This is a genomic window from Frondihabitans cladoniiphilus, assembly GCF_039544345.1.
GTDB classification, from domain to species: Bacteria; Actinomycetota; Actinomycetes; order Actinomycetales; family Microbacteriaceae; genus Frondihabitans; species Frondihabitans cladoniiphilus.
Genome location: NZ_BAABLM010000001.1, coordinates 738414 through 794860, shown reverse-complemented (window position 1 = coordinate 794860; position 56447 = coordinate 738414). Strand labels below are relative to the sequence as shown.

The 56447-nt window shown below is 69.2% G+C and carries 50 protein-coding genes and 4 tRNA genes (2 of these 54 cut by a window edge); 26 read left to right on the top strand and 28 right to left on the bottom strand.

Annotation, left to right across the window (positions count from 1 at the left end; translation table 11 throughout):
* Together prpB and ABEA39_RS03670 are read right to left on the bottom strand one after the other, a co-directional pair.
* Positions 1-847, bottom strand: partial view of a methylisocitrate lyase gene (gene prpB / locus ABEA39_RS03675; protein WP_345373322.1) — the 5' portion only. It extends 47 nt beyond the left edge of the window; 847 of the gene's 894 nt are visible here — the first part of the coding sequence; the start codon lies at positions 845-847; the stop codon falls past the left edge of the window.
* On the bottom strand, positions 847-2400 hold the full coding sequence (locus ABEA39_RS03670; RefSeq protein ID WP_345373319.1) for an MmgE/PrpD family protein: 1554 nt from the start codon (positions 2398-2400) through the stop codon (positions 847-849). The genes prpB and ABEA39_RS03670 overlap by 1 nt, the downstream gene beginning before the upstream one ends.
* Before the next feature lie 107 nt (positions 2401-2507).
* Here ABEA39_RS03670 and ABEA39_RS03665 point away from each other — a divergent pair, with 107 nt between their 5' ends.
* Positions 2508-3572, top strand: coding sequence for a proline-rich domain-containing protein (locus ABEA39_RS03665; protein WP_345373317.1), 1065 nt, complete (start codon positions 2508-2510; stop codon positions 3570-3572).
* A 43-nt stretch (positions 3573-3615) separates the two neighbouring features.
* Here ABEA39_RS03665 and ABEA39_RS03660 read toward each other — a convergent pair.
* A tRNA-Val gene (locus tag ABEA39_RS03660) sits at positions 3616-3688 on the bottom strand.
* Between the two features lie 95 nt (positions 3689-3783).
* On the opposite strand from ABEA39_RS03660, the gene ABEA39_RS03655 reads away from it, so the two are divergent.
* The 6 genes from ABEA39_RS03655 to ABEA39_RS03630 all read left to right on the top strand — a co-directional run bounded on the left by ABEA39_RS03655 (position 3784) and on the right by ABEA39_RS03630 (position 6961).
* Positions 3784-4578, top strand: coding sequence for an SDR family NAD(P)-dependent oxidoreductase (locus tag ABEA39_RS03655; protein ID WP_345373315.1), 795 nt, complete (start codon positions 3784-3786; stop codon positions 4576-4578).
* 143 nt (positions 4579-4721) lie between these two features.
* Positions 4722-4793 (top strand) — tRNA-Gly (locus tag ABEA39_RS03650).
* Positions 4794-4860: 67 nt separating this feature from the next.
* Positions 4861-4931 (top strand) — tRNA-Cys (locus tag ABEA39_RS03645).
* A gap of 31 nt (positions 4932-4962) precedes the next feature.
* Positions 4963-5034 (top strand) — tRNA-Val (locus tag ABEA39_RS03640).
* A 146-nt stretch (positions 5035-5180) separates the two neighbouring features.
* A complete protein-coding gene (locus ABEA39_RS03635; protein WP_345373312.1) occupies positions 5181-6209 on the top strand; it encodes a hypothetical protein in 1029 nt (342 codons plus the stop codon).
* On the top strand, positions 6206-6961 hold the full coding sequence (locus ABEA39_RS03630) for a hypothetical protein (protein WP_345373309.1): 756 nt from the start codon (positions 6206-6208) through the stop codon (positions 6959-6961). Before ABEA39_RS03635 ends, ABEA39_RS03630 begins: the two co-directional genes overlap by 4 nt.
* A gap of 94 nt (positions 6962-7055) precedes the next feature.
* On the opposite strand, the gene ABEA39_RS03625 is transcribed toward ABEA39_RS03630, so the two are convergent.
* The gene (locus ABEA39_RS03625) at positions 7056-7448 is read right to left on the bottom strand and encodes a DUF4193 family protein (protein ID WP_345373306.1); all 393 of its coding nucleotides are present in this window, start codon (positions 7446-7448) and stop codon (positions 7056-7058) included.
* Between the two features lie 105 nt (positions 7449-7553).
* On the opposite strand from ABEA39_RS03625, the gene ABEA39_RS03620 reads away from it, so the two are divergent.
* The gene (locus ABEA39_RS03620) at positions 7554-8567 is read left to right on the top strand and encodes an NAD-dependent epimerase/dehydratase family protein (RefSeq protein WP_345373302.1); all 1014 of its coding nucleotides are present in this window, start codon (positions 7554-7556) and stop codon (positions 8565-8567) included.
* On the opposite strand, the gene ABEA39_RS03615 is transcribed toward ABEA39_RS03620, so the two are convergent.
* From ABEA39_RS03615 to ABEA39_RS03585, 7 genes are read right to left on the bottom strand one after another with little or no spacing between them, the layout of a single operon-like run.
* Positions 8564-9514, bottom strand: a complete 951-nt coding sequence (locus ABEA39_RS03615) for a hypothetical protein (RefSeq protein WP_345373300.1) — start codon at positions 9512-9514, stop codon at positions 8564-8566. The two genes, ABEA39_RS03620 and ABEA39_RS03615, sit on opposite strands and share 4 nt — an antisense overlap.
* A 10-nt stretch (positions 9515-9524) precedes the next feature.
* Positions 9525-11012 carry an AMP-binding protein gene (locus tag ABEA39_RS03610; RefSeq protein ID WP_345373298.1) on the bottom strand — a complete coding sequence of 496 codons (1488 nt, stop codon included), beginning with the start codon at positions 11010-11012 and terminating at the stop codon, positions 9525-9527.
* The gene (locus ABEA39_RS03605; protein ID WP_345373296.1) at positions 10969-12117 is read right to left on the bottom strand and encodes an MSMEG_0565 family glycosyltransferase; all 1149 of its coding nucleotides are present in this window, start codon (positions 12115-12117) and stop codon (positions 10969-10971) included. Before ABEA39_RS03605 ends, ABEA39_RS03610 begins: the two co-directional genes overlap by 44 nt.
* 13 nt (positions 12118-12130) lie before the next feature.
* Positions 12131-12991, bottom strand: coding sequence for a carbon-nitrogen hydrolase family protein (locus tag ABEA39_RS03600; RefSeq protein ID WP_345373294.1), 861 nt, complete (start codon positions 12989-12991; stop codon positions 12131-12133).
* Positions 12992-13000: 9 nt separating this feature from the next.
* Complete coding sequence (locus ABEA39_RS03595) at positions 13001-14290, bottom strand: MSMEG_0569 family flavin-dependent oxidoreductase (RefSeq protein WP_345373292.1); 1290 nt, start codon at positions 14288-14290, stop codon at positions 13001-13003.
* Positions 14287-14589 (bottom strand): MSMEG_0570 family nitrogen starvation response protein, encoded by a 303-nt coding sequence (locus ABEA39_RS03590; protein ID WP_345373290.1) that lies wholly within the window; start codon positions 14587-14589, stop codon positions 14287-14289. Before ABEA39_RS03590 ends, ABEA39_RS03595 begins: the two co-directional genes overlap by 4 nt.
* Entirely contained in the window at positions 14582-15454 is an 873-nt protein-coding gene (locus tag ABEA39_RS03585; RefSeq protein ID WP_345373288.1) for a carbon-nitrogen hydrolase family protein, read from the bottom strand. Before ABEA39_RS03585 ends, ABEA39_RS03590 begins: the two co-directional genes overlap by 8 nt.
* Positions 15455-15628: 174 nt before the next feature.
* Between ABEA39_RS03585 and ABEA39_RS03580 the strand changes: the two genes are divergently transcribed.
* The 5 genes from ABEA39_RS03580 (at position 15629) to ABEA39_RS03560 (ending at position 20983) form a co-directional block, all read left to right on the top strand.
* Entirely contained in the window at positions 15629-16159 is a 531-nt protein-coding gene (locus tag ABEA39_RS03580) for an MSMEG_0572/Sll0783 family nitrogen starvation response protein (protein ID WP_345373287.1), read from the top strand.
* 12 nt (positions 16160-16171) lie between these two features.
* Entirely contained in the window at positions 16172-17257 is a 1086-nt protein-coding gene (locus ABEA39_RS03575; RefSeq protein WP_345373285.1) for an MSMEG_0568 family radical SAM protein, read from the top strand.
* Positions 17258-17298: 41 nt separating this feature from the next.
* Entirely contained in the window at positions 17299-18696 is a 1398-nt protein-coding gene (locus tag ABEA39_RS03570; RefSeq protein WP_345373283.1) for an MSMEG_0567/sll0787 family protein, read from the top strand.
* A 285-nt stretch (positions 18697-18981) separates the two neighbouring features.
* On the top strand, positions 18982-20274 hold the full coding sequence (locus ABEA39_RS03565) for a sensor histidine kinase (RefSeq protein WP_345373281.1): 1293 nt from the start codon (positions 18982-18984) through the stop codon (positions 20272-20274).
* Positions 20267-20983, top strand: coding sequence for a response regulator transcription factor (locus ABEA39_RS03560; RefSeq protein WP_345373279.1), 717 nt, complete (start codon positions 20267-20269; stop codon positions 20981-20983). The genes ABEA39_RS03565 and ABEA39_RS03560 overlap by 8 nt, the downstream gene beginning before the upstream one ends.
* 246 nt (positions 20984-21229) lie before the next feature.
* Here the strand turns inward: ABEA39_RS03560 and ABEA39_RS03555 are convergent, their stop codons facing one another.
* The gene (locus tag ABEA39_RS03555) at positions 21230-22594 is read right to left on the bottom strand and encodes a carboxylesterase family protein (protein ID WP_345373277.1); all 1365 of its coding nucleotides are present in this window, start codon (positions 22592-22594) and stop codon (positions 21230-21232) included.
* A gap of 55 nt (positions 22595-22649) precedes the next feature.
* Between ABEA39_RS03555 and ABEA39_RS03550 the strand changes: the two genes are divergently transcribed.
* Entirely contained in the window at positions 22650-23372 is a 723-nt protein-coding gene (locus tag ABEA39_RS03550; RefSeq protein WP_345373275.1) for an MgtC/SapB family protein, read from the top strand.
* Between the two features lie 12 nt (positions 23373-23384).
* Here ABEA39_RS03550 and ABEA39_RS03545 read toward each other — a convergent pair whose 3' ends face one another.
* The 3 genes from ABEA39_RS03545 to zapE form a co-directional block, all read right to left on the bottom strand.
* On the bottom strand, positions 23385-25070 hold the full coding sequence (locus ABEA39_RS03545) for a hypothetical protein (RefSeq protein WP_345373273.1): 1686 nt from the start codon (positions 25068-25070) through the stop codon (positions 23385-23387).
* A gap of 441 nt (positions 25071-25511) precedes the next feature.
* Entirely contained in the window at positions 25512-26780 is a 1269-nt protein-coding gene (locus tag ABEA39_RS03540) for an ammonium transporter (protein ID WP_345373270.1), read from the bottom strand.
* Positions 26781-27049: 269 nt separating this feature from the next.
* Positions 27050-28063 carry a cell division protein ZapE gene (gene zapE, locus ABEA39_RS03535; RefSeq protein ID WP_345373267.1) on the bottom strand — a complete coding sequence of 338 codons (1014 nt, stop codon included), beginning with the start codon at positions 28061-28063 and terminating at the stop codon, positions 27050-27052.
* A 106-nt stretch (positions 28064-28169) separates the two neighbouring features.
* Between zapE and ABEA39_RS03530 the strand changes: the two genes are divergently transcribed.
* From ABEA39_RS03530 to ABEA39_RS03520, 3 genes are read left to right on the top strand one after another with little or no spacing between them, the layout of a single operon-like run.
* Positions 28170-29087, top strand: coding sequence for a sulfurtransferase (locus tag ABEA39_RS03530; RefSeq protein ID WP_345373265.1), 918 nt, complete (start codon positions 28170-28172; stop codon positions 29085-29087).
* On the top strand, positions 29084-29557 hold the full coding sequence (locus ABEA39_RS03525) for a SufE family protein (protein ID WP_345373263.1): 474 nt from the start codon (positions 29084-29086) through the stop codon (positions 29555-29557). Before ABEA39_RS03530 ends, ABEA39_RS03525 begins: the two co-directional genes overlap by 4 nt.
* Before the next feature lie 4 nt (positions 29558-29561).
* Complete coding sequence (locus ABEA39_RS03520; RefSeq protein WP_345373261.1) at positions 29562-30305, top strand: dihydrofolate reductase family protein; 744 nt, start codon at positions 29562-29564, stop codon at positions 30303-30305.
* A gap of 30 nt (positions 30306-30335) precedes the next feature.
* Here the strand turns inward: ABEA39_RS03520 and ABEA39_RS03515 are convergent, their stop codons facing one another.
* Positions 30336-30791, bottom strand: coding sequence for a MarR family winged helix-turn-helix transcriptional regulator (locus tag ABEA39_RS03515; RefSeq protein WP_345373259.1), 456 nt, complete (start codon positions 30789-30791; stop codon positions 30336-30338).
* Positions 30792-30888: 97 nt separating this feature from the next.
* On the opposite strand from ABEA39_RS03515, the gene ABEA39_RS03510 reads away from it, so the two are divergent.
* From ABEA39_RS03510 to ABEA39_RS03490, 5 genes are all read left to right on the top strand, one after another.
* Complete coding sequence (locus ABEA39_RS03510; protein WP_345373257.1) at positions 30889-31227, top strand: putative quinol monooxygenase; 339 nt, start codon at positions 30889-30891, stop codon at positions 31225-31227.
* A gap of 235 nt (positions 31228-31462) precedes the next feature.
* A complete protein-coding gene (locus ABEA39_RS03505; protein WP_345373255.1) occupies positions 31463-32059 on the top strand; it encodes a DUF3000 domain-containing protein in 597 nt (198 codons plus the stop codon).
* Positions 32060-32117: 58 nt separating this feature from the next.
* Positions 32118-33344 (top strand): HRDC domain-containing protein, encoded by a 1227-nt coding sequence (locus ABEA39_RS03500; protein WP_425556918.1) that lies wholly within the window; start codon positions 32118-32120, stop codon positions 33342-33344.
* Between the two features lie 122 nt (positions 33345-33466).
* On the top strand, positions 33467-34690 hold the full coding sequence (locus tag ABEA39_RS03495) for a thiolase family protein (RefSeq protein WP_345373253.1): 1224 nt from the start codon (positions 33467-33469) through the stop codon (positions 34688-34690).
* Positions 34687-36831: a 3-hydroxyacyl-CoA dehydrogenase NAD-binding domain-containing protein gene (locus ABEA39_RS03490; RefSeq protein ID WP_345373251.1), complete on the top strand. Its 2145-nt coding sequence runs from the start codon at positions 34687-34689 to the stop codon at positions 36829-36831. Before ABEA39_RS03495 ends, ABEA39_RS03490 begins: the two co-directional genes overlap by 4 nt.
* Positions 36832-37044: 213 nt before the next feature.
* On the opposite strand, the gene dxs is transcribed toward ABEA39_RS03490, so the two are convergent.
* The 6 genes from dxs to dut form a co-directional block, all read right to left on the bottom strand.
* Complete coding sequence (gene dxs / locus ABEA39_RS03485; protein WP_345373249.1) at positions 37045-38976, bottom strand: 1-deoxy-D-xylulose-5-phosphate synthase; 1932 nt, start codon at positions 38974-38976, stop codon at positions 37045-37047.
* Positions 38977-39092: 116 nt separating this feature from the next.
* A complete protein-coding gene (gene acnA / locus ABEA39_RS03480) occupies positions 39093-41909 on the bottom strand; it encodes an aconitate hydratase AcnA (RefSeq protein WP_345373247.1) in 2817 nt (938 codons plus the stop codon).
* 200 nt (positions 41910-42109) lie between these two features.
* Positions 42110-43051, bottom strand: coding sequence for a glycoside hydrolase family 16 protein (locus ABEA39_RS03475; protein ID WP_345373245.1), 942 nt, complete (start codon positions 43049-43051; stop codon positions 42110-42112).
* 54 nt (positions 43052-43105) lie between these two features.
* The gene (locus tag ABEA39_RS03470; RefSeq protein ID WP_345373243.1) at positions 43106-43858 is read right to left on the bottom strand and encodes a DUF3159 domain-containing protein; all 753 of its coding nucleotides are present in this window, start codon (positions 43856-43858) and stop codon (positions 43106-43108) included.
* 5 nt (positions 43859-43863) lie between these two features.
* On the bottom strand, positions 43864-44478 hold the full coding sequence (locus ABEA39_RS03465; protein ID WP_345373935.1) for a DUF3710 domain-containing protein: 615 nt from the start codon (positions 44476-44478) through the stop codon (positions 43864-43866).
* Positions 44479-44609: 131 nt separating this feature from the next.
* Positions 44610-45089: a dUTP diphosphatase gene (gene dut / locus ABEA39_RS03460; RefSeq protein WP_345373241.1), complete on the bottom strand. Its 480-nt coding sequence runs from the start codon at positions 45087-45089 to the stop codon at positions 44610-44612.
* A gap of 38 nt (positions 45090-45127) precedes the next feature.
* Between dut and ABEA39_RS03455 the strand changes: the two genes are divergently transcribed.
* Complete coding sequence (locus ABEA39_RS03455; protein WP_345373239.1) at positions 45128-45583, top strand: DUF3093 domain-containing protein; 456 nt, start codon at positions 45128-45130, stop codon at positions 45581-45583.
* Here the strand turns inward: ABEA39_RS03455 and ABEA39_RS03450 are convergent.
* Positions 45558-45851, bottom strand: a complete 294-nt coding sequence (locus ABEA39_RS03450; protein ID WP_345373237.1) for a DUF4193 domain-containing protein — start codon at positions 45849-45851, stop codon at positions 45558-45560. The genes ABEA39_RS03455 and ABEA39_RS03450 overlap by 26 nt on opposite strands.
* A 227-nt stretch (positions 45852-46078) precedes the next feature.
* Between ABEA39_RS03450 and sepH the strand changes: the two genes are divergently transcribed.
* Positions 46079-47266, top strand: coding sequence for a septation protein SepH (gene sepH / locus ABEA39_RS03445; RefSeq protein ID WP_345373235.1), 1188 nt, complete (start codon positions 46079-46081; stop codon positions 47264-47266).
* Between the two features lie 25 nt (positions 47267-47291).
* Here sepH and ABEA39_RS03440 read toward each other — a convergent pair whose 3' ends face one another.
* Positions 47292-48422, bottom strand: a complete 1131-nt coding sequence (locus tag ABEA39_RS03440; protein WP_345373232.1) for an alkaline phosphatase family protein — start codon at positions 48420-48422, stop codon at positions 47292-47294.
* Positions 48423-48503: 81 nt separating this feature from the next.
* Here ABEA39_RS03440 and ABEA39_RS03435 point away from each other — a divergent pair, with 81 nt between their 5' ends.
* Entirely contained in the window at positions 48504-51005 is a 2502-nt protein-coding gene (locus ABEA39_RS03435; protein ID WP_345373230.1) for a DNA gyrase/topoisomerase IV subunit A, read from the top strand.
* A gap of 36 nt (positions 51006-51041) precedes the next feature.
* Here ABEA39_RS03435 and ABEA39_RS03430 read toward each other — a convergent pair whose 3' ends face one another.
* Complete coding sequence (locus tag ABEA39_RS03430) at positions 51042-53162, bottom strand: DNA gyrase/topoisomerase IV subunit B (RefSeq protein WP_345373227.1); 2121 nt, start codon at positions 53160-53162, stop codon at positions 51042-51044.
* Between the two features lie 189 nt (positions 53163-53351).
* Here ABEA39_RS03430 and ABEA39_RS03425 point away from each other — a divergent pair, with 189 nt between their 5' ends.
* Positions 53352-53579, top strand: a complete 228-nt coding sequence (locus ABEA39_RS03425; protein WP_345373225.1) for a DUF7455 domain-containing protein — start codon at positions 53352-53354, stop codon at positions 53577-53579.
* A gap of 120 nt (positions 53580-53699) precedes the next feature.
* On the opposite strand, the gene ABEA39_RS03420 is transcribed toward ABEA39_RS03425, so the two are convergent.
* The 3 genes in view from ABEA39_RS03420 to ABEA39_RS03410 are tightly spaced (at most 4 nt apart) and all read right to left on the bottom strand, a layout consistent with a single transcriptional unit that may run on beyond the window.
* A complete protein-coding gene (locus ABEA39_RS03420) occupies positions 53700-54458 on the bottom strand; it encodes a type 1 glutamine amidotransferase (RefSeq protein ID WP_345373222.1) in 759 nt (252 codons plus the stop codon).
* Positions 54455-55717, bottom strand: a complete 1263-nt coding sequence (locus ABEA39_RS03415; protein ID WP_345373219.1) for a MurT ligase domain-containing protein — start codon at positions 55715-55717, stop codon at positions 54455-54457. The genes ABEA39_RS03420 and ABEA39_RS03415 overlap by 4 nt, the downstream gene beginning before the upstream one ends.
* Positions 55718-55721: 4 nt before the next feature.
* Positions 55722-56447, bottom strand: partial view of an RNA polymerase sigma factor gene (locus ABEA39_RS03410; RefSeq protein WP_345373217.1) — the 3' portion only. 582 nt of this gene lie beyond the right edge of the window; the window shows 726 of its 1308 coding nt (coding positions 583-1308); its start codon lies beyond the right edge, outside the window — the gene reads right to left on this strand; the stop codon is at positions 55722-55724.

Here is a 56447-nt window from a genome sequence, read left to right as displayed (position 1 = left end):
CGTAGTCGAGCAGCTCATACAGCCGGGCTCGCGTCTGCATCCCCGCGACCTCCGACTGCAACGAGCCCTCGGCGCGCAGCGTGTCGAGCCCGCGCTCGGCGGCTCCCATCGCGATGCGCAGCAGGCTGACCGGGTGGATGACGATGTCGATCCCGACGCTCTCCAATTGGGTCGCCGTGAACAGCTCGCTCTTGCCGAACTCGGTCATGTTCGCGAGCACCGGCACGTCGACGGCTTCGCGGACCGCGGCGAACTCCGAGAGCGTCGCCATGGCCTCCGGGAAGATCGCGTCCGCGCCGGCGTCGACCAGCGCCTTCGCCCGGTCGACCGCCGCGGCGAGGCCGTCGAGGGCGCGCACGTCGGTCCTGGCCATGACGAGCAGGTTCGGGTCGCGCCGGGCATCCACCGCTGCTCGGATCCTCTTGACCGCGGTGTCGACGTCGACCACCGCCTTGCCGTCGAGGTGGCCGCAGCGCTTGGGGTTGACCTGGTCCTCGATGTGGAGGCCCGCGACCCCGGCGTCCTCGAGGGTCTGCACGGTGCGCGCCACGTTCATCGGCTCGCCGAACCCCGTGTCGGCGTCGACCAGCGTCGGCAGGTCGGTCATGCGGCTGATCTGCTGCGCGCGAGTGGCCACTTCGGTGAGCGTCGTGAGCCCGATGTCCGGCAGCCCGAGGTCGGCGGCGATCACGGCGCCCGAGATGTAGACGCCGTCGAAGCCCTTGTCCTGGATCAGCTTCGCCGAGAGGGGGTTGAACGCCCCGGGCAGGTGATGGAGGCGACCCGAGGCGAGGGATGCACGGAACCGGGCCCGCTTCTCGGCGGGCGTCGTCGTCGAGTACAGCATCAGAACAGCCCCTCGGGTGCGGTCGGAAGGACCCCGGGTCGCGCCGTGATCGTGAGTCCGCCGAGTTCGTCGGCGGTCAGGGACGGCAGCCGCGAGGCCAGAGAAAGGAAGCGCTCGATCTCGTCGTCGTCGAGCACGGGGGCGGCGAGCATCCGGAACTTGCCCTCGTAGTCGGCGCGGGCGAACGGACGCGCTCCGAGCGGGTGCGCGTCGGCCACCGCGATCTCGTCGACGAGCGTCGTGCCGTCGGCCAGTTCGAACTCGACCCGGCCCCCGAACGCCTTCTCGGCGGGATCGAGCGAGTGGTAGCGCCGGGTCCACTCCGGGTCTTCCGTCGTCGTCGTCTTCCGCCACAGCTCGACCGTGTCGGGTCGCGCCGCGCGCGAGGGCGCGTACGAGCCCTCGTGATCCCATGCCCCGTCCTGCAGCGCCACCGTGAAGATGTACGGGATCGAGTGGTCGAGCGTCTCCCGCGACGCGGTGGGGTCGTACTTCTGCGGATCGTTGGCGCCCGACCCGATCACCACGTGGGTGTGATGCGAGGTGTGGATCACGACGCGCGTCACGTTCGCCGGGTCGCGGAGCGTGGGATGCGCGCTCCCCAGCCTCCGCGCCAGGTCGATCCACGCCTGCGCCTGGTACTCGGCGGAGTGCTCCTTGGTGTAGCTGTCGAGAATCGCCCGCTTCGCCTCGCTGGGCGCGGGAAGAGGTACCTCGTACGCGCCTTCGGGCCCGTCCAGAAGCCACGCGATCACTCCGTCCTCGCCCTCGTAGATCGGCGTCGGGCTGGTCTGGCCGCGCATCGCCCGGTCGACCGCCTCGACAGCCACCTTGCCTGCGAGGGCCGGCGCGTAGGCCTTCCAGCTCGAGATCTGGCCCTTGCGCGACTGCCGGGTGGCCGTCGTGGTGTGGAGGGCCTGCCCGATCGCCTGGAAGATCGTCTCCGTGTCGAGGCCGAGCAGGGTGCCGATGCCGGCCGCCGCACTGGGGCCGAGGTGGGCGACGTGGTCGATCTTGTGCGCGTGCAGGCTGATCGCCTTCGCCAGGTCGATCTGGATCTCGTACCCGGTGGCGATCCCCCGCACCAGGTCGGCGCCCGTCCGCCCCGCGTGCTGGGCGACGGCGAGGATCGGCGGGATGTTGTCGCCCGGGTGCGAGTACTCGGCGGCGAGGAAGGTGTCGTGGTAGTCGAGCTCGCGGACGGCGACCCCGTTGGCCCAGGCGGCCCACTCGGGGCTGAAGCGTCCGTCGATGCCGAAGACCGTGGATCCCCCGTGTCGGTTCTCGGCAGTCGGCGACTGAGCCTGGCTCTGAGGGTGCGTCACGGTCTGCAGGTGAGCCTGCGCCTGCCCCCGCGCTGCCGTCGCACTCGCCCGGGTCAGCGATGCGGCCGCGACGGCGGCGTTGTCGATCACCCGGTTGATCACCATCTCGGTCACTTCGTCGTCGACGGCCACCGGATCGGCGGCGATCCGGGCGAGGCTCCAGGCGAGTTGCTCGTCGCGGGGCAGCTCGTCACCGCTCGGGTGGACGCGAACGTGGTGCAGTTCCATTGATCAGCCGTTCTTCGTCGAAGGGATGCTCGGGGTTCGGTGCAGGGGTGTGATTCCCCCTTTTGGGCGATTGTAGGCGCGGGATCCTCGACACTAGGTTCGAGCGCATGACGACGACCGGCCGCCTCACCCCTTTCAGCTCCGAGTGGATCCGCCGCGGGGTCCGGCACAGCGTGATCTGGTCGCTCGTGGCGGCGGCGCTGGTCGCCGTGGTGTGCGTCATCACCGGTAGCTTCGGGGCCGTCGGCGCGAAGGCCCTCACGACCATCGCTCTCCTCCTCGGCTTCGCCCTCATCTCCTGGTACGACGCGGAGGTCTCGGCCAAGCGCTCGACCTGGTTCGCGATCGCATCGGCCGGCACCTCCGTGTTCCTGCTCCTCGTCGGACTCGTGAAGCTCTGGCTGCCGTCGTTCGACGGGTCGTCGTTCGGAGCCTGGCTGTCGCTCGTCGCGATCATCCGGGTGGGGCTGTTGCACGTGCATCTGTTGCTCGGCATCTACGGGCGTTTCGCCACCCGGCTGATGTCCCAGCTCTCGCACGTGACGGTCGCGCTCGTCGCCGTGCTGATGGTGCTGCTCGCGTTGCCGCCGCTGGCGAACTGGGCGCCGTTCAGCGAGGGGTACTGGCGATTCGTGGCGGCCGTCGGCATCCTCGACGCGCTCGGCACCATCCTCGTGCCCCTGATCCACGTGCTGCTGTACCGGGACGAGAGCGCGCCGTTCGGAGGCCATGGGGCGTTCGGGGAGCCCGAAGCGTTCGACGAAGCGAGCGCCTACGGCGAGCCGGGGGCGTTCGGTGAGCCGCTGGCGTTCTCGGATCCCACCATCTCGGATCCCACCTTCTCGAGCCCGACGGGCGCCCCGCAGCCGTTCTCTCCGCCGACGTCCGGGTACGAACCGATCCCGGCGTGGGGTTCGCGGCCCGTGCCGCGGCCCCAGGTGAATGACGGTGGGATGCACGGCGCGCCCGTCTCGGAGCAGCCCCGGCCCGCCGCCCCAGCTCTCGCGGGTTCGACGTTCGCGGCTCCGACCGGGCCCGAGTCGTACGTGCCGCCGGAGCAGGATCCCGCGCCCCTGCGGCTCGCCTGGCCGCGGTACGCCGACGGCAAGCCCCTGCCCCGCAAGGCCGACGGATCACCCGATTTCGCCGGGGTGGTCGGCTACCGGGGGTGAGAACAGGCTGCCGTGAGACGGGGCCGACGACGAGGTCGTGAAGTGGGCGATACCGGACTCGAACCGATGACCTCTTCCGTGTGAAGGAAGCGCGCTACCAACTGCGCCAATCGCCCCAATGGGACTCGTCGATCCTACTGGATGCTCGGGCCCGTCGCATAAACGGCAGCGGCGGGCCGGGCGTGCCTCGCTCCCGGCCTACAGTGGCGCAATGACCCCGTCCTCGTCGTCGTCTCCCCGATTCGCCCTCGTCACGGGTGCCGGCAGCCCGGGCGGCATCGGTTTCGCGTCAGCACTGGCCCTGGGGCGCGACGGAGCCCACCTGGTGCTGACCTCGACCACGGACCGCATCTTCGAGCGCGTCGACGAACTGGGCGCGCTGGGCATCCCCGCCACCGGGCACGTGACCCGCCTTGACACCGAGGCCGACGTCGACCGCCTGTTCGCCGCGCTGCGTTCCGCGAGCACCCTCCCGTCGATCGTGGTGAACAATGCGGGCATGATCACCGTGCAGGACGACGAGATGGACTCGGGCGACGTGCTGATCAGCGTCGACGCGTGGAACCGCTCGCTGGCGTCGAACCTCACCACGGCGTTCCTCACGGCTCGCGCCGCGGTCCCGGGGATGCGCGGGGCCGGGTGGGGACGCATCGTCAACGTCTCGAGCGTCACCGGCCCTGTCATGGCCTCCCGAGGCGAGGTCGCGTACGCCGCGGCCAAGGCCGGCATGGTCGGGCTGACCCGAGCCCTCGCGGTCGACGAGGCGCCCTACGGCATCACGATCAATGCAGTCGCTCCGGGCTGGATCGCGACCCCGTCGCAACTCCCCGGTGAGGCCGTCGAAGGTCGGTACGTGCCGGTGGGCAGGAGCGGCACGCCGGACGAGGTCGCGTCGGCCGTGGCCTGGCTGTGCTCGGTGGGATCCTCGTACGTCACCGGTCAGGTGATCGTGGTCGACGGGGGCAACAGCATCGCCGAGGAGCGGCGCTACTCCCCCGCGCCGTGACTCTCGTCGGCGGTCGATTTGCGCTCCAAGACACGAACTAATCTCAGTTTGTGCCCGAGGCGATTCATCGCGTAGAGTTCATGAGGTCGCAGAGACGCGGCAAACACAAGCAACACAGCAATAACAGAAGTACCACGTAGTTTGCGGATGTGGCGCAGTGGTAGCGCATCACCTTGCCAAGGTGAGGGTCGCGAGTTCGAATCTCGTCATCCGCTCGAGTGAAAGCTCACCAGAGAGGTGATCCACCTGTCGGGTGGCTCTCTTCACCGGTGAGTCACTTATGGTGGCGTGGCCGAGAGGCGAGGCAGCGGCCTGCAAAGCCGTCCACACGGGTTCAAATCCCGTCGCCACCTCGTACGATGTACGAGTTGAATTGAATAGCTTGAGCGATTGGCGCAGCGGTAGCGCGCTTCCCTGACACGGAAGAGGTCGCTGGTTCGATCCCAGTATCGCTCACAGAGAAAAACCCCCGGCCCCCCGGGGGTTTTTGCTTTTCACGACAACTTGTTCCCCTCTCTCTGGCCTTATCGCCCGGCTCCTGGTCGGTCGAGCCTTGTACAAGTAATTCCGTTTCAAACCTGAATTGCTTGTACCATCCAAAGATGGACCTCGATCGCGGCATCACACTCATCGAGCTGCTCGGTGAGGACGGGGGCTTTACCATCGACCTCCGGTCCGTCGACCTGGCGTTGGTCGACGACGCCGGCGTACGGCAGCTCTACGAGATCAAGGTCCGTTCCACAGCGCCGGCGCCTTCTGTCCTGGCACGCGACGTCGAGAGTCTCGACAAGGCGGACGGCGACTCCCGTCTGCTTTACGTCGTGCCCCATCTCACCAAGAGCCTGCGGGCCACGGCGCTCCGAGATTCACGCATCGCCGTCGCTGCGACGGGCAACGAGACCGTCATCCTGGACGGCACAGAGTGGCATGCCCTGCGAGCCGCTCCCCCGCCACCGGCTCCTCGCGGCCGTAAGCCCTGGGGGCGACTCGCACTCATGCGTGCGCTCGTCCGCACCGACGAGCCGCGAACACAGGCCGTCCTGGCGAGCGAGACAGGCGTCGCTCAGCAGGCTGTCGCCCTTGCCCTTCCCAAATTGGCATCCCTTGGCGTTGAGCGAGGCCCGTCCGGCTGGCAGGCTCTCGAACCGAGCGTGCTCTGGAACGCATTCCTGGCCGACTACCCGGGCCCCGGCGGTCTCCGGCGACGCTGGAGTGGCGCGGCTCCCCTCGGTGTGCAGGTCGACAGGGCGGACGAGCTCGCCCGCGCATCGGAAACGAGCATCCTTCTGTCCGGCGACCTCGCCGCCGACGGGCAGGCTCCGATGCGTCGGCCAGTCAGCGCCACGGTGTTTGCCACAGCGGACATCGACCTCTCAGCGCGATCCGTGCTCGTCGAGGATGGCGAGGAGACACTTTCGGTCGTCGTCCCGGCCGATCGGACCGTGTTCGTCACAGCCCGCGCTTGGCATGGCTCAGATTCGAAGCCCGTCGGCCCCGAGCTCACCGACCCGATGATCACTGCCTGGGAGGTCGCGCATTCTCGCGGTGCCGACCGGGATGACGCCGTCGCGCATCTGAAGGAGACCGTCCTCGCCGAGCGCAATCGCCGAGCTTCGAGGGTGGCGCTGTGATCCGCGTTGCCGCAGTAGCACCCTGCACGTCGAACGCGGACGACCTCGCCTTCGCCTCCCTCGCGGATGCAGTCCGCGCGACCGAGGGGATGCCCGATTCCCGGGTGGTGGGCGGGCACATGGTCGGGCTCCTGCTGACGGCCTTTCCCATACCCGGCCTGTCGGCGCGGCGCACCACTGATGCAGATGCCGGCCTCAGCACGGCGATAGCAGCACGGGGAGATGTCACCGGTCGACTTCTGGAGCTCGGTTACCTGCGGGTCGACGGCAGCCGGTTCGAACGCGACGGACGAACCGTCGACCTGCTCGTCGAGGTAGCCGGCAGCAAGTTCAGGCCGCGCGACTTCGAGGACGGCCAGCTCGACGGAAGCCCCGGCCTGGATCTCGCGCTCGCTACCGACCCGATCGAGATCGACACGACAGTCGTCTACACCGACGGCCGCGATGAGCGGTTTGTCGTCCGTGTGCCCACTGTCGAGTGGGCGACCGTCATCAAGGCCTATGCAGCCGAGTCTCGACTGGCAGCGAAGGACATCGCCGATCTGCATCATCTGCTCGAGATCCGTCATTTGCACGGGCGCGACTCCATCGGTGGTTGGAGACTCGACGACGAACCAGCCATGGGCCGCCGCCTCGACGCGGCCCGCGTCTTGCGGCTGGTTAAGGCCGGAGACTCCCGGTTGCACGCCGCCGGAGTCAGACCTGCCCGATTCATCGAGCTAGTGCGCGAGCACGTCGCCCCTCTCGACTGACTCCGACGAATGCGTCGTGCCCAGAGAGACGAAATGCCCCGGTCTCCCGGGGCTTCTTCGTCTCACGGCGCAGTACGGGCGCCGGTGCGGCTCGTTACAGCGAGGCGCACTCGATGCAGACCGAGCCGAGCTTGGTCTCGTGGTCGAGCTGGATCCGCGGGCGGACCAGGAAGCACTCGACACAGGTGAATTCGTGCTCCTGCATCGGCAGGACGACGACGTCGAGCGCCTCGTCGACGATCGCCGCGTCGAGCTCGAAACCGTCGGCCGAGTCGCCGTCGTCGAGGTCGGCAGCGAGGCCGGTCGCCTTCGTCGTTCGGGCCTCGATGGAGACGACGTTGTCGTCGGTGTCGGGGGCGTTGCGAGGTGCGTCGTAGTCGGCTGCCATGGTGATCTCCTGCTGTTCGAGAAGTGATTGGGTCTCTTGCCCGCGGTAACTATAGATGCCCAGGAGCGAGAGCCACGCCGTGTTCGCCGTGGGCTGCATTTCTCGTCGCCGAAACATCGTCCGATGGCCGCCGGGAGCAAGGCGTCGCCGCCACGAAGGGAGCCGGCCCGCACCGCCCAGGGCCGTCGGCGTACCGTCACCCCCATGCGCATCGTGGTGGTCGGAGCGACCGGAAACGTCGGCACTGCCGTCCTGCAAAGACTCAAGGCCGAGAGCGGGGTCGAGATCGCCGGGGTGGCCCGCCGCATCCCCGACACCGACGGCACCCGGTACTCGGGCGTCGACTGGCATTCGATCGACATCGGTGACGACGATGCAGTCCCGCGCCTCACCGACGTGTTCCGGGGCGCCGACGCCGTCGTCTGCGTGGCCTGGGCCCTCCAGCCCACGCACGACGAGGCGGCCATGATGCGCACCAGCGTCACCGGCACCCAGCACGTCATGCAGGCCGTCGCCGACGCGAAGGTCCCTCAGCTCGTCTACGCCTCCTCGGTGGGCACCTACACGGCGTCGTCGAAGCGGCGGCGGCGCGACGAGTCGTGGCCCGTCTGGGGAATCCGGACGTCGAGCTACTCCCAGCAGAAGGCGCTGAACGAGTACGCCCTCGACGTCTACGAGGCCGCCCACCCCGACATCGTCGTGACCCGGCTGCGTCCCGGGCTCGTGATGCAGCAGGCGGCCGCGAGTGAGATCGTCGGCCTGTTCGCCGGCCGGTGGGTGCCGACCCGCTGGCTCAAGCATGTCACCGTTCCGGTTCTCCCCCTGTCGCCGCGGTTCGTCGCCCAGGTCGTCCACGCGTCGGATCTCGCCGACGCCTTTTGGCGCGCGATCGACAGGAAGGCCGGCGGCGCCTTCAACATCGCCGCGGAGCCCGTCGTCACCCCCCGACTCGTCGCAGGGGTCCTCGGCTCGAGGGCGATTCCGTTCCCCTACCGGATCATCCGGGGTGCCGTCACCGTGGCGTGGCGGCTGCGCCTCCTGCCGATCGACGCCGGCTGGGTCGACATCGCCGCCAAGGTCCCCGTGATGTCGACCGTGCGCGCGCGAGAGGTCCTGGGCTGGGAGCCGGCCGTCTCTGCGGACGTCGCCCTCGCGAGTCTCATCACCGGCCTGGCCGAACGCACGAACGTCCCGTCGTCCGGACCGCTCCGGGGCTAGCCGAGGCCGTCCAGCGCTTCCTTGGCTTCGTCGACCGACCGATGGGCCGCTCGCACTCGCCGGCCGGCTCGCTTCACCTCGTCCTGCAAGTGATCGTCCTCGGCGGCCATCCGTTTCAGCTCGGCGTCCACGACAGCGAGTGCATCCGACAGTCGCCGCCGCTCCGACTGCGACTCGTGCTGAGCCTTGTGGAGCTCGTCGAGCTGGTCCTCGAGGGCCTCGCGGGAGGCCTCCGCGTCCCCCCACGCGGCAGTGGCCTCCTCGAGGGAGCGTTCGGCGTCGGCCCGACGGGCTGCTTCCCGCTCCCGGTCACGTCGGGCGTGTGCATCCTCGCCGGTCCCGCTCCTGTCTTTTCGGGGCAGCGACCCCGACTTCGACTTCGATCCCGACTTCGACTTCGATCCGGACTTCGCCGCGCAGGCGGGAGAACCGTCCGGCGCGGGTCCGCCGACGGCACCGTCGACGTCGACGTCCTCGATGCCGTCGGAGCGCAGTGCCCGCACCAGCCGGCCGGTCAGGACCGCACCAGCGGCGCCCTCGTCGGCCACCACCGCCCGGAGGGTCTGCTCGACCTCGCCCGCGACGGCCGCGGTGAGGTCGCGCCCCGACTCGGCGGCCGTTCGGCGAGCGTGGTCGAGTAGCTCGGCGATACTCGTGCGGCGGTCGCGATCGAGAGCGGCGAGGGATGCCCGATCCAGCCCTGAGCCGCGTTCGCGGTAGCGTCGACCGAGCTCGACGAGTCGCTCGATCCCCTCGCCGTCGGTGCGCTGCAGGCCGTTGACGACCGCCGCACCGGCCGACGGCTTCGGAAGTCCTCGAACGGCCGTTGCGAGGACCCGATCGCCCTCCTTCCGCACCGCTGCCGCTCGAGCGTTCCGTGCGGCGACGAAATCGGTGGCGGGCAGTCCGTAGAGGTCGTCGGCGACGTCGAGGATCGGGGGTGCCATGTCCTGGAGCCTACGGTCCGGCCCGATGACCCGCCCTCTCCTCCGGCGTGCTCGCGAACCGAGCCGCGAAGGCCTTCCGGCTCGTCTTGCCGGCATCGTTCCGCACGGGATCGTCGACCACGTACACGCACGACACACGTCGCGCCGCGTCGAGTCGTCCCCGCGACCACGCGAGGAGCCCGTAGGCCTGCGTTCCTGCTCCGGCGACATCGACGACGACCTCGATCCGCTGGCCGAGATCGGCGTCCGGCACGCCGAACGCGACGGCGCTGCGGACGGCGGGATGCTCCTCGAGGGCTTGCTCGATCTCGCTCGGATGCACGTTCACTCCGCCGCGCAAGATCACGTCGTCCGCCCGGTCGACGACGAAGAGGTAGCCGTCGTCGTCGAGGAAGCCCAGGTCGCCGAGGGTGTCCCAGCCGTCGTGCGTGCGAGCCGACCCCCCGCCGAGGTACCGGTACGTGGCTCCTCCGGATCGGTGCAACCAGATCGCTCCCACCTCGCCCGAAGCCGCCTCGCCACCGTCCGGCCGGCGGATCGAGACGCTCGTCGTCCCCGAAGGACGACCGACGCTCCCGGGATGCTCGAGCCACTCGTCTCCTCGGATCATCACGATCCCGTTCGACTCGCTCCCCGCATAGACCTCGACCACCCGCTCGGGCCCGAACCACGCCATGACCTCCCGCTTGACGTCCGGAGGACACGGCGCGCCCAGGTGCAGCACGGTCGAAAGGCTCGACAGGTCCGCCGCCTCGCGGACTGCCGACGGCAGCCGGAGCAGCCGGTGCAGCATCGTCGGCACGAGGAGGGCCCAGGTCACCCGGTGGCGCTCGATGGCGGCGAGAACGGCCCGCTCGTCGAAGCGAGGCAGGATGACCAGCGTGTGCCCCGTCATGAGCCCGCGAAACGCATAGGTGAAGGGAGCCGAGTGTGTCAGCGGCCCGGCGACCAGCTGCACCTGCTCCCTCGGAAGGTAGGGGGCGACGGGCACCTCGGGGTCGAGGAGGGCCGGCGCCGCTGCCAGCACCACTTTGGGGCGTCCGGTGGATCCCGACGATGTCGGCGCCTTCCAGCTCGACGCCCACGCGTCGGGCAGGGCGGCGTCCGAGAAGACCCCCACCTCGACTCCTCCGGACCATCCGGCGGGGACCCACGGAAACGCGGACGACGAGGGCACCCCGACGAGCAGTGCCGGGTCGGCCAAGTCATCGATCTCGGCGCGTTCGGCAGCGCTGAGGCCGGTCGAGACGGGCTGAGGGGTCGCCCCGCACTTCCAGATCGCGGCGCAGACCACGAGCACTTCGAGCGAGTTGGGCAGCGTGACCGTCACGAGCGAGTCCGGAGTGACGCCGCGGTCGAGATACGCTCGCGCCAGACGGTTGGAGGCGCGATCGAGCTGCGATGCCGTCAGCGACTCGCCCTCGAAGTGCGCGACGACCCGGTCGGGATCGCGCTCAGCGAGCCAGGTGAAGATCCGGGAGATCGACTGCCTCGCCATGGTCGCCCTCCTTTCCGACGCTCGCGTAGAAGGCCTCGTGCAAGCGGGCGACGTCGTCCCAGTTGTGGCTCGCGGCGAGCTCGCGCCCGACGGCGGCGGCCGGGCCGATCCCGTCCACGGCCGCTTCGAGACAGGCGGCGATGGACGACGGGCCGGACGCATAGGCGACCGCTTCACCGAACACCTCGCGGAGGACGGGCAGATCGCGAGCGACGACCGGCACCCCGGCGGCGAGGGCCTCCATCGCGGCCAGGCCGAACCCCTCCTTCGTCGACACGAAAGCGAGCACCGAAGCGGCGGCCACCAGAGCGGGCAGGGCCGCGTCGTCCACGACGCCGAGCACGATGGGTTCGACCGCCAGCTCGACGATCCGAGCGTCGAAGGCTTCCCGATAGGGCCGGTAGTCGAAGAGCGTCTCCCCGCCGCCGAAGACGAGCCGAAGCCCCGGCCGGGACCGACGCAGGAGGGCGAACGCTTCGAGCAGGTCGATGCTGCCCTTGCGAGGCTCGATGCCGCCGAGGGCGAGCACGTACTCGCCGAGACGTCCTCGCCACTCGGCCCGTGCATCCTCGCCCCCCGGGCCTGCCGCCTGGGCGAAGCGCGTCGCGTCGACGCCGTTCGGGATGACCGTCGGCTGGAGAACCCATCCGGATCGGACGTCCTGGGCGACCGCGTCCGAGACGCAGAGGCGCGCGATGGGCTCGCGGACCGCGGAGTCGTGACAGGCGATCAGGCGCGGTGTCGTGAACTCGTCCAGGTGGTGGATGGTCCGGATGCACGGACCGACGGCGTTCGCGGAGATGCAGTCCTGGGCGTGTACGACGTCGAACGGCTCAGCGCGCCCCGCCTCGTCGAAGGCGGCGCGCATCGTCTCGATCGACCGTTCGATTCGATCGCCCACCGACTCGCCGTCGCGCGTCTCGAACGGCACCACGTGAATCCCGACGGACTCGTCGACGGGACGGAAGAACGCGTCGTCGCCGCCTCGGCCGAGCGTCCACACGGTGACGTCGTGACCACGTCGGGCGAGCGCCTCGGACAGGGCCAGCGTGTGGACGACGCCGCCGCGGGGCTTGGTGGAGTAGGTCACCTGGGCGATGCGCACGAGACCTCCCGGGTCAGTCGTGGATGGCGGAGAGGGGGACACCGTAGGCGTGGGGGGCACGGTCACGGAGGTGGTTCATGGTGCGTCGGGCCCGGGCCACGTCGCCCGAGACGTCGGCGGTCGCGACCGCGAGCCCGCCCTTGGCCCAGGTCTTGGCGACGATCTCGCCGGCCGGGTCGACGACCTTCGCCTGTCCGAGGAAGCGGAGACCGCCCAGGACCCCGGTCTGGTTGGACGAGACGAGGAAGAGCTGGTTCTCGGCGGCCCGGGCACAGTCGTAGAGGTCGAAGAGATGGGCTTGGCGATCGTTGCGGATGCGGTCGGACCGATCAGTGACGCTGGCCGGCCAGGCACTGAGGCAGGCCAGGATCTCGGCACCGTCGAGCGCCAGCGCCCGAGAGGATTCCGGGAAGGTCTTGTCGAAGTCGATCATCATTCCCAGCCGGCCGACCGGGGTGTCGAACGCTTCGAAGCCGGAACCGGCACGGTAGGCCTCCGACTCGCCTAGGGGAAGATGGACCTTACGGTGAGTTCCGAGGACCCGGCCGCCCTGCACGCAGATGGCGCTGTTGTACCGGACGTCGAGCCCGTCTTCGAGGACCCTCTCGGCGATGCCGAAACAGACCGTCATGTCGCCGGCCATGTCGGCCACGGCTTGAACCTCCGGTCCGTCCCTCTCCACCGCCGGGGGCAGGGCGTCCGGGCCGGGATGGACCATGTCGAGGAGGTAGCCCCCGACCGTCGCGTCGGGGAGGACGAGGAGGTCGATCCCGCGCTCACGGGCCTGCTCGAGCATCCCCGGCAGCTTGGCGAGTGTGCGCTCGACGTCGCGGCCGAAGTGCGCCGCGACCGCTCCCATCGTGATCTCGGCCATTGCGACAGGCTAACCGGACACGACAGCGCCCGCCTCCCGCCGGGACCGTTCGACGATCGCCGTCGCGAGGTGCTCCGCATCCCGCGCGATGGCCTCGAAGCGACCGGAGCCCCAGGTGTGGAGCCACGGCAGGCCGAGGAAGAAGAGCCCTGGGGTCGCCGTCACGCCGCGGTGGTGAGTCGGATGACCGGCACCGTCGAAGACGCCGATCTGCACCCACGAATAGTCCGAGCGATAGCCTGCCGACCAGACGATGCTGGTGATCCCCGCTTCGACCAGGTCGAGTTCGGTCACCTCCGCCTCGGGTCGCCATACCGGTCGGTATCGTTCTTCGAGCGGCGCATCGACACCCTCACGGGCGATGTACCGGTCGATGTCGTTCTTGATGGATTCCATCACCGAGTCCGCGTGGTCGAGGGATGCTTCGGTCGTCGGACTGAAGGTCAGGTCGGTGCCCGCTCCCCCGGTCAGGCGTCCGTAGAGGTGCATGCCGTCGCGAGCAAACGCCCGGAAGTCGATGTCGCGCCCACCGTCGCGGCCGGTCATGTAGTGGTTGGTCGATTCTCGCTTGGTGAGACCTCCGACCTGAGCTTGTACCGGGATCTCGTAGACGCCCATGTCGCTCAGCCAGGCGATGCAGTCGCGGCCGCGGTAGAAGCGGGCGCACCGCGGGGCCGAGCCGAGTGCCAGGTGAACGTCGCGTCCGGCCAGGAACAGGTCTTCGGCGATCTGGGCACCCGACTGGCCGGAACCGACGACGAGGACTCCCCCGGCGGGCAGCGCATCGGGCGACCGGTAGTCGGCTGAATGGACCTGGACGATGTCGCCGCCGATCGAGGACGCCTCCGGCGGCAGGACGGGCCGGTGGTAGCCCCCGGTCGCGACGACGACTTGATCGGCGGTGATCGTGCCCGAGTCGGTGACCACCTCGAACCCGCCGTGATCGACCTCGCGGAGGCGGGTCACCAGAACGCCCTCGACGACGGGCGCGTCGAACGACTCCGCGTAGCGTCGGATCCAGGCCATGACCTCGTCGCGCCGCATGAAGCCGTCGGGATCGTCGCCGTCGTACGGGTATCCGGGCAGGCGGCACTGCCAGTTGGGTGTCACGAGCGTGAACGCGTCCCAGCGCCGATCGCGCCAGTCGTGTCCGATGGAGTCGCGTTCGAGCACGAGGTGGTGGATCCCCCGCTCGGAGAGGTGTCTGCTGAGGGAGAGGCCGGCCTGGCCGCCGCCGATGACGGCGACCTCGACGTGGGTTCCGTCGACGAGGCGTGCGGCCGCGTTGCGATCCGTCACGAGGCGGCCTCCTCCGGGAGCCCCGGCTCCATTCGCAGAATCTCGACCGACCCGCCGCCGAAAGCCCCTGCCGCCTGGACGATCTCGTTCTTCTGCTGGATCGCCGACGTGCAGACGAAGCCGTACGTGGCGCGCACTCGTTCGCCGGCGAGGTCGAGGGCGGCCGAAGACCGGTCCACGAATTCGTCGAGCGCATACACGGCGCCTCGATCGAGGAAGTCGTGCATGACGAGGCTCGGCGAGTAGCAGGAGGACTCGGAGCCGTCGGGCCAGCGCACGTCGAAGGTCATCTCAGGCATCGACCAGCACCCCCTCGCCGGTCCGGTAGACGTCGGGTCGGCGGTCGCGAAGGTGGAACATGCCTTTCCGCATCGAGGCGAAAGTGCCCTCGACGTCGATCTCGGCCACGGCCATCCCCGAGTCGAGAAGCGTGGTGGCGAGCACGTTGCCCCCCGGATCGACGACCTTGGCGTTGCCGACATAGCGAAGAGAACCGAATGTCCCGGCCTGGTTCGAGGCGATCCAGAAGACCTGGTTGTCGAGGGCGCGCGCCGAGTCGAACAGGTTGAACCGGTACGTCCAGCGATCCTCCTGGAGGTTCGCGGCAGTCGCCGTCCGTGCGGCCGGCCAGGCCGAGATGCTGACGATGATCTCGGCGCCGTCGAGGGCGAGGGATCGCGCCGCCTCGGGGAACGCCTTGTCGTAGCAGATCTGCAAGCCGACTCGGCCGACAGGAGTGTCGAACGCCTCGTAAGCGTCACCGGCGGAGTACGACATGTTCTCGCCGAGCGGTTGGTGCACCTTGCGGTACGAGCCGTAGACGTGCGCCCCGTCGAGGCAGACGGCAGAGTTGTATCGCGTCTCGCCGTCGTCGGCGAGCTCGCAGAAGCCGATGACCACGACGAGGTCGCCGACGATCTGCTGCACGCGGGCGATCTCCGGGCCGTCCAGGCCGATCGCCGGCGGCAGCGACCTGGTCGTGTTCTTGAGCGTGTCGCCGTGGTCGCCGAGCGACGACAGGTAACCGCCGATGGCGGCCTCGGGAAGGGCGAGCAGCTTCACGCCCTTCTCGCGCGCCTCGCCGACCAGGCTTTCGATGAGCTCGTAGTTCTGCTCGAGGTCTCGGGTGAAGTTCGCCGAGACGGCTGCGACCGTGGTTGTCATGCGTCAAGTAGACGTCCGGTCGTGTTTCGAATTGGTTTCGGCGGGAATAAGACTGCGTTTCCGCCACTGATCGAATTCTGCCCGAAACCAGGACGCAACAAACCCCACGAAGACTCGGAACCAGCACCTGATCCTCTGCCAGTCCGCACCACCCGAACCCGCAAGGAGCGACCCATGAGCGACATCGACTACGACCAGCAGATCCTCGACAACATCGAGATCTCGCGCACCGAGATCCCGCACCCCTCGCTGCCGAAGGGTTCCAACATCTACGGATCGACGAAGATCTTCCCCGACTACACGGCCACCAAGGACGAGTACTACTTCCAGCTCGTCCACGGCATCGCACACGAGTCGTCGGTCAGTTTCGTCGCCACCCTCCAGGCGATCCGGGCTCTTCGCAAGGGCTTCACATCGGTGCTCTACTTCTACGGCCCCGGCTCGATGAACTGCATCGCCAACCGTGGGTTCCCGACGACCGGCGCCGACGGCTTCCCCGGCGAGAACAACATCAACAACGCTCTCGAGACCTTCATCAAAGAGGGCGGCACGGTGTTCTGCTGCCGCTTCGGCCTGGCCCTCCACGGCAACCGCGAGGAGGACCTGATCGAGGGCGTCATCCCCTGCCACCCGCTCGACGTGCAGGACGCCGTCATCCACTACGCCCGCAAGGGCGCGATCATCAACTCGACCTACATGGTCTGATCGGGCGTCCCGATGACGATCACCAACAATGCGCCGCGGGATGCCCAGTTCACCACGCGTGTGGACGTCGCCATCCGGGGCATCCGGGTCGCGGCGCCGGTCCACCGTGAGGGCGGCGCGGGACCGAGCGACGACGGACACGTGCTCTTCCAAGGGATGCAGTCCGCTATTCCGGTCAATCAGGACAGTCCCTACCTCGTCGACGACGGCAGGTTGCTTCTCGATGGTGAGGACACCGGGATCGAGGTCTCGCCGGTTGCCCGACCGAAGTTCTACGATCTCTCGACCGCCGACGGCGTCTCGTACGAGCAGATCGCTCGGCTCCATGGCGCCAAGGTTCTGGCGACGACCGTGGTGCAGACGTGCATCCGCTACGACCCGGCCGAGCGCTGCCGGTTCTGCTCCATCGAGGAATCCCTGAAGTCGGGCAGCACCGTCGCGGTCAAGACGCCGGCCATGATCGCGGAGGTGGCCGAGGCCGCCTGGCGGCTCGACGGCGTGGAGCAGATGGTCATGACGACCGGCACGTCCAACGGCCGCGACCGTGGCGCCACCCACCTCGCCCGCTGCGTGCGGGCGATCAAGAAGGCGGTCCCCAACCTCATGATCCAGGTGCAGTGCGAGCCGCCCGCCGACCTGAAGACGATCAGCGACCTCTACGAAGCCGGTGCGCGCTCGATCGGCATCCACGTCGAGTCGATGGACGACGACGTGCGGAAGCGCTGGATGCCCGGCAAATCCCGTGTCTCCCTGGACGAGTACCGGGCCGCCTGGCGGGAGGCGGTGCGCGTCTTCGGCCGCAATCAGGTCTCGACCTACCTCCTGGTGGGAATGGGCGAGGACCCCGACGAGATGGTCGCCGGAGCCCAGGAACTCATCGACATGGGCGTCTACCCGTTCGTCGTGCCGTTCCGTCCGCTGCGTGGCACCCTGGCGACCGACGTCGACAAGGTCCCGGCCCCCCACCGGAGCGTCCTGCACGACATCACCTTCCGGGTTTCACAGGCACTCGTCGCCGCCGGCATGCGCGGTGCGGATCAGAAGGCGGGATGCGCGGCCTGCGGTGCCTGCTCCGCCCTCCAGACGGCGGGCGGCTGAGCGTGGCTCTGCTCGACGTGCCGGCCCTCATGGGCCCCCGAGTGATATCCCCGCCGGCTGCGTTCCTCGTCTCCCTCGCATCGGGTGGTGAGATCGACGACTACCGACACCTCCGGCGGGACGCGTTCGTCGACGAGCAGGGCCTGTTCGCTGGCACCGACCACGACGACCTGGACGACGACCCACGCACGCTGGTCCTCGTCGCTCGAGCGGGATCCGTCGTTGTCGGCGGTGTCCGACTCTCGCCGGTCGGTTCGGTGGACATCGGCTGGTGGACGGGTTCGCGGCTCGTCGTGGCCCCTGCCGCCCGGAGCGCTCTCGGAATCGGGTCCGCGCTGGTTCGCGCGGCATGCGCCCTCGCGGAGCAGCTCGGGGTCATCCGCTTCGACGCGACCGTGCAGCAGCGGAGTTCCGTGCTCTTCCGCCGGCTCGGCTGGGAGACCACAGGCACCTGTGTCATCGGCGGGGTCGACCACCTGGCCATGCGCTGGCCGATCGATCGCCACCAGCGACTCGTCGACGCGACGAAGTCGCACCTCGAAGCGCTGCTCGAGCCGCACTCGGCGTGGTCACACTCCCCCGTGTCGTCCCTCGGCGGGCCCGGATGGGTCGGCGACGACGGAGCGCCCGTTCCCGGCACCGACGTCATCGCGGCCTGCGACGCCATCCTGCCGTCGATGGTCGAACGCGATCCGGAATGGGCGGGGTGGTGCGGCGTGCTCGTCAACGTCAACGACCTCTCCGCGATGGGCGCGGATCCCGTGGGCCTGCTCGACACGGTCGCCGGAGCCGACACGGCGTTCGTGCGGCGGGTCATGGCCGGTATCCGTCGCGGATCGGAGGCCTGGGGCATCCCCGTCCTCGGTGGCCACACCCAGGTCGGCGTCCCCCCGGCTCTCAGCATCACCGCACTCGGTCGCACCTCGACACCCGTTCCCGGAGGCGGCGGCCGCTACGGCGACGCCCTCAGCCTGACCGTCGACGTGAGCGGAAGCTGGCGTTCCGGGCATCGTGGCGCCCAGTGGAATTCGACCGAGGGGCGTACCTCTCCGGAGCTGCGGAACCTGGCCGGCACCGTCGCTCGCGCCCAGCCGGCGGCGGCGAAGGATGTCAGCATGGCCGGCATCGTCGGCACTGTCGGGATGCTCGCCGAAGCGAGCGGGTACGGCGCGGTCGTCGACATGGCCGCGGTGCCCACGCCCGTCTCGGCTGGATCCGCCGCGGCGGACGACGTGTCGATGGGCGACTGGCTCGCCTGCTTCCCGGGCTTCGGAATGGTCACGGCCGATCGACCCCGTGAATCCCGCATGGAGTCGCCCTTCGCAGCGACGGCCGAGATCGGATCGCTCACCCTGCAACGCGGGGTGATGCTCCGCTGGCCCGACGGGGAGACGACTCGCGCAGTCGCCGGCGGCGTCACGGGGCTGGGGCCTGCTTAGTCGTCCTCGATCCACTCGACGTCAGCCAGTTTGCGCATTCGTGCTGCGATTCCCCTCACGGGCGTTAGGTTTGCCCCGGGCGAGTTGGTAACTCGCTGAGGCGCGACCACGGGGTGCGGCCTGATCCTCACCCTGAACGCGGCCCCGTGTCCCTCGGCCCGAAACCGAGGGGCACGCTCCGTGTGACCGCCCCTGCAACCGCGACGACCCCCGCCAGGTCCTCCTTTCGGCTGAACAGGACCCGATTCCCGCCGATCGCGCCGTTCCGCCCCCTAGAGTGCTGCCATGTCGACTGCGACCGGGGTCCGCCATCGAGCGTGGCAACGCGTGCAACGGCGACCGAGCGCCTCCGCCGGCCCGGTCCTCGCCGTCCTGTACCTCCTGATCCAGCCGATCGTCGTCCAGTTCTCCTTCCAGGGCCCCGCCTACATCTCGAGCCACGTCCTGCTCTACCTGCTCTTCGCCGCCGCCATCGCCCTGGCCGGCCGCCTCCCGCTGGTGTCGCTCGCGATCGTCGTGCTGCTGCCCCTGGCCCAGGCCCGGCTGCTGCTCCCGCCCGTCTACTTCACCGACCTCTACCTCTACGCCGCCCTCTTCCCCGTCGCGTTCGTCATCGGCCTGACCGCGCGCGGCGTGCTCCGCTACGTCTCCCTCGGCGCCGGCGTCCTGGCCTCGCTGATCGTCGCCTACGACGTCATCATCTTCGGGCGGGTGGCCGTGATCAATCGACCGAACGGCGAACCCCTCGACCCGCTCCACCCCCGCTGGCTCGAACTCGGCGCGTTGACGCCGGCGATCTTCGGGGTCTTCGCGGCCGCGTGGGTCTTCGGCGTCGCCATCGCAGGCATCGGCATCGCCCGGACCCTGCGCGCCACCGAGTCCCGCTTGGAGGAGCGCGACCTCGAACTGCGCCTCTCCGAAGACCGGGCCCGCATCGCTCGCGACGTGCACGACGCCCTCGCGCACTCCCTCACCGTCGTCGTCTCCCAGGCCGAGGGCGGTCTCGCGGTCCACGACGCCCGACCCGACCTCAGCCGTCAGTCGCTCACCACCATCGCCTCCGTCGGGCGGACCGCGCTGGTCGACGTGCGTCGGCTCGTCGAACGGATCCACGACCACGACGTCGTGGCGTCGCGTCTCACGTCGGCCGACCTCGGCACGCTGGTGGCCGAGATGCAGGGCGTGGGGATGCACGTGACGCTCCTCTCGGAAGGCGAGTCGCGCATCCTGCGGACCTCTCAAGACGTGGCCGTCTATCGCATCGTCCAAGAGAGCCTGACCAACACCCTCAAGCACGCCGGCACCGCCAGCACCGCCGTCGTCACACTCGCATGGGAGGCCGACGAGCTGCGGCTCTCGATCGTCTCGTCCGGCGACGCGCCGATCATCGATGCGCGCGAGGGCGGGGTCGGCATCGGTATCGCAGGCATGACCGAGCGAGCGACCCTGGCCGGAGGGCACCTGTCCGCAGGCCGCCGAGCGGACGGGGCCTTCGCCGTCGAGGCGTCACTCCCGTACGACGGCGGAGCCTCGACCGAGAGCCTGCCCATCACCACCGTGAGGAGCCCCCGTGGCTGAACCCCGAATCCGCGTCCTGATCGTCGACGACCAGCCCCTCTTCGCGTCCGGTCTCGAATTGCAGATCGCGGCGCAGGCCGACCTCGAGTGCGTCGGGGTCGCTTACGACGGGCGCGAGGCGATCGCCCTCGTCGACTCGGTGCGGCCCGACGTGGTGCTGATGGATCTGCGGATGCCGGGGATGAACGGGGTCGACGCCACGGCCGCCATCACCGGTGCCGGAGTGAGGGCCCAGGCCGCGAACGGGCCGAGCGGCAGCGGCAAGGCGGGCGACTGCGCCTCCGTACCCAAGGTCGTCGTGCTCACCACGATCCGCCGAGACGAGGCCGTGTTCCACGCCCTCCGGGCCGGAGCGAGCGCCTTCCTCACGAAGGACGCCACCCCCGCGGTTCTCCTCGGTACGATCCGCGGGGTGCACTCGGGCCTCGACCTGACCGACCCGGAGTCGTCGCTCGACGTGATCCAGGAGTTCGCCCGGCCGGCGGCGGTCGCCGACGCACCGGACCCGCTCGCTCCCCTGAGCGTCCGCGAACGCGAGGTCTTCGGCCTGCTGACCCGCGGTCTGAGCAACGCCGAGGTCGCCTCGACGCTGTTCCTCAGCGAGGCGACCGTGAAGTCCCACGTGCAGGCGATCCTGCAGAAGCTCCAACTGCGGGGGCGGGTACAGCTCGTGATCTTCGCCTACGAGAGCGGGCTGGCGGCCGTCTGACATCGCCGCGACACGCCGAGCCCAGAGACGCGTCGGATGCACGGCCGCGAAGCGAGAAAGGACCGGCCGCCCTCGACGTGGTGAGCATCGAGGTGATCCCTCGTAGCCCTGATCCTCTGGCCCGCCACGAGACATCGTCCGCAGGAAGCGAACGGCCGGTCTCGGCTGGGACCAGGCCGATATCTCAACGATAAAGGCATCGGCAACGACCGTCAAGGAAAACTGCGGATCCCTCGTGTCCGAGCCTCACCGCCCGAGCGCCACCGTCCCCGCGAGCTTCTGCTCGAGCGCCTCGTCGATGGCGCCCGTCCGCGCGAACGACGCCCAGGCCGCCCGCAGCACCGGCCCGCGCTCCGCTATCTCGCTCCAGGGCGTCCGTCCCACGAACGAGGTCTTCTCCCAGGCGCGGCGCGTCCCGAGCAGCAGCGGCAGCTCGCTCATGTGCACCGACCCCGTGGTCAGCCCGCGCGGTGCCCACGACAGTTCGTAGGTCAGCGCCGTCCCGCCCGCCGCACGGTGCCGGGCGGCGAACCGAGCGACGTCGCGCTTGTAGGTGACCCAGGTCGACGGCCGCACGATCGCGGCGCGAATACTCGAGCCCAGCCGCGGCATCCGGACCATCGACCGCAGCACGGGAACGAAGGGGAGGTAGAGCCCGGTCTCGTCCACCGTCGACCCGATCAGCACGTCGACGTCGGGCGCCACGTCGCGCCACGCCTCCTCTCGCTCGCCTTCCGCGGGCAGCGGCGCGAAACCGTATTGCGTGCCGAACGCCATCCCCGCACGGAGCCCGCCGCGCAGGGCGGCCCGCTCGGCCACACCCTGTCGCGCGAGCAGGTCGTCCACCGGCGCGTCCCGCAGCGACGCGAGCCCGTCCGGAGAGCCGCCGCTCACCGCCGCGACCATCGCTCGCACCATCGCCGACCGCCCTGCGCTGATCCCGAGCGGCGCACTCTCGATGATCGCGCGCCGGAACAGCCCACGTGCACCCTCGCTGATCATCAGGTGCGCGATGGCGTCGCCGCCCGCGGACTGCCCGAAGAGGGTGACCTGGTCGGCCGCGCCTCCCACGCTCTCGACGTTCGCGTGGAGCCACCGCAGCGCCTCGATCAGGTCCAGCAGCCCGAGGTTTGCCGGAATCGTGGCGCCGTCGCCGAAAAACCCGAGCAGCCCCAGCCGGAACGTCACGTTCACCACGACGACCCGTTGCTCGACGACGAGGTCGCGGGGGTCGTAGACGTCGAGGTCGCCCGCTCCGGTGACATAGGCGCCGCCGTGGATCCACACCATCACGGGCAGCCGCTCCTCCGGCGCGATGTCGGCCGGCAGCGTGATCGACAGGTTCTGGCAGTCCTCCGACGCGGTCATCCCGTCGCTGCCGCCCTCCACGAGCTGCTCGAGGATCGGGGTCACCGACTGCGGCGACGCCGGCCCCCGCTGAAACGCCTGGAAGGGCGAGAGGGTGGGATGCACGGGCCGGGGAACCTCGAAACGCCCGGCCCGCGCGTACGGCACCCCGAGCATCCTCACCACATCGCCGTCGACGTAACCGACGATCTCGCCCACCGGCGTCTCGAAGCGGCGGGTCTCGGCGGGGGCTGTCGCGGTCACTCCCCCACGCTAGCCATCGGACGGGTGCTCCGGTCCAGGACTAGCCTCGAGGATCATGACGGATCCCACCCTCGCGTCCCTCGGCGGCCAGGGGTGGCTGCAGGTGGGCGAACTGCTGCTGGCGTTCGTGCTGTCGTCGTTCATCGGTCTCGAGCGTCAACTGCGGCACAAGGCCGCCGGGCTCCGCACGCAGGCGATCGTCGGCACCACCTCCGCACTGCTGCTGCTCGTGAGCAAGTACGGCTTCACCGACGTGCTGGTCCCCGGCCACATCGTGCTCGATCCCTCGCGGGTGGCGGCGCAGATCGTCTCCGGGGTGGGGTTCCTCGGGGCCGGGTTGATCCTGACGCGACGGGGTGCCGTGCGCGGCCTGACCACGGCCGCCGCCGTGTGGGAGACGGCAGCGATCGGCATGGCCGCCGGTGCCGGGCTCTGGCTGCTCGCCGTGATCGTGACGGCGCTCCACTTCATCGTCACGTACGGCTACTCGATCGTGACGCACCGGATCGCCGGCTCGCCCGAGACCGCCCTGCAGCTCGAGTTCTCGTACAAAGACGGCAAGGGGGCCCTGCGAGAGGTGCTGTCGCAGGTGACCGCCGCCTCGTGGTCGGTGCGGCAGCTGCGAGTCGGCGAACCGCAGGAGGAGGACGGCAAGAACATCGTGCACGTGACGATGGACGTCTTCGGCGCCGGCGACTCGGGCGAGCTGCTCATGGCGGTGAGCGAAGCGCGCGGGGTCCGGTCGGTCAACCTCGTGGCGCAGGAGGACCTGGACTAGCGCGCTCGCCGCTCAGTCGCCCGACCTCGGCACCGGCCACTCCTCGGGGAGCGGGCCCATCCACCTCAACGCCCTCGGGTCCCTCTCCCTGTCCCACACCCGCCGAAGAAGAGGCATTGCGTCGGGCGGCAATTCCAGGTCCCGCCAGGCGCCCAGGGTCGAAAGTGCCTTCAAGCGCAGAGACGTCAGAGAATGCTCCAGCCCGAGTCGGATCACCGACCAGCCGACTCCGGGGTGCTCTCGCAACGCGCTCAGCAAGAAGCCGAGGACGCGTGCAACGGGTCCGACGCGCGGCAGCCCGTCTCGGGCCGGTCCCACCTCGATCGCGCCCAGCGGCAGCAGATGCTCCGCCAGGCGGACGACGTCGGCCATGTCGTTCGCCGACGCCCGCCTGACGAGCTCCTCCCAGAGGAACGGGGCGCGGGGATGCTCGTGGACGCGATCCAGGACGGCCGGCCTCGTGTCGAGACCGAGCATCCGGGCATGTGGGAGGGAGTAGGCGAACGCGTCGAGATCGGCCGATTCCAAAGCCTCTCTGAAGGTCTCCGTCCAGATCGGTCGTGCGAGAAGCGCTCGAGCGCGTGTCTTCAGCGCCGATCGCGACTCGGCGTCGACGATCGGAGGGCGTCGGCCCTTCTCGGTCAGGCCGATCTGCACCATGCACAGGGTGCTGTGCATCGTCACGGTCGGCAGGGCTCGCTCGGCCTGCGAGAGGTACAGGTCGATGGTCAGGCCGGCCTGGGCGTAGTCGCTCAAACCTCGACCGGGGGAACCCAGCACCAGGGCACTCAGGATTCTGCCTGCGTGGTCGAGGAGCCGTGCATCCCCCTCGCTCTGAAGAGCTCCCAGCAGATCGCCGTCGACGGCGGCGATGAGGGCTGAATCGGTGTCGAACTGGCCGTCGTCGTAGCCGCCGTTCACGAGCCAGTTCTGCACCACGGGATTCGTGGTTCCCCTCAGCCCGAGCAGAGCCGCCCCACGGCCGCCGCCCCTCGTCTGCTTGGCCAGGTCGAAGATCTCGTGTTCGGGCTGGTCGAAAAGTGCCCGGAGCGCCGTGACCGCCTCGCGCGTGAACCGGTCGGACAGTCCGAGGAGGAAGACGAGGTCACGATCCTGAGGGCCTCCGACTGCCGCCAGGATCGCGAGACCGGCCCGGACCTGAGGCTCGACCGTGCCGAAGCGACACAGCCATCTGCCGAGCTCGCCGAGACGCAGCCTCCCCGGCACCGTTCGGACGTCGACGTGATCGAGGAGGTGCTCGACGTCGGATGTCGCTTCCAGCGCTGCCAGTCGGTCGGCGACGGTGTGCACGACGATCGATTCGAGAGGCAGGCGGCACGCCTCGCGGATGACCTCGGCCACGAGGTCGAGCCGGTGGTCGAGGTCGTCGCCCCCCGCGCCGCGCTCGTGCGCGCCCCCGTCGTCGTCGGCCGGGTCGACCGGTAGTCCGCCGAACCGATCGCCCACGAACCAGTCCCATGATCCCGGCGGGAGTGTCGAGACGACGGACCGGCCGTCGTCCTCGGGGAGGGGTCCGCGACCACCGGCGGCGGACAGCAGCTCGGTCAGGCGTTCGAACCAGCTCGTGCCCGGCAGCGGCTCGATGCCGAGCGGCGACCACAGAGTCGGCCCGGACCGGATGGGTGGGCGAGACGGCCGCCGCCCGGATGTCGCCCGAGAGACCGAGCCGCGGCTCATCGACGAGGCGTCGAGCCGCCCATGCTGTCGTGGAGGAATGAAAGGACCGAGCAGGAGTGCAGTGTGCGTTTCATGAGGGCGCCCTTCGCGGCGGACGCGGGCCATCACCAGGCTCGGGCTGACTGCCGAGCAGGAGGGTCAGGCTAGCGCGGGTTCGCGCAGTACTGCAACCGGCGGCACAGCCGCTGTTCCGGGCGAGTCGGGCTGTGCATCCCCCGGCTCGCGTCTCTGCCCTGCCTTGCCCTGCTCTGTCCTGTCGCAAATCGCGAGCGATCCGCGACCCGCCCCCGCAGGATGCGGGGGCCACGGCAGGCTCGGCGGCGATCCACTAGACATTTGCGAACCGAGACGACGAACGCGGCACCCGAGAGGCCGGCAGCACGCGAAAGGGCCCCGGCGCAGAAAGCACCGGGGCCCGAAAACGAGCAGGAGAAGCGGAACCTAGACGCGCTCGTCCAGCAGCACGTAGCCCTCTTCACCGTGGACGGCCGTGTCGATACCGGCGATCTCGTCCTCGTTGGTGATGCGGAAGCCCATCGTCTTCTGGATGATCCAGCCGATGACGAACGCCAGCACGAAGCTGTAGACCATCACCGAGATGGCACCGAGCGCCTGGATTCCCAGCTGCTTGAAACCACCGCCGTAGATGAGGCCGACGCTGCCCTGGTAGGCGAAGATGCCGATGAACAGCGTGCCGATGATTCCACCGATGAGGTGGACGCCGACGACGTCGAGCGAGTCGTCGAAGCCGAGCTTGAACTTGAGGTCGACGGCGAGGCAGCAGACGGCACCGGCGACGATTCCGAGGACCATGCCCCAGAACGGCGTCAGAGCGGCACAGGCCGGGGTGATCGCGACGAGGCCGGCGACGGCACCCGAGGCGGCGCCGACCGAGGTGGCCTTGCCGTCGCGGAGCTTCTCGATGATGAGCCAGCCGAGCACAGCGGCGGCCGGAGCGGCGAGCGTGTTGATGAAGGCGAGCGACGCGGTGCCGTCGGCGCCCAGTTCGGAACCGGCGTTGAAGCCGAACCAGCCGAACCAGAGGAGACCGGCACCCAGCATCACGAAGGGAGGGTTGTGCGGCTTGTAGGCGCCCTTGGCGAACCCGACGCGCTTGCCGAGGACCAGCGCCAGAGCGAGACCCGCCGAACCGGCGTTGATGTGCACCGCGGTTCCGCCCGCGAAGTCGATGAGACCCATGTGCGCGAGCCAGCCACCGCCGACGCCCTTGACGGGGAGGTTGAAGACCCAGTTGGCGACGGGGAAGTAGACGACCGTGGCCCAGACGCCGGCGAAGACCATCCACGCGCCGAACTTGGCGCGGTCGGCGATTGCACCGGAGATGAGGGCGACGGTGATGATGGCGAAGGTGGCCTGGAAGGCGGCGAACGCGATGGTCGGGTAACCGGTCGCTGTGGCCGAGTGCGCCTGGTCGACGAGGGCGTTCAGGCTGAACAGCGTCGAGTCGATGCCGAACCAGCCCTGGATCCCGACGAAGTTGCCGCTGCCCGAGTTCGAGAACGCGATGGAGTAGCCGTACAGCACCCAGAGGACGCCGATGAGGCCGATGGCGCCGAAGCTGAGCATCATCATGCTGATGACGCTCTTGGCCTTGACGAGACCGCCGTAGAAGAAGGCGAGGCCGGGCGTCATCAACAGCACCATTGCGGCAGTGATGAGGACGTAGGCGGTATTGCCTTGGTCGAACATGTGGTGTCACCTCTCAGTTGTGCAGAGCTAGGTTCCCCAGAGCGCTCGACCGTGCTCGCGCGCGGTGCTGTCGAAGTGTCGCCTCGGGATACGGCTCATCCTGTCGGCAGCACGTTTCGTTTCATGTGCCTGAATGTTTCGCCGATGTAACACGAAACGGCCCTTTGTAAACAACAGGTTTCGCGAATCTGACCGCTCGGCAGGAATTCGCAGTAAGAAACACCCCGAAAACGCGAGAGCGTGGGATGCACGGGCCGACCGCCCCGAGATCACAGGAGTGTGAGCGCGACCAGCCTCGACATCGCACGGAGGTACTTCTTGCGGTAGCCCCCCGCCAACATCTCCGCCCCGAAGACCTCGTCGAGAGGGAGCCCGGACGCGATGATGCGGACCTGGGCGTCGTAGAGCCGGTCGACGAACGCGACGAAGCGCAGCGCCTCGACCTGGTCGTGCAACGGGGCGACGTCTCGGAACACCACCGTGTCGAGGCCGTCGAGCAGCTTCACGTACTTGCTGGGATGCAGCGTCGCCAGGTGAGTGACGACGTCGCCGAACGAGTCGTCCGAGACCGTGCCGTCCACCGTCGCGAGCGCCGCGTCGACGTCGTCGGTGGCGACCGCGTGCGCCTCGACCTCGCGGCGGCGGTAGTCGTTGCCGTCGATCCGCAGCGTCTCGAAGCGGTCGGAGAGCCCCTGGATCTCGCGGAGGAAGTCGGCCGCGGCGAAGCGCCCCTCCCCCAGGGCGTTCGGCGGGGTGTTCGAGGTGGCGGCGATGCGGGTGCCGTCGTCGGCGAGCTCGCCGAGCAACCGCGTCATCATCATCGTGTCGCCCGGGTCGTCGAGCTCGAACTCGTCGATGCAGACGACGACCGCGCCCTTGAGCTGGGTGATCGCGCCCTGGTAGCCGACTGCGCCGACGAGGGCGGTGTACTCGATGAAAGTGCCGAAGTACTTCGGGCCCTGGCTGCGGTGCCAGAGAGCCGCGAGCAGGTGCGTCTTGCCGACGCCGAAGCCGCCGTCGAGGTAGAGGCCCGGGGTGCGCGGCGCGGCGGCCTTGCGGCGGAAGAACCCCTTGTGGGCGGTGCCGGCGGCGCCCTGCCCGAATGCTTCGACCGCGGCGACGGCCGCAGCCTGAGACGGATAGTCGGGGTCGGGGCGGTAATTGTCGAGCGACGCTCCGTCGAACTGCCGCGGCGGCACGAGTTCGGCGACGATCTCGGGGCCGGTGATGCTCGGGTTGCGGTCGGTCAGCGACACGACGACTGCGGTGGTCTCGTTCGTCACAAAAGGTCTCTCGAGGGATGCGCGGGCATGCCGGGAAGGCCGCTAGCGTTGTCGGAAGGGTGCGGCCCCAAGTTTACGGTCGCTGCCCGTCACCACAGGAGGAAACATGTCCGTCGAACGCGATCCGTCCCCGAAGTTCAGCGACTACGCGCACCCCGAGCGCCTGGTCTCGACCGACTGGCTGGCGGAGCACCTCGGTCAGCCGGGCCTGGTCGTCGTCGAGTCCGACGAGGACGTCCTGCTCTACGAGACCGGTCACATCCGAGGTGCCGTCAAGGTCGACTGGCACACCGACCTCAACGACCCCGTGCAGCGCGACTACATCTCGGGCGAGAAGTTCGCCGAACTGGCGAGCGAGCGCGGCATCTCCCGCGACTCGACCGTCGTCATCTACGGCGACAAGAACAACTGGTGGGCCGCCTACGCCCTCTGGGTGTTCACGCTGTTCGGCCACGAAGACGTCCGGCTCCTCGACGGCGGGCGGGCCAAGTGGGAGGCCGAGGGGCGCGAGTACACGACCGACCAGCCCTCGATCACCCCGGTCGAGTACCCGATCCCGGAGCGCGACGACACAGGCATCCGCGCCTACAAAGAAGACGTGCTGGCACACTTCGGCAACCCGCTGATCGACGTCCGCTCTCCCGAGGAGTACGACGGGTCGCGGACGACCGCCCCGGCCTATCCCGAAGAGGGGGCTCTCCGGGCCGGCCACATCCCCAGCGCGCAGAACGTGCCGTGGGGCAAGGCCGCCGCCGAGGACGGCACCTTCCGCTCGCTCCCCGAACTCGAGGCCATCTACCGCGAGGGCGCCGGCCTGAAGGACGGCGACTCCGTCGTCGCCTACTGCCGCATCGGCGAGCGGTCCAGCCACACCTGGTTCGTCCTGCACCACCTCCTGGGCTTCGAGAACGTCAAGAACTACGACGGCTCCTGGACCGAGTGGGGCAGTGCCGTCCGCGTGCCGATCGTCACGGGCGCGGAGCCGGGCGAAGCGCCCCTGCCCGCTGCCGCCTCCGCTCGATGAGCGACGCGTCGTCGTCTTCCGATCGGCCGCTTCCCGCCGCTCTCGCCGAGATCCAGGACGACTTCCTGGCCCTCGGCGTGAAGGACCGCCTGCAGCTCCTGCTCGAGTTCTCGAACGAGCTGCCGGCGCTTCCCGAGCGGTACGCCGAGCATCCCGACCTGTTGGAGCAGGTGCTCGAGTGCCAGTCGCCCGTGTTCATCTTCGTCGAGGTGACCGACGGCCTGGTCCACCTGCACGCGACCGCCCCGAAGGAGTCCCCCACGACTCGCGGGTTCGCGTCGATCATCGCGCAGGGCCTCGACGGGCTCACGGTCGACGAGGCCCTGGCCGTGCCCGACGACTACCCGCAGACGATCGGGCTCGTCGAGGCGGTCAGCCCTCTGCGGATCCGAGGCATGACGGCTCTGCTGGGGCGGGCCAAGCGGCAGATCCGTGAGAAGGTCGCGGCCTCCACCGGTGGCACCGCCTGACCTCATGTTGATCCGACTCCTGCACCGCTCTCCCGAGGCCGGCCCCGACGTTCCGACGTCGGTGGTGGTCGGCTCGGAGGGGTCGCAGGAGATCCTGGAGACGCTCTACCGGCCGCCCGTCGGCCGCTGGCTGCGTCTCAACCTCATCGCAGCGGTCAGCGGCGACGCGGCGGGAGTCGACGGCACCTCCGACTCCCTCAGCAACGCCGCCGACCGGGCGATCCTCGCGGCGCTGCGCAACGTGGCGGACGCCGTGCTGGTCGGCGCTCGGAGCGTGCGGGCGGAGGGCTACCGCGTACCCGCTCGGGCGACACTCGTCGTGGTGACGTCGTCCGGCGATCTGTCGGGGCATCGGATGGATCCGGAACGGGCATCCCGCGTTCTCGTGCTCTGCCCGGCCTCGGCCGTGGGCCGGGTCGCCGAGACGCTCGGGGCCGCTGTCGCCGGAGCCGCAAGGGTGGTCGTCGTGCCCGACTCAGGCGGGCGGCTCGACCCGCGGGCCATCGTCTCGACGCTGCGCGACCTCGGGCTCGACTCGATCGTCTGCGAGGGCGGGCCCTCGGTGGCCGGCCAGCTGTTGCACGACGGCCTGGTCGACGAGTTGTGTCTGTCGACCTCGCCGGTGGTCATCGGTAGCGGTCTGCCCGTGTTCGGCACCGAGCGTTTCGACGCGTCGCGGCTGACGCTCTCGCAGCTTCTGATCGACGACGGCAGTGCGCTCTACGCGCGGTGGGCGGTCGGGCGGTAGCCGGCCTTCCTCGCATCCCGCCGCTTTGCGTCAGGACGCCTGCGGGCCGTGGTTGGTCAGGACCTTGTTGAGCAGACTCCTGAGCAGGCGCCGCTCGCTCTCCTGCAAGCCGAGAAGCAGCTCGTCCTGCACGCCGAGCGCGATCTCCTCGAGCTCGTCGAGGTGCCTCCTGCCGCCGGCCGTGATGGTCACGACGTTGCGGCGGCGGTCGTCGGGGTCGGGACGCCGATCGACGTGGCCGGCTTCGTCGAGCCGGCTCGCGACTGCGTTGACGTCGTTGCGGTCGAGGCCCAGCCGTCGCCCGACGTCGGCCTGGCTGAGCGGGCCGTACTCCTCGAGCGCCGCCAGGACGGCGAAATCGGCGCGGCCTCCGAGCGGGATCCGCGCGGCGGTCAGGCGTGCCCCGAGGGTCGCCACCTTGCCCGCCTGCCACTGCGTCAACGACTTGAGGCGGGTGGGAGGGAGCAGCGCATCGATGTCGGCCATGCCTCAACCCTACCGTTGGACTTCCCAACGAATAGCATCTAGGTTGGTTCTACCAACGTTGGTCTTGGCAACGGTTGCCGATTCTGAGGAGTACTCCATGCCCGACTACGTCATCACGAACCAGATGCAAGCACGACCAGGCGGGCAGGATGCCCTGGTCACCCTCTTGAGGGAGTTAGCGAGCGAGATCCATTCCGAGTCCGGTGGTCTGCATTACTCGATCCACCGGGCGCCGGGCGACTCCGACGGCCCCGTGACGGTGGTCCAGGCGTATTCGTCTCGGGAGGCGTTTCAGGAGCACGCGGCCTGGATGAGGCCGCACCTCCCCCGCCTGGTGGCACTTCTGGCCGGGCCGCCTGCTCCCCCGGTGCTGCTGGAGCAGGTGGTGCTGAGCGGCCATCCCCGGGAGTCGTTCGCTGGTGCGCCCCTGGGGTAGGCCGGGTTTGAGTGGTATCGGCCGCACTCTGCGGCGGGGAATCCCTACTGCGGCGAAAGATCTAGTCCGCGGACTAGATTCCTCGCCGCACGCGAGGTGTGCGATCCGCCCGACTCGGGGGGCACCTGGTGCTGGCGCTCGTCGACCTCGCCCTCGACCGGCACTGCGCCCGCGCCGGCGACCGCACACGGCGTGCCTCTGGCCAGGCACCAGCGCGGGAGCCTACGCTTCGTCTGTGTCCGATACTCCCTCAGGTCCTCCGGTGCCCGCCGCCTTCGACGCGGCCATCGAGGCGATCCGCCGCCTCACGGCGCAGGACGACCTGGCCGTGACCGAGATCCCGGCTCCCGGCAGCCTGGCACCGCACTCCTTCGCCCTCTCCGCCGACATCGTCGGTGCGCGGGGCCTGCCCGACCCGGCGCTCGGCACCGGCCGGTTCATCGTCCTGCACGATGCCGAGGAGCCCGAGCAGTGGGGCGGGCCGTGGCGCGTCGTCTGCTTCGCGCAGGCACCCCTCGAGACCGAGATCGGCCTCGACCCGTTCGTGGCCGACGTCACCTGGAGCTGGCTCGTCGACGCCCTCGCCGCCAACGGCGCCGAGTACCGACTCGCCTCCGGCACGGCGACCAAGATCCTCTCCACCGGCTACGGCGAACTGGCCGCGCAGGGCGACGGCGCTCAGCTCGAGCTCCGGGCCTCGTGGAGTCCGACCGACTCGAACCTGGCACCGCACGTCGAGGCCTGGAGCGAGCTCATCCGCACGCTCGCCGGCCTTCCTCCCACCGCGGAGGGCGTCACCCTGCTGGCCTCACGAAGGGTAGGGCGTGAGTAGTCCCGCCACACACTCGACCAACGCTGCGAATTCGTCCGAAGCCACGGCTCCGGCTTCCGTGCACGTCCCGAGCGCCGACGACCTCCACGGAGCCGTCTCGGTCATCGACACCCGCGAGGAGTACCTCGAAGCCGTCGAAAGCCTCCGTCAGGGGCACGGGCCCGTCGCCGTCGACGCCGAGCGGGCCTCCGGCTACCGCTATTCGCAGCGCGCCTATCTGATCCAGGTGTTCCGCCGAGGATCCGGCGTGTTCCTGTTCGATCCCCCGGCCATCGGCTCGATGTCCGAGTTGAACGAGGCCATCCGTGACGAGGAATGGATCTTCCACGCCGCGTCGCAAGACCTGGCCTGTCTGCGTGAGGTGGGGCTGGATCCCACGCGCATCTTCGACACCGAGCTGGGCGCCCGCCTGGTCGGCATGCCGCGGGTCGGGCTCGGCGCCGTCGTCGAAGAGCTGCTGGGCATCCACCTGGCCAAGGAGCACTCGGCCGCCGACTGGTCGACCCGCCCGCTCCCTCAGAGCTGGCTCGTCTACGCGGCGCTCGACGTCGAGCTCCTGCCCGATCTGCGCGACGCCATGCTCGCGGTGATGGAGGAGCAGGAGAAGGTCGAGATCGCCTCCGAGGAGTTCGACGCCGTCCTCCACCGCGAGGCCAAGCCGCCCAAAGCCGAGCCCTGGCGCCGCACCTCCGGGCTCTCGACCCTCCGTGGCCCCCGAGCCCTCGGTCTCGTGCGCGAGCTCTGGCAGACCCGCGACGCCTTCGCGCAGGAGGTCGACACCGCCGCCGGTCGTCTCCTCCCTGACTCGTCGATCATCGCCGCCGTCAAGAACAACCCCGAGACCAAGCGCGATCTCGGAGCCATGAAGGAGTTCGTGGGCCGGGCGAGCCGCACCGAACTCGCCCGCTGGTGGGACGCGCTCGAGCGGGGCCGTGCATCCTCCGACCTGCCCTCTCTGCGGGGCCCGAGCACGGGCGAGCTGCCACCGGCTCGCTCGTGGGCCGACCGGGCTCCCGAAGCCGACGCCCGCTACAAGGCCGCGCGTCCGCGCCTGCAGCACATGTCCGAGGCGATGTCGATCCCGCTCGAGAACCTCCTCACTCCCGACCACCTCCGGCGAGTCGCGTGGGATGCACCCCCCGCCTTCGACGAAGAGCACGTCGGCGCCGCCCTCCGTGACGCCGGTGCTCGGGAATGGCAGATCCGTGCCACGGCCGGAGTCATCGCCCAGGCCTTTGTCGAGGCCCACCAAAGCCTCGCAGCGGACGCCTCCGGGCAGTCGTAGGAACAGTCAAAGGATTCCTGGCGTACAGGTGTCGCTCCTAAGCTCGATGAAGGCCCGAAAGGGCGACGGTTCGGAGTAGAACCGGCGGTTCGAACCAGAACCGGGAGCAATCAGGAGGCATCGTGGCCACTCGATCGGAAGTCGTGTTCGTCGACGGGGTTCGCACCCCGTTCGGGCGAGCCGGCGAAAAAGGCATGTACTGGCAGACCCGGGCCGACGACCTCGTCGTCAAGGCCATGAAGGGGTTGGTCGATCGGAACCCGGCCCTCGATCCGGCCGCCATCGACGACGTCGCCATCGCCGCCACCACCCAGACCGGCGACCAGGGCCTCACGCTCGGTCGCACCGCCGCGCTGTTGGCGGGCCTGCCCCAATCGGTGCCGGGCTACGCCATCGACCGCATGTGTGCGGGCGCCATGACGAGCGTCACCACCGTCGCCGGGGCCATCGCCTTCGGTGCCTACGACTTCGCCCTGGCCGGCGGCGTCGAGCACATGGGGCGCCACCCGATGGGCTTCGACGCCGACCCCAACCCGCGTTTCCTCAGCGAACGCCTCGTGAGCGCCGAGGCGCTGAACATGGGCAACACGGCCGAGCGAATCCACGACCGCTTCCCGGCGCTCACGAAGGAGCGCTCGGATCGCTTCGCCCTCGGGTCGCAGCAGAAGACCGCGGCCGCCTACGCCTCCGGGCAGATCCAGCCCGACCTGGTCTCCGTCGCCGTGAAGACCAGCTCCGGCTGGGGCCTGGCCGACCGCGACGAGGCGCCGCGCCCCGAGACCACGCTCGAAGGCCTCGCCGGGCTGCGCACCCCGTTCCGGCCTCACGGCCGGGTCACCGCCGGCAACTCGTCGGGTCTGAACGATGGCGCGACCGTCTCGCTGATCGCCTCCGAGTCGGCCGCTCGCGCCGCGGGCATGACCCCGAAGATGCGTCTGGTGAGCTTCGCGTTCGCCGGCGTCGAGCCCGAGATCATGGGAATCGGCCCCGTACCGTCGACCGAGAAGGCGCTGCGCAAGGCGGGCCTCACCATCGACGACATCGGCCTGTTCGAGCTCAACGAGGCGTTCGCGATCCAGGTGCTGTCGCTGCTCGACCACTTCGGCATCGACGACGACGACCCGCGGGTGAACCCCTGGGGCGGTGCGATCGCGGTCGGGCATCCCCTCGCCTCGTCGGGCGTCCGGCTGATGATCCAGCTGGCGCGCCAGTTCGAGCAGCACCCCGAGGTGCAGTACGGCCTGACCGCCATGTGCATCGGGCTCGGCCAGGGCGGCAGCGTCATCTGGGAGAACCCGAACTTCGACCCCAAGGCGGCCAAGAAGGCCGGAAAGGCGAGCAAATGAGCGTCGACACGTCCACCCTTCTCGAACTGACGGCCGACGAGGTCGTCACCCACTCGTACGTCCGCGACGTCACGCTGCCGTCCGGGGCCACCCTGGCGCTCGTCACGCTCGACAACGACCGCGACCACCGCAGGCCGTCGACCCTCGGCCCGGCCACGCTGATCGAGTTCTCCGCCGCCCTCGACACGCTTCGGGCCCGGGCGGCCGCCGGCGAGATCCAGGCCATCGCGGTGACGGGCAAGCCCTACTTCCTCGCCGCGGGCGCCGACCTCTCGAAGGTGTCCGAGATCCCCTCGCGCGACGCCGGCCGCCAGATGGCCCGACTCGGCCACGAGGCCCTCGGCAAACTGCACGACGCCGGTGTCCCGACCTTCGTCTTCATCAACGGCTTGGCGCTCGGCGGCGGTATGGAGATCGCTCTCCACGCCGACTACCGGACGGTCGACGCCACCGCGCCGGCCCTCGCGTTCCCCGAGGTCTTCCTCGGCATCATCCCCGGCTGGGGCGGCACGTACCTCCTGCCGAACCTGATCGGCATCGAGAACGCCCTCAACGTCATCGTCTCGAACCCGCTCAAGAACAACCGCACTCTGAAGGCACCCCAGGCACTCGAGCTCGGCATCGCCGACGCGATGTTCGGCTCCGTCGCCTTCCTCGAAGACAGCCTGAAGTGGGCCGACGGCATCCTCACCGGGGCGATCACGGTGAAACGCCCGAACGTTCCCGGCAAGATCGAGCGAGCCGTCAAGTGGGATGCCGCCATCGGCATCGCACGCAAGCAGCTCCAGTCGCGCATCGGCACCGTCGCGAAGTCGCCGTACCGGGCGCTCGAACTGCTGGCTCTGGCCCGCAAAGCCTCGCGAGAGGAGGCCTTCGAGGCCGAGGACGAAGCACTGGCCGACCTCATCTCAGGAGACCAGTTCCGCGCCTCCATCTACGCCTTCGATCTGGTTCAGAAGCGCGCGAAGCACCCGGCCGGTGCCCCGTCACCCGACCTGGCCCGGAAGATCACGAAGGTGGGCATCGTCGGGGCCGGCCTCATGGCATCCCAATTCGCCCTGCTCTTCGTCCGCAAGCTGCGGGTGCCGGTCGTCATCACCGACATCGACCAATCGCGTGTCGAGGGAGGCGTGGCCGGCATCCACGCGTCCATCGACGAGATGCAGACGAAGGGCCGCATCTCCCCCGACGAGTCGAACCGGCTCAAGGCGCTCATCTCCGGCACCACCGATCTGGCCGACTTCGCCGACGCCGACTGGGTCATCGAGGCCGTCTTCGAAGAGCTGAGCGTCAAGCAGGAGGTGTTCGCGAACGTCGAGAAGATCGTCGCCGAGACCTGCATCCTGGCGACCAACACCTCGTCGCTCTCGGTGAGCGCGATCGGGTCCGGGCTCGTGCATCCCGCGCGCCTTGTCGGGTTCCACTTCTTCAACCCGGTCGCCGTCATGCCGCTCGTCGAGGTCGTCAACACTCCGGCCACCGACGACGAGACGCTCGCCACCGCGATGGTCGTGGCGAAGACGCTGGGCAAGAGCGCCGTCATCACCGCCGACGCGCCCGGCTTCGTGGTCAACCGCGTGCTGGCGAAGCTGCTCGGCGAGGCGATGCACGCCGTCGAGACGGGCACCCCGTTCGAGGTGGTCGACAGCGCCACGGCGCCGTTCGGGCTGCCGATGACCCCGTTCGAGCTGCTCGAACTCGTCGGGCTCACCGTGGGCGCGCACGTGCTCGACACCCATCACGCGGCGTTCCCCGACCGCTTCTTCGAGAGCCCGGCCCTGCACGAGCTGGCCGATCACGGGAAGATCTTCACGCGGGATGCCAAGGGCAAGCGTACCGGATTCGACCCGGCCGCCGTCGCGATCGTGACGAAGGCGGCGGCGGCTGCAGGTCGTCCGCAGGAGCCTCAGACCGCGGAGCAACTGCTGCGTCGCGTCGAAGACGGCCTGGCAGACGAGATCGGCAGGATGCTCGACGACGGGGTCGTCGCGGCGGCGGAAGACATCGACCTGTGCCTGATCCTGGGCGCCGGGTGGCCCTTCCAGATGGGCGGGGTCACACCGTACCTCGACCGAGTCGGGGCAGCGGAGCGGGTGCGGGGGCGGACGTTCCACGAGCCCGCCATCCGCGGCGTGGCCTAGCACCGGCCGGCGTAGGCACCGGCTCGGCACCGGCTCAGGCACCGGCCTGGTGCCGGCGCCGGTGCCGCGCGCATCCGCAACTCAGGCTTCAACGAGCGCCACTATCGCGTTTTCAGGCGTTGCCCCACCGAGCTGACGCAAGTCAGGCGGAACGCCTGTCTGGCGGCGCAACTCAGGCAGCCGCCACCGGATCTCCTGAGAACGGGTGCCCGCTCAGTCGCGCGCGGCGCCCTCGTGCTCGGCGGTGGCCGCGCGGGCGACCGGGATCTTGCTGCCCAACACCTGGGCCACGACGTCGCGAGCGATCACCTGTGCGGTCAGACCGGCCTCCTCGAGGATCTGCGCACGAGTCGCGTGCTCGAGGAACGCGTCCGGAAGCCCGAGCTCGGTGACCGCCGTGTCGACGTTCGCCGCGCGGAGGTCCTGTCGCACCCGCGTTCCGATGCCGCCGACGCGCACGCCGTCTTCGATCGTGATGACGAGGCGGTGTTCCGCGGCCAGGGTGATGACGCTCCCCGGCACGGGCACCACCCAGCGCGGGTCGACGACGGTCGCGCCGATGCCCTGAGCCGCCAGTCGCTCCGCCACGTCGAGACCAAGTGTCGCCATCGGCCCCACGGTCAGCAGCAGCACGTCGGGGCGCTCACCCCGGAACAGCACCTCGACGCCGTCCTCGAAGCGCTCGATCGCAGGGATGTCGGGTCCGGCCTCGCCCTTGGGGAACCGCACCACGGTCGGGGCGTCGTCCACGGCCACGGCCTCGCGGAGCTCTTCACGGAGACGGGCGCCGTCTCGAGGGGCGGCGAGACGGATGTTCGGCACGACCTGCAGGATCGCGAGATCCCACACGCCGTGGTGGCTCGGCCCGTCAGGGCCGGTGACCCCCGCGCGGTCGAGCACGAAGGTCACGCCGGCCCTGTGGAGGGCGACGTCCATCAGCACCTGGTCGAAGGCGCGGTTGATGAAGGTGGCGTAGAGCGCGACGACGGGATGCAGCCCGCCGAACGCGAGACCGGCTGCGGACGCGACGGCGTGCTGCTCGGCGATGCCCACGTCGTAGACGCGCTTCGGGTACTTCTCGGCGAAGCGATGCAGCCCGACAGGTCGGAGCATGGCGGCGGTGATGCCCACGACGCGACGGTTCTCGTCGGCGATCGAGACGATCTCGTCGGCGAAGATCGAGGTCCAGCCGGGTGACTTGGTGGTCTCGAGCGTCTCGCCCGTCTCCGGGTCGATGTGACCGACGGCGTGGAACTGATCGGCTACGTCTTTTCGAGCCGGCTCGTAACCGCGGCCCTTCTCCGTGATCGCGTGCACGATCACCGGGGCGCCGTAGTTCTTGGCCTGGGTCAGCGCCTCTTCCATCGCCGCTTGGTCGTGGCCGTCGATCGGGCCGATGTACTTGATGTCGAGGTTGGAGTAGAGCGCCTCGTTGTTGGTGAACCGGCTGAGGAAGCCGTGCAGTCCGCCCCGGACGCCGCGGTAGAACGCGCGGGCCGGCGACCCCAGATGGTCGAAGGCCGCCCGGCTCTGGAGGTGCATGTCGCGGTACTTCTGGTTCGTGCGGACGGTGTTGAGGAACCGGGCCATGCCGCCGATGGTCGGCGCGTACGAGCGGCCGTTGTCGTTGACGACGATGATCAGGCGACGGTCGTTGTCATCGCTGATGTTGTTGAGCGCCTCCCAGGTCATGCCTCCGGTGAGGGCGCCGTCGCCGACCACCGCGACCACGTGCCGATCGCCGTGACCGGTGAGGGTGAACGCTCGCGAGATGCCGTCGGCCCAGGAGAGTGACGACGAGGCGTGCGACGACTCGACGATGTCGTGCACCGACTCGCTGCGCTGCGGGTAGCCGGCGAGGCCGCCCTTCGAGCGGAGGTCGGAGAAGTCCTGCCGACCGGTGAGGAGCTTGTGGACGTACGACTGGTGGCCCGTGTCGAACACGAGGGCGTCGTTCGGCGAGTCGAACACGCGGTGGAGCGCGATCGTGAGCTCGACGACGCCGAGGTTCGGACCGAGGTGGCCGCCGGTCTTGGAGACTTCGGCGACGAGGAACGTGCGGATCTCCGCGGCGAGGACGAGGAGGTCGTCGCGGCTGAGTGCGTCGAGGTCGCGTGGCTTGTGGATGGTCTCGAGGAGGCCCATGTCACTCCCTTTCCGCGCGCCGGGGCGCACTGCTCAAGTTTAGGCGCCAGGTGCCGAGAAGGCCGAAACGCCCCCACCCCCAATGAAGGAGGTGGGGGCGTCTCTCGTGCGAAGCGCTACACCAGCGACCGCAGCACGTACTGCAGGATGCCGCCGTTGCGGTAGTAGTCGGCCTCGCCGGGGGTGTCGATGCGGACGACGGCCTCGAACTCGACCGTCTCCTTGCCGGCGGGGCTGTGCTCCGTCGGTTCGGCCGTGACGTGGACCGTCTTGGGGGTCGTGCCCTCGTTGAGCTCGGTCAGACCCGAGATGCTGATGCTCTCGGTTCCGTCGAGGCCGAGAGAGGCCCAGGTCTCCCCCGCCGGGAACTGCAGAGGAACGACGCCCATCCCGATGAGGTTGGAGCGGTGGATGCGCTCGAAGCTCTCCGTGATGACGGCCTTCACTCCCAGGAGGGACGTGCCCTTGGCCGCCCAGTCGCGCGACGAGCCTGAGCCGTACTCCTTGCCGGCCAGCACCACGAGCGGGGTGCCCTCGGCCTGGTAGTTCGCGCTCGCGTCGTAGATGAACGACTGCGGGGCGTCCGGCTTGGTGAAGTCGCGGGTGTAACCGCCCTCGACGTCGTCGAGGAGCTGATTGCGGAGACGGATGTTGGCGAAGGTGCCGCGGATCATCACCTCATGGTTTCCACGGCGGGAGCCGTAGGAGTTGAAGTCCTTGCGCTCGACGCCGTGGTCGGACAGGTACTTGCCCGCCGGGCTGTCCACCTTGATGGTCGAGGCGGGGCTGATGTGGTCGGTCGTGACCGAGTCGCCGAGCTTGGCGAGCACGCGCGCACCGGAGATGTCGACCACGGGGGTCGTCTCGATGGTCATGCCGTCGAAGTACGGGGGCTTCCGCACGTAGGTGGACTCGTCGCTCCACTCGAAGGTCGCGCCCTCGGGGGTCGGGAGCGAGCGCCAGCGGTCGTCGCCGTCGAACACGCCGGCGTACTCGTGCGTGAACATGCCGGTGTCGATCGACTCGTCGATGGTCTTCTGCACCTCTGCCGCGTCGGGCCAGATGTCGCGCAGGAAGACGTCGGTGCCGTCGGACGAGGTGCCGAGGGCGTCGTTCTCGAAGTCGAAGTTCATCGAGCCGGCGAGGGCGTAGGCGATCACCAGAGGAGGCGAGGCCAGGTAGTTCATCTTCACGTCGGGGTTGATGCGACCCTCGAAGTTGCGGTTGCCCGAGAGCACGGCCGTGACGGCGAGGTCGTTGTCTTGGACGGCGGTCGAGATCTCGTCGAGGAGGGGGCCCGAGTTGCCGATGCAGGTCGTGCAGCCGTAGCCGACGGTGTAGAAGCCGAGGTCCTCGAGGTAGCTCGTGAGGCCGGCCTTCTCGTAGTAGTCGGTGACGACTTTCGAGCCGGGAGCCAGCGTGGTCTTGACCCACGGCTTGGCCTTCAGACCCTTCTGCGACGCGTTGCGGGCGAGGAGCCCGGCCGCGAGCATGACCGACGGGTTCGACGTGTTCGTGCAGGACGTGATCGCCGCGATGGCGACGGCGCCGTGGTCGAGCGTGAACTCGGATCCGTCGGAAAGGGTGACGTCGGTGGGCTTCGACGCGTGCGACGGAGCGGCCGAGGCGAAGACCGGCGACGCGTTGTGGGCCGTGTCTTCGTCCTGAGCCGTGAAGCCGACCGGGTCGGACGCCGGGAACGTCTGCTCGACGGCCTCGTCGACGCCGGAGTGGTCGACGCTCGTGTAGTTGCCGAGGTCGATCTCGAACTGCGACTTGGCGCCGGACAGCTCGATGCGGTCTTGAGGGCGCTTCGGGCCGGCGATCGAGGGGACGACCGTTGCGAGGTCGAGCTCGAGGTATTCGCTGAAGACGGGTTCGACCGCAGGGTCGTGCCAGAGGGTCTGCGCCTTCGAGTAGGCCTCGACGAGGGCGACCTGCTCTTCGCTGCGGCCGGTGAGGCGCAGGTAGTCGAGCGTGACGTCGTCGATCGGGAAGATGGCGGCGGTGGAGCCGAACTCGGGGCTCATGTTGCCGATGGTGGCGCGGTTCGCGAGCGGGACCTCGGCAACGCCCTCGCCGTAGAACTCGACGAACTTGCCGACGACGCCGTGCTTGCGCAGCATCTGCGTGATCGTCAGGACGACGTCGGTGGCGGTGACGCCGGTCGGGATCGAGCCGGCCAGCTTGAAGCCGACGACCTTCGGGATCAGCATGGAGACGGGCTGGCCGAGCATGGCCGCCTCGGCTTCGATGCCGCCGACGCCCCAGCCGAGCACGCCCAGACCGTTGACCATCGTGGTGTGGGAGTCGGTGCCGACGAGCGTGTCGGGGTAGGCCCGGAGGGCACCCTTGACCGTGCGCGTGTAGGTGACCTGCGCCAGGTACTCGATGTTGACCTGGTGGACGATGCCGGTGCCCGGCGGCACGACCTTGAAGTCTTCGAACGCCGTCTGGCCCCAACGGAGGAACTGGTACCGCTCGCCGTTGCGCTCGTACTCGAGCTCGACGTTCCGCTCCAGCGCGTTCTCGCTGCCGAAGAGGTCGGCGATGACCGAGTGGTCGATGACGAGCTCGGCCGGCGAAAGGGGGTTGATCTTGGTGGGGTCGCCACCGAGGTCGGCCATCGCCTCGCGCATGGTGGCGAGGTCGACGATGCAGGGCACACCGGTGAAGTCCTGCATGACGACGCGAGCCGGCGTGAACTGGATCTCCGTGTCGGGCTCCGACTCGGGAACCCACGAACCGAGCGCCTCGATCTGCGACTTCGTCACGTTCGCACCGTCTTCGGTGCGGAGGAGGTTCTCGAGCAGCACCTTGAGGCTGAACGGCAGCTTCTCGTAGCCGGGCACCGAATCGATCCGGTACACCTCGTACGTCTTGTCACCGACCTCGAGCGTGCTCTTCGAGCCGAAACTGTTTACGTCTGACACGTCGTCTCCTTTGCTGCCTGGACCTCGTCGTACTAGGCAATGCTCGCGGTGGACCGCCATGGTCCACCAGCAAGGCCAGCCTAAGTCCGTCGGACGCCCAGGGCCCGCTCTTCGCGAACTATCTTGATGTCAAGATAAAGCTAGCACCCGCCGAGCCGAAAGCGAGACGGGGGATGCACGGCTCGCCGAAAAGCGCCGGCTCAGTTCCAGATCGAGATCCAGTCGATGTCGAGGTGGCCCGACGAATCGGTCGGCACGGTCCCCTGGTTGATGAACGTCTCGGCCTGCAGAGTGACGCGCATCGCCTGCGTGGGTACGGCTCCAGTCACGGACGAGACCAGCTGGCCGTCCCAGTAGAAGCGGACCGTGTTCGAGTCCCACTCGGTCGTAGCCGTGTGGTACTGAGTCTGATCGGTGCTCGAGAAGATCTGCGTCGCCGGCAGGAACTGCATATTGCCGTTGGAGTAGGTGCCCGGGATGGCAGAGGCGGGGCGCACGGTCTGGCCGAGGTCGCCTTCCGGCCAGTCGATCTCGCCCTGGTTCCACACGTCGTTCGACGGCCAGAACATGCCGACGAACTTGTAGCCGGGGGTGACGGTCGACTTGAACCTCACCGAGACCCGACCCGTGGTGTGAGCCGCATAGTTGTCCGGCATGATGGTCGCGACCAACGGCTGGCCGTTCTCGGAGTGGAGATAGAAGTCGAGGTTGCCGTTCGCGACGCTGAGCACCTTGTCGGGAGCGTAGAGCCCCTGGCCCGAGGTGTCGCGCTGCCCGTTGTACACGCCGATCTTCGGATAGACCGACGTGAACTGGCCGAGGGCGGCGGGGGTGTTGAAGTCCTGGGCGTACGACTGCACCCAGGTGCGGCCGTTCGACGAGACCGTGCCCGTCGGCATCGTGGTGTCGAGGGGGATGCTCGGAGCCGACGCTTCGAAGGCGTTCGCCGCCCGGCCGAGGCCGTTCGCCGCCTGCGCGCGGGCACTGGCCGCGGCGGCGTTGGAGTCCACCGCGGCGGTGTCGGAGGAGGTGGTCACGGTGGTTCCCGTCGTTGCGAAGGCGTGGGCGGGGATGGCGCCGATGCCGACGATACCGCCGATGACGACGGCCGCCGTGACGACGAGGCGAAGAGAGGGGGTCACGGGTCAAGTCAACTGAAACGGGGGACACGCGACCAGCCCCACACAGGGTGTCGGCTACGTGGAGGACGGACCGGGGTACGGATCGGCGTCGTTCTCGGCGGCCGCTCGTGAGGCGTAGACGGTTCGCACCAGGAGCCAGGTGACCCAGAGCATCGCTGCGTAGAACGGCACACCCAGGACGAGTTTGGAGGCGGCGAGCAGGGTGACGTCGCGAGCGAGGAAGAGCGGCACCTCGACGGCCAGCCGAATCGCGAAGAGGAGCACCCAGAGCCAGGTGGTCAGAGTCAGGACGCGGCGTTTGGCGCGGTCCGCCCGCCAGGCGGCGCCCTCGTTGGTCAGAAGGCCGACGACGATGCCGATCAGGGGCCAGCGGGCCACCAGGGTCGCCAGGAGCACCACGATCGAGATGGCGTTGATGACGATGCCGGGGATGAAGTTGTCCACCGCCCGCCCGCTGATCAGCGCGAGGACGGCCGAGAGGGCGATACCCAGCAGGCCGGCAATGGCCTGCGGCACCGGCCCCCGCTGGACGAGACGGACGACGACGAAGACCACGCCGACGGCCACGGGGATGAGCACGGCAGGCAGGAGGGCCTGCGTGAGCGTGTAGATGACCAGGAAGGCGAGACCCGGAAGGATCGACTCGACGAGACCGCGGACTCCCCCGATGGCTGTCAAGAGGGCGTGGCCGGTCGGCACCTCACCCGGAGCCACCTTGCCGATGCCGGCGCGGAGTGCCGCCTGGCGCAGCTGGTCGGAGAGGGAGAGGGCCGGCGTCTCGTCGGCTCCGCCCGGGGAGTCGCTCATGCCGCTCAGACGACGGTCTTGGCGGCGTCGGTCGGCGCGGCCTTTGGCATGTGGAGGGGGATCAGATCGCGCGGCGGCATCGGGTCGTTGCCCCGGACCACCACGACGCTGCGGAAGAGGTCTTCGATCTTCTCCGCCGCCTCGGGATCGGCCGCGGCCTCGCCCGCGATGACCCCACGGAGGAACCAGCGGGGACCGTCGACGCCGACGAAACGAGCCAGCCGGGAGGTGCCGGCCGACGTGTCTCCGCCTGCGGCCACGGGGATCTCGGCGCGGATCTCGGGACCGAACGGCCCCTCGATCTCGGTGGTCGTCCCGCCCTGCTTTCGGATCTGGTCGGCGATCTGCTCGCGGATCTCGTGCCAGAGTCCGGTGGAGCGCGGAGCCGCGAACGGCTGGACCTGCAGCGTCGACTTCGCGAAGTCGAGGCCGACGGCCACGACGCGCTTGGACCCTTCCTCGACTTCGAGGCGGAGGTGCAGACCCTCGCGGGGGACGATCTTCACGCCGCCGAGGTCGACGTACGGTCGCACCGGGCTGGCCTCGTGTTCGTCCAGCGGGCCGTTCTCGGCGCGATCGTCGGGTGCCGACTTGTCGTCGAGCACGTAGTCCGCCTCGATCTCGACCTCGTCGGCCTCGATGACCTCCAGCTCCGCTTCGGTCTCGGCGTCGGGCTCGACCACAGTGGCCTCGTCGACCTCGGTCCGGGCCTCCGCTTCGGCGATTTCCGCCGCCTTCTGCTTGGACTTTCTCACAGCGAGCCTCCTGGGGATGCGTAGCCGGTCGACCCGAACCCGCCCTCGCCGCGAACGCTCTCGGGGAGCGTCTCGACGGGAGAGAAGGTGGCACGGACGACGGGCATGATGACGATCTGGGCGATCTTGTCGCCGACCTCGATGGAGTAGTCGGCGTCACGATCGGTGTTGAGCAGTGTGACCTTGATCTCGCCACGGTAGCCCGCGTCGACAGTGCCGGGTGAGTTCACGACGGTGATGCCGTGCTTGGCGGCGAGACCCGAACGCGGCACCACGAAGGCCGCGAAACCGTCGGGCAGGGCGATCGACACCCCGGTCGAGACGAGAGCCCGAGCGCCGGCGGCCAAGGTGAGCGCCTCGGCCGAGAGCAGGTCGGCGCCGGCGTCGCCGGGGTGGGCGTAGAGCGGAGGAACGGCCGAGCGGCGCCCGTCGGGCCCCGGAACGGCAGCGAAGAAGACGTCGAGCTCGGAAGTCACGTGTCGAGGGTAGTGCAGAAGTCTGGTCGAATAGTCCTATGACCCCGTACCGCGAACGCCTCGTCCCACCGCTCCAAGTCTTCGCCGCCCTGCTCCTCGTCGTGCCCGCCTGCGTGCTCGTCTTCCTGCCCATCAACCTCGCGGTCGGCTGGGCTCTGGGCATCGTGCTCTACATCGCGTTCGGGCTGGCCTTCGTGTTCGGCTCCCCCGTGCTGACGGTCTCTCCCGAGGGGTTCCACGCGGGGCGTGCGGTGCTGTACCCGCAAGAAATGGGAACGGCCACCGCCTTCTTCGCAGAAGAGGCGACGGCCGAACGGGGTCCGAGGTTGGATGCGCGGGCGTGGACCCTGTTTCGAGGCTGGGTCCACCCGGTCCTGAAGGTGGAACTGACCGACGTGACCGACCCGGCACCCTATTGGCTGGTGTCGACGAGACACCCGCAGAAGCTGTCCGCGGCGATCGACGGGATCAGGCCGCGCACTCCCGGCAGATAGGCCCGAGCTTCGACTCGTGGTCGAGCTGCGAGCGGTGCTTCACCAGGAAGCACTCCACGCAGGTGAACTCGTCGGCCTGCGGGGGCAGGACGACGACGTCGAGATCGAGGTCGGAGAGGTCTTGACCGGCGAGCTCGAAGCTCCCCGGGTTGTCGGAGTCGTCGACGTCGACCGCACCCGACATCTTGTCGGGGACCCGCTCTTTCAGCGCCTCGATCGACTCGGAGTCGTCATCGTTCTTTCGAGGTGCGTCGTAGTCGGTGGCCATGCCCATCCAGTTCTGTCGTTCGTGCTGCGAATCGGGGTCGTACCCGAATCGGCGGGCACAGTTTGCACCAATGTCTTATCAATAGCAAACCGGCTCGTACGGCCCTGCGACCGCACCGACAGAACTTGCGGCGCGCCCGTCTTATTCCCCGGAAAACAGCCCCTCACGTGGCATTCTGACTGGCGAATCGCGACAGCGGAAAACGTGCAGATGCAGGAGCAGAAGCCATGCAGGATCTGAAGGTAATCGGCGTCGAGAACGGCGCCCTTCTGGTGGCGACCGACGCCGGAAGCGAGTTCCGTCTGCCCGTCACCCTCTCCCTCCAATCGCAACTGCGGGCGGCCGATCCCCAGCGGACGGTCGTCGAGCGGAAGGTCCCTCCGCGCGAGATCCAGGCGAGCATCCGTGCCGGTCGGTCGGCCGAAGAGGTCGCCTCGGCCTCCGGCGTCGAACTCGACTACGTGCGACGTTTCGAGGGTCCCGTCCTCGCCGAGCGCTCCTTCGTCCTCGAGACCGCGCGGGCCGTCTCCGTCAGCATCGCCACCGACGGCGACATCACCGGTCAGACGTCCCGATTCGGCGACGTCATCGATGCTCGCCTCGACACCGCCGCCGCCGTCGACCGCGAGTGGAAGAGCTACAAGGACGCCGAGCACGGGTGGGTCGTCCACGTCTCTTACGTCACGCACGAGGTCGAGCGCGATGCCACATGGCGCTTCGATCCCAAGAAGCAGAGCCTCGCCCCTCTGAACGGCGACGCCCACACGCTTTCCCGCCAGGACGCCGAGCACACGAACCTCGTGCCGCGCCTCCGCGCGGTCGGCCCCGCTGCGAGCACGCCGGACGACTCGGGGCGCTTCGACAGCGGAGCGTTCGAGGTGACCGGCGAGCCCGTCGAGACGAGCGTCGCCCACGACGGGACCCCGTTCGACCGATCGCGGGCCGGAGACCGGTCGGCCGCGTCGATCGTCGCCATGAACCGCGCACCCGAGGCCGCTCCGGAGCACAACCAGACCGCCGATCTCCTCGAGGCGCTCCGTCGCCGCCGGGGTGAGCGCGAGGCGGCTCGATTCGACGACGCCGACCCCCGATCGAACCATCCGTCGACGGGTTCCATCCGGGTCATCGACGTCCCTCTCGACGACTTCGACGAACCCGAGCACTCCGAGCCGCCGCGCGTCACCAAGCCGCTGGCGACCCACCCGGCCGCGGCCAGTCGGTTCGCTCCCGATGCGTCCACTGCTCCGGCACCCGACGGCGACTCGACCGGCGATCAGCCGACCGCGGGGCGACCGGTCCGAGCCGAACGCGCGCCGGAGCCCGCGCGCCCGGCTCGCGCCCGACGGGGCCGAGCGTCGATGCCGAGCTGGGACGAGATCGTGTTCGGCGCGCGGTCGGACGACGACCCGTCCTGAGCGCCGAGGCGGATTCGGCCCGCGGTCAGTCGGCCAGCGCGCCGAACCGAAGCAGCGGAACCCGGGTCTCGTCGTCGGACCACGAGCCGTGCTGTCCGATCATCCCGCGGGCCTTGTCGTCTTCGTCGGCGTAGTACGCGATCCCCTTGCGAGCCGCCACGAGCACATCGCCGATCCGCGGCTCCACCTCGGGTGCGACGTCGCCGAACCAGCCCTGCTCGATGGCCTCCGACCGCGTGACGACCCATGACCGATGCGATTCGGCCGCGCGCCAGGCGTCCAGCAACCCGCGCCGCGCCTCTTCGCCGAGATCGGGTTCGAGGTGGAGTTGGAGGCACCGCGGCTCCCCCGCCACGTGCCGCACACCCGCCAGCAGCTCGGGCTTGTGCCCGTAGAGCACGTGCTTGTGCGCCGGGACGTCGACCATGCCGTGGTCGGCCGTGACGAGCAGAGCCTGCCCCGCCCCGAGAGCGTCCACGAGCATCCTCACCTCGCCGTCGAGGTTCTCGAGGGCACGTGACCACTTGTCGGACTCCCAGCCGTCGGAGTGTCCGGCCATGTCGAGTTCGGGCACGTAGAGGTAGGTGAGGGAACGGCCCCCGGCACGCAGGATGCTCGTGGCCGCTCGGAACCGGTCCGCCACCGATTCGGCGCTGCGGTAGACGGCTCCTCGGAGGATGGCCTTGGTGAGGCCCGAGTTCGCGTACCGCTTCGGGCCGACCGTGTAGGTGGCGATCTCGTCCGTCGGCACCGACTCGAAGACCGTCGGAACGCGCTGCCAGGTCGCGGGGTCGAGGCGGTCGTCCCAGCCCGAGAGCTGTTTGACGACTCGGTCGTGAGCGGTGTCGAGCACTCGGTAGCCGACCAGGCCGTGCTGCCCCGGAAGGACGCCGGTCGTGAGAGTGGTCAGGGCGGCGGCGGTCGTGGTCGGGAAGCCGGACCAGAGCGAGCCGGAAGCACTCGTGAGAGTGCGGGCATAGGCGGACCTGGCCCTGAGGGAGGCCGAGCCGAGACCGTCGACGACCAGGACGACGATGGCCGTCGTAGGCGAAAGGGACAACCGGTTCTCCCCACCCCGCAGGGAGGCGATGCAACTGGGGAGGACGTCGGCCAGGCTCACGGCCAGGGAGTCGCGCGCCGGTACCATGGTCGTCATCGGCCCCAGTCTGGCACAGCGCCTGTGCCCGGGGCCTCCTCACCCGCCGGCGCCTCTGCGCCCCTGTTCTCCGAGAAGTAGATGGCCACGACCGACGACACCCAGAGCCTCTACCCGGGCGAACGCATCGAAGAGGTCGACGTCTCGACCGAGATGCAGGGGTCGTTCCTCGAATACGCCTACTCCGTCATTTATTCGCGGGCTCTGCCCGACGCGCGCGACGGCCTGAAGCCGGTGCAGCGCCGCATCCTCTACCAGATGTCCGAGATGGGTCTGCGGCCCGACCGCGGCCACGTCAAGAGCGCGCGTGTGACCGGGGAGGTCATGGGCAAGCTGCACCCCCACGGCGACTCGGCCATCTACGATGCCCTGGTGCGCCTGGCCCAGGACTTCACCATGCGGCTGCCGACCATCGACGGCCATGGCAACTTCGGCTCGCTCGACGACCCGCCCGCGGCCGCTCGGTACACGGAGGTGCGTCTGGCCCCGGCGGCCCTGGCGATGACGGAGGGGCTCGGAGAAGACGTCGTCGACTTCGTCCCCAACTACGACAACCAGCTCATGCAGCCCGAGGTCCTCCCCTCGGCGTTCCCCAACCTGCTCGTCAACGGCGGCAGCGGCATCGCCGTCGGCATGGCCACCAACATGGCGCCGCACAACCTCATCGAGGTCGTCGGCGCGGCTCGTCATCTGATCGAGCATCCCGAGGCGACCCTCGACGACCTGATGGCGTTCATCCCCGGTCCCGACCTGCCCACCGGTGGCACGATCGCCGGGCTGGCCGGCGTCCGCGACGCGTACGCCACCGGTCGCGGCAGCTTCAAGACCCGTGCCAAGGTCGCCATCGAGAACATCACGGCCCGGAAGAAGGGGCTCGTCGTCACCGAGCTGCCCTACCTGATCGGGCCCGAGAAGATCATCGAGCGCGTCAAGGACGGGGTGCAGGCCAAGAAGCTCACCGGCATCTCCGACATCAACGACTACAGCGACCGCCATCACGGCCTGCGACTCGTCATCGAGATCAAGACCGGCTTCGAGCCCGAGGCCGTGCTCGAACAGCTCTATCGCTACACGAACCTCGAAGACGGCTTCAGCATCAACAACGTCGCCCTGGTCGACGGGCAGCCGCGCACGCTGGGGCTGAAAGAGCTGCTCGAGGTCTACGTTGCCCACCGGCTCGACGTCGTCACGCGGCGCAGCCGCTACCGCCTGCAGAAGCGCGAAGACCGCCTGCACCTCGTCGAAGGCCTGCTGATCGCCATCGTCGACATCGACGAGGTCATCCAGGTGATCCGCACCTCCGACGACAGCGAGACGGCCAAGACGCGGCTGCGCGAGGTCTTCGACCTGTCCGATCTGCAGGCCGAGTACATCCTCGAGCTGCGTCTGCGTCGCCTCACGCGCTTCAGCCGCATCGAGCTCGAGACCGAGCGCGACGAGCTGAACGCGGCGATCGCCGAACTGCGCGAACTGCTCTCCGATCCCGCCAAGCTGCGGGCTCTCGTCTCGACCGAACTGGGCGAGATCGCCGACACGTACGGCACGCCGCGCCGCACGCTGCTGACCGAGGCGGCACCCTCCATCGCGTCGGCGGGCAAGAAGTCGGCGCCGCTGCTCGAAGTGGCCGACGTGCCGACGCGGGTGTTCCTGTCGACGACGGGGCGGCTCCTGCGCGTGGATCTGGCCGACCCGGCCGCCGATCCCTCGGCATCCCCCGCGCCCGTTCCGCCGTCTCGGCGCACGAAGCACGACGCGATCCTCTCCCGGATCGACACCACGACACGGGCCGAGATCGGCGCGGTCACCTCCACCGGCCGCCTGATCCGATTCAGCCCGGTGGACGTGCCCGCGTCACCGCCCAGCTCGGTCCAGCTCGGTGCCGGGGTGCCGATCCGCGACTACCTCGGCCTGACCGACACCGGCACGTCCAAGACGCCGCGCGAACGGGTACTCGGCCTGGTCTCGCTCACGAGTGAAGCCCCCGTCGCCCTGGGCACGCTTCAGGGCGTCGTCAAGCGCGTGACTCCTGGTCAGTGGCCGTCGAAGCCCGACTTCCCCGTCATCTCGCTCAAGCCGGGCGACGCGGTCGTCGGCGTGGCCCAGGGCAACGACAGCGACGAACTCGTCTTCGTGACGTCGAACACGCAGCTGTTGCGCTACTCGGCCTCCGCGGTCCGCCCCCAGGGGCCGGCCGGCGGCGGGGTCGCGGGCATCTCGCTCGCGGCGGGCGCGACGGTCCTCTTCTTCGGGGCCGTGCCGGCCGCGTCGGTCGCGTCAGGCGAGGCCGTCGTCGCCACCATCTCGACGTCCTCGGCGACGATCGCCGGCGCCGACCCGGGTCGGGCCAAAGTCAGCGACTTCGCCGAGTACCCGGGCAAGGGGCGCGCGACCGGCGGGGTACGCGCACACGCTCTGCTCAAGGGCGAGGACGCTCTCTCGGTGGCGTGGGTGGGCGTCGCTCCCCCGCTGGCAGTGGCGGCCGACGGCGGCGTCCGACAGCTGCCCGAGACCCGAGCTCGACGCGACGCCTCGGGGGTGCCCCTCGACACGGTCGTGGGCTCGATCGGCGGCGCGGTCGGCTGATCCGAGCGCAGTCCCCGCTCGCTCGTCGCCGCTGCGCTACGTGTCGATGCGGTCCCGCGAGAGGCCGGCACCGTCGATGATGAACTCCTTGCGCGGGGCGACGTCGTTGCCCATCAGCAGCTCGAACACCCGCCCGGCATTCTCGGCGTCCTCGACCTTGACACGCCGCAGCATCCGGTTCGAGCGGTCCATCGTGGTCGTGGCGAGCTGCTCGGCATCCATCTCGCCGAGCCCCTTGTAGCGCTGGATCGGGTCCTGGTACTTCTTGTTCGTCTTCTGCAGCCCCTTGAGGACGCCCTGGAGCTCGGCCTCGGAGTAGGTGTAGATCGTCTCGTTGGGCTTCGAGCCGGGGTTCATCACGACGACCCGGTGCAGCGGCGGCACAGCGGCGAACACGCGGCCCGCCTCGATCATCGGCCGCATGTAGCGGAAGAAGAGCGTCAGCAGCAGGGTGCGGATGTGGGCGCCGTCGACGTCGGCGTCGCTCATGATGATGACCTTGCCGTACCGCGCCTGGTCGAGGTCGAACGACCGGCCGGAGCCGGCGCCGATCACCTGGATGATCGACGCGCACTCGAGGTTCGACAGCATGTCGCTGACGGACGCCTTCTGCACGTTGAGGATCTTGCCTCGGATGGGCAGCAACGCCTGGTACTCGCTGTTGCGGGCGGCCCGCGCGGTTCCGAGGGCGGAGTCGCCCTCGACGATGAACAGCTCGCTCTGCGCGACGTCGTTGGAGCGGCAGTCGACCAGCTTGGCCGGCAGCGATGAGCTCTCGAGCGCGTTCTTGCGGCGCTGCGTCTCTTTGTGCGCTCGGGCCGCGATGCGGGACTTCATCTCGGCGACGATCTTGTCGAGGACGGCGGCGGACTGCGTCTTGTCGTCGCGCTTCGACGACGCGAAGATCTCGCCCAGCTGCTTGGTCACCACGTTCGAGACGATCGCCCGGACTGCGGGCGTGCCGAGCACCTCTTTGGTCTGCCCCTCGAACTGCGGTTCGGGCAGTCTCACGGTCATGACGGCCGTCAGGCCGGCGAGCACGTCGTCCTTCTCGAGCACGTCGGTGCCGACTTTGAGACGGCGGGCGTTGGTAGCGACCTGCTGCTTCAGGAACTTGAGGAGGCCGGCGTCGAATCCGGCCTGGTGCGAGCCGCCCTTGGGCGTCGAGATGATGTTCACGAAGCTGCGCGTGACCGTCTCGTAGCCGGTGCCCCACCGCAGAGCGATGTCGACCTCGCAGTCGCGCTGGACCTCGGTCGACACCATCTGACCGGAGTCGGTCAGAACGGGCACGGTCTCGGAGTAGTGCCCGGTGCCCTGCAGCCGCCAGGTGTCGGTGACCGGCGAGTCGGGGGCGAGGAACTCGACGAACTCGGAGATGCCGCCGTCATAGCGGAACTCCTGGTCGACGGGCTCCCCCGCCTCCGAGAGGTGGCCGGGGCGCTCGTCGCGGATGCGGATCGTCAGGCCCGGCACCAGGAACGCCGTCTGGCGGGCGCGGGTCAGAAGGTCTTCGGTCTTGAACTCGGCGCCCTTGGTGAAGATCTGGCGGTCGGCCCAATAGCGGATGCGCGTGCCGGTGACGCCCTTGGCGGTCTTGCCGACAACGCCCAGCACGCTGCCCTTCTCGAACGGCGAGAAGGCGGCGTCGCGCGACTTGTCGGCCGAGGCGCCGGCGCCGTCGGCGAACGTGCCGGGCTCGCCGCGGTGGAACGACATCGCGTAGGTCTTGCCGCCGCGGTCCACCTCGACGTCGAGACGTTCCGACAGTGCGTTGACGACGGAGGCGCCCACCCCGTGCAGCCCGCCGGACGCCGCGTACGAGCCGCCCCCGAACTTGCCTCCGGCATGAAGCTTGGTGAAGACGACCTCGACGCCGGTCAGGCCGGTCTTCGGCTCGATGTCGACCGGGATCCCGCGAGCCGTGTCGCGCACCTCGACGCTGTCGTCCGCGTGCAGGACGACGTCGATCGACGTGCCGAACCCTCCGAGGGCCTCATCGACCGAGTTGTCTATGATCTCCCACAGGCAGTGCATGAGACCCCGGGAGTCGGTCGACCCGATGTACATGCCCGGGCGCTTGCGAACGGCTTCGAGGCCTTCGAGCACGGACAGGTGTCGGGCCGAGTAGTTCGACGCGGTATCGGACGAGGCCATGAGTTTGATTCTATCGAGACCGGAGCGCCGTTCCGGGCTCGACACCCGCGAAAGCGCCCACCCTGAACTGGGGTCGGAAGAACGCGTACGCGATGAGCGAAATCCAGCGAAATGACGCACGGATGAAACGTTCCCGTGTTTACATGAGTCACACGTACCCGCAGCACCACCGCTTTGGAGGAGCACCCCATGACTCAGATGGCCACCGACCAGTCCGCTGTCGACGAGCTCGGCTCCCGCTACCAGTTGTCCGCAGCAGACCGCTGCGACAGCTGCGGAGCGCAGGCTTACGTCCGCGCAACCATGGCCAGCGGAGAGCTCCTGTTCTGCGCCCACCACGGTGCGCAGTTCAAAGAGAAGCTCCAGCCGAACGCTCTCGAGTGGCTCGACGAGAGCGCCAAGCTCGGCAACCGCTAGGCCCACCAGGCCTCGGCCCCACAGACTCACGACCCAAGAAGGCCCGCTCCCCCACGAGGGAAGCGGGCCTTCTGCTCGTCCGCGGCTCCGCCGAAGGGCCGGACCGGAACGTGGGATGCACTACATCGCTTTGAACGAGCGCTCCAGATTGCTCGTGATCACCTCGCGCGACTTCCGCGCGAAGAGGTCGAGACGGGCGTGCGCGTCGTTCGTGGCGTAGCTCTCGCCGCGGCGGCCGAGCGCCGCGCTCAGGATCCGATCCGTCAGCTCGGGATTCAGCGGCAGCAACGGGCCCTTGAGCTGCGTGCCGAACGAGGCTCCGCGCAGAACGCCCTCGGACCCGTCGCCGTTGCCACCACCGGAGACGACCGAGGCGAACGCCGACGCCTCCTTGCCGATCTGGAAGCGCGTCGCGTGGTCCTCGAACCCGAGCACCTGCAGCTCGGCTCCTGCGGCGGCGCCGGCGTAGCGCGTGGTCACGTCGAAGTAGTTCGTCCGACGCGCGGCGCCTCGTAGCGCCCGGGCGTCGAAGAACCCCAGCCCCTCGAGCGTGTCGCCCTCCTCGGGCACGATCTCGCGACTGAGGAGCTCCATGCCGCCGCCGATCGCGACGACGGGCACTCCGGAATCGGCCCAGTCGGCCAGGAGGTCGCGCAACCGGAGGGCATCGGCGTGGATGGCGCGCAGGGTCGAGAGGGGTCCGCTGCCGATGTGCACGACGTCGGCGCTGGTGGGCAGGGCATCCCCCGGCCGGTGCTCGTGGACGGTGACCTCGACGCCGGCTCGGCGTGCACGCTCGACCAGGGTGACGACGTTGCCGCCGTCGCCCGAGACGCCGAGCTGCTCGGGGTAGAGCTGGACGATGTCGAGGGTGCTCACGCGCGCTTCTCCAGGTCGGGGTAGCCCAGCATCTTGCGGGCGATCATCATCTGCTCGTAGTTGACGATGAAGTTCTTCGTCTTGCTCGCCGGAGCGGGAAGAGCCTTCATCAGGTCGATCGCCTTCTCGATCTCGGGCTCGACCGTGCCGATCGGGATTCCGGCGTGCTCGAGACGCAGGGCGATCTGCCAGGCCTTGGCCCCGGACACCACGTCGACGTGGTCGAGCGACGAGAAGTCGACGTCGTAGATCCAGGAGATGTCGGGCGTGCCCTCGTCGATGGCGAGCAGCACCTGCTCGGGAGCGGCGGTCAGGGCGTCGAGGTTGAGCTGGAGGCTCGCCGCGTTCTTGAACATGACGAACTCGGCCTCGTCGGCGCCGATCTTCAGGCGTTCGCCGCGGCCGTACGCGGGCTTCATCGACGCGAAGGCGGCGACGGCACGGCGGCTGTCGAACTCCGTGCCGAGCGCGACGCGTGCGGTCTGGATCGCGGCGGCCGCGTCGACGGCGTAGTGCAGGCCGCGCGCGGGGAGGCGGACGTCGAGGCTCTCGGCCCCGAGCCGGATGGTGGCCCCGGCCGGGGTGATCGCCTGGACCTCGGCCTGGGCATCCCCCGCCTCGCCCTTCGTCGCACCGCTACCGAAGTCGCTGGCGTTCTGCAGACCGTGCGGCGCCGCGGCGACCAGAGCGGGGGATGCACCGAACCGCGTGACGTCGAGGGTCGCATCGGTGAACGGGCCGAGGTACTCGTCGTCGCGGTTGGTGACGACGTGCGCGGACGAGGTCTTCGCCGTGTCGGTCATCATGTCGGCGACGCGCTCGGTCTCGTAGAAGCGGTAGAGCTGGTCGACCTGGACGTTCAGCATCAGGACCGTCGACGGGTGCAGGAGCCCGCTGAGCTCGACCGCGAACGCCTCGTCCACCTCGATGACGCCGACGTCGGCCTTGAGTCGACCGAACAGGCTCACCTCGGACAGCAGCGCGGAGGCGATGCCCTGCGGCAGGTTGGCCCCGGTCGGGTTCGTGAACACGCGCAGCCCGTGAGCGCGCATGACGTCGGAGAGCATGTGCGTCGTCGTGGACTTGCCGTTCGAGCCGAGGACGAAGACCACGCCGCGGTCGAACTGCTTCGTCACGTCGGTGAGGAACGTCGGCAGCAGCTTGAGCACGAGGTAGCCCGGGTACGCCGAACCGCCCCCTCGGGCGCGGGCCGCGATGCGGGCGAGGCGCCCGAGGAGGATCGGGAAGAAGTACTTCATAGGCCTATTCGAGGTAGTCGCGAAGGGACTGCGAGCGAGACGGGTGACGCAGCTTCGCCATGGTCTTCGACTCGATCTGGCGGATGCGCTCACGCGTGACGCCGAACGTGTCGCCGATCTGGTCGAGGGTCTTCGGCATGCCGTCGCCCAGGCCGAAACGCATGCGGATCACGCCGGCCTCGCGCTCGGACAGGCTGTCGAGCAGCGACTCGAGCTGTTTCTGCAGCATCGTGAAGCCCACCGCGTCGGCCGGGACGACCGCTTCGGTGTCTTCGATCAGGTCGCCGAACTCGCTGTCGCCGTCTTCGCCCAGCGGGGTGTGGAGGGAGATCGGTTCGCGGCCGTACTTCTGCACCTCGACGACCTTCTCGGGCGTCATGTCGAGTTCGCGGGACAGCTCTTCGGGGGTGGGCTCGCGGCCCAGGTCTTGGAGCATCTGGCGCTGGACGCGAGCGAGCTTGTTGATGACCTCGACCATGTGCACCGGGATGCGGATCGTGCGGGCCTGGTCGGCCATGGCGCGGGTGATGGCCTGACGGATCCACCAGGTGGCGTAGGTCGAGAACTTGAAGCCCTTGGTGTAGTCGAACTTCTCGACCGCACGGATGAGGCCCAGGTTGCCCTCCTGGATGAGGTCGAGGAACTGCATGCCACGACCGGTGTAGCGCTTGGCGAGGCTGACCACGAGGCGCAGGTTGGCGCCGAGCAGGTGGCTCTTCGCGCGCTGGCC

What these genes read in the sequence shown, in the direction of transcription:
- ABEA39_RS03670 (WP_345373319.1), bottom strand. Translation starts at nt 2,400, where the DNA reads ATGGAACTGCACCACGTTCGCGTCCACCCGAGCGGTGACGAGCTGCCC.
- ABEA39_RS03665 (WP_345373317.1), top strand. Translation starts at nt 2,508, where the DNA reads ATGACGACGACCGGCCGCCTCACCCCTTTCAGCTCCGAGTGGATCCGC.
- ABEA39_RS03655 (WP_345373315.1), top strand. Translation starts at nt 3,784, where the DNA reads ATGACCCCGTCCTCGTCGTCGTCTCCCCGATTCGCCCTCGTCACGGGT.
- ABEA39_RS03635 (WP_345373312.1), top strand. Translation starts at nt 5,181, where the DNA reads ATGGACCTCGATCGCGGCATCACACTCATCGAGCTGCTCGGTGAGGAC.
- ABEA39_RS03625 (WP_345373306.1), bottom strand. Translation starts at nt 7,448, where the DNA reads ATGCAGCCCACGGCGAACACGGCGTGGCTCTCGCTCCTGGGCATCTAT.
- ABEA39_RS03620 (WP_345373302.1), top strand. Translation starts at nt 7,554, where the DNA reads ATGCGCATCGTGGTGGTCGGAGCGACCGGAAACGTCGGCACTGCCGTC.
- ABEA39_RS03615 (WP_345373300.1), bottom strand. Translation starts at nt 9,514, where the DNA reads ATGGCACCCCCGATCCTCGACGTCGCCGACGACCTCTACGGACTGCCC.
- ABEA39_RS03610 (WP_345373298.1), bottom strand. Translation starts at nt 11,012, where the DNA reads ATGGCGAGGCAGTCGATCTCCCGGATCTTCACCTGGCTCGCTGAGCGC.
- ABEA39_RS03600 (WP_345373294.1), bottom strand. Translation starts at nt 12,991, where the DNA reads ATGGCCGAGATCACGATGGGAGCGGTCGCGGCGCACTTCGGCCGCGAC.
- ABEA39_RS03590 (WP_345373290.1), bottom strand. Translation starts at nt 14,589, where the DNA reads ATGCCTGAGATGACCTTCGACGTGCGCTGGCCCGACGGCTCCGAGTCC.
- ABEA39_RS03585 (WP_345373288.1), bottom strand. Translation starts at nt 15,454, where the DNA reads ATGACAACCACGGTCGCAGCCGTCTCGGCGAACTTCACCCGAGACCTC.
- ABEA39_RS03580 (WP_345373287.1), top strand. Translation starts at nt 15,629, where the DNA reads ATGAGCGACATCGACTACGACCAGCAGATCCTCGACAACATCGAGATC.
- ABEA39_RS03575 (WP_345373285.1), top strand. Translation starts at nt 16,172, where the DNA reads ATGACGATCACCAACAATGCGCCGCGGGATGCCCAGTTCACCACGCGT.
- ABEA39_RS03565 (WP_345373281.1), top strand. Translation starts at nt 18,982, where the DNA reads ATGTCGACTGCGACCGGGGTCCGCCATCGAGCGTGGCAACGCGTGCAA.
- ABEA39_RS03550 (WP_345373275.1), top strand. Translation starts at nt 22,650, where the DNA reads ATGACGGATCCCACCCTCGCGTCCCTCGGCGGCCAGGGGTGGCTGCAG.
- ABEA39_RS03545 (WP_345373273.1), bottom strand. Translation starts at nt 25,070, where the DNA reads ATGAGCCGCGGCTCGGTCTCTCGGGCGACATCCGGGCGGCGGCCGTCT.
- ABEA39_RS03540 (WP_345373270.1), bottom strand. Translation starts at nt 26,780, where the DNA reads ATGTTCGACCAAGGCAATACCGCCTACGTCCTCATCACTGCCGCAATG.
- ABEA39_RS03530 (WP_345373265.1), top strand. Translation starts at nt 28,170, where the DNA reads ATGTCCGTCGAACGCGATCCGTCCCCGAAGTTCAGCGACTACGCGCAC.
- ABEA39_RS03525 (WP_345373263.1), top strand. Translation starts at nt 29,084, where the DNA reads ATGAGCGACGCGTCGTCGTCTTCCGATCGGCCGCTTCCCGCCGCTCTC.
- ABEA39_RS03520 (WP_345373261.1), top strand. Translation starts at nt 29,562, where the DNA reads ATGTTGATCCGACTCCTGCACCGCTCTCCCGAGGCCGGCCCCGACGTT.
- ABEA39_RS03515 (WP_345373259.1), bottom strand. Translation starts at nt 30,791, where the DNA reads ATGGCCGACATCGATGCGCTGCTCCCTCCCACCCGCCTCAAGTCGTTG.
- ABEA39_RS03510 (WP_345373257.1), top strand. Translation starts at nt 30,889, where the DNA reads ATGCCCGACTACGTCATCACGAACCAGATGCAAGCACGACCAGGCGGG.
- ABEA39_RS03490 (WP_345373251.1), top strand. Translation starts at nt 34,687, where the DNA reads ATGAGCGTCGACACGTCCACCCTTCTCGAACTGACGGCCGACGAGGTC.
- dxs (WP_345373249.1), bottom strand. Translation starts at nt 38,976, where the DNA reads ATGGGCCTCCTCGAGACCATCCACAAGCCACGCGACCTCGACGCACTC.
- ABEA39_RS03470 (WP_345373243.1), bottom strand. Translation starts at nt 43,858, where the DNA reads ATGAGCGACTCCCCGGGCGGAGCCGACGAGACGCCGGCCCTCTCCCTC.
- ABEA39_RS03455 (WP_345373239.1), top strand. Translation starts at nt 45,128, where the DNA reads ATGACCCCGTACCGCGAACGCCTCGTCCCACCGCTCCAAGTCTTCGCC.
- ABEA39_RS03450 (WP_345373237.1), bottom strand. Translation starts at nt 45,851, where the DNA reads ATGGCCACCGACTACGACGCACCTCGAAAGAACGATGACGACTCCGAG.
- sepH (WP_345373235.1), top strand. Translation starts at nt 46,079, where the DNA reads ATGCAGGATCTGAAGGTAATCGGCGTCGAGAACGGCGCCCTTCTGGTG.
- ABEA39_RS03440 (WP_345373232.1), bottom strand. Translation starts at nt 48,422, where the DNA reads ATGACGACCATGGTACCGGCGCGCGACTCCCTGGCCGTGAGCCTGGCC.
- ABEA39_RS03435 (WP_345373230.1), top strand. Translation starts at nt 48,504, where the DNA reads ATGGCCACGACCGACGACACCCAGAGCCTCTACCCGGGCGAACGCATC.
- ABEA39_RS03430 (WP_345373227.1), bottom strand. Translation starts at nt 53,162, where the DNA reads ATGGCCTCGTCCGATACCGCGTCGAACTACTCGGCCCGACACCTGTCC.
- ABEA39_RS03425 (WP_345373225.1), top strand. Translation starts at nt 53,352, where the DNA reads ATGACTCAGATGGCCACCGACCAGTCCGCTGTCGACGAGCTCGGCTCC.
- ABEA39_RS03415 (WP_345373219.1), bottom strand. Translation starts at nt 55,717, where the DNA reads ATGAAGTACTTCTTCCCGATCCTCCTCGGGCGCCTCGCCCGCATCGCG.